This window comes from Fructobacillus evanidus (assembly GCF_963580165.1).
Classification (GTDB): domain Bacteria; phylum Bacillota; class Bacilli; order Lactobacillales; family Lactobacillaceae; genus Fructobacillus; species Fructobacillus evanidus.
On sequence record NZ_CAUZLM010000010.1, the window covers coordinates 1 to 50065 of the forward strand.

Genomic DNA, 50065 nt, shown 5'->3' on the forward strand with positions numbered 1-50065 from the left:
ACAATACAAAACGAATTAAGAGCAAACTAAAAGGACTGACACCGATTGAATATCGGGCGTCAGTCCTCAAGGCCGCTCAATGACATGTCCTAATTTTGGGGTTCATATCAAGGGTCAGTGCTTTTTTTGTGAATTGATTTTTGTGCAAGAAAAAGTCCACTGAAAAGTGGACTTGCTTAGTTTAAAAAATTTATTCGCCTCGGAAAACCCAAGCGTCGCCGTTCTTGGCCAAAAGGTCGTCAGCGGCTTGTGGACCCATGGTGTCAGATTCATAGATTTCAAGCGGTGCCTTGTCGGCAGCGTAGACATCTGAGATGGCGTCGGTAAACTTCCAGGCAGTGGCAACACCGTGCCAGTCAGCAAAGTTTGATCCGTTACCGTCCATGGCATCATGGAGCATCCGTTCGTAAGGTGCTGGCGTAACAGCCTTTTGTTCGGCTGTTGGTGCCCAGTTCAACTTAATCATTTGAGTGTTGAAGTTGTCAGAAACTTCCTTGGCATTCAACGACCAAGTGATTTGTTCGTCTGGTGAAACCACGATTGAAAGCACTGTTTCTTGTGGCTCTTGAGCAGAACCAAATGAGAAGGCACCGGCCTTGAAGACAACGTCAATGCGAGTCGTCTTCTTGGTCATGCGCTTTCCTGAACGGACATAGAATGGCACACCTTCCCAACGAGGGGTGTTGAAGTGCAATTCACCAGCGATGTAAGTGTTTGTCTTTGAGTCGGCTGGAACGTCTGGTTCTTGGTTGTAGGCAATGTGACCAGCAGTCTTGCCGGCACCGTATTGTCCGCGAACGAAGTAACGGTTGACACCGGCTTCGTCATAAATTTCAAGGGCAGAGAAGGCGGCGTTCTTGGCGTCACGGATGGCAACGTCAGAGAAGTCCTTTGGTTCTTCCATGGCCAACCAACCGATGATTTGCATCGTGTGGTTTTGAATCATGTCCAAAAGGGCACCGGCAGTGTCATAGTAACCAGCACGTTCTTCGACACCCAATGTTTCGGCCAAAGTAACTTGGACGTTCTTGATGTAGTCCTTGTTCCAAGCATTGTTAATCAATGGGTTACCGAAGCGCAATGGTGCGATGTTCAAGACCATTTCCTTGCCTAAGAAGTGGTCGATACGGTAAACCTGGTCTTCGCTGAAGGCTTCGGTTAATTCGTTTTGGAGCTTTTCAGCCGTAGCATAAGAAGTCCCGAAAGGCTTTTCAATCATGATCCGGTTGTAGCCTTTGTCGGCCAAAAGTCCTTCAGACTTCAAGAACTTTGCAATCGTGCCGAAGAAGCGAGGGGCAACAGACATGTAGAAGATGCGGTTGCCAACAACACCAAACTTTTCAGAGGCGTTTTCGATTTCCTTCTTAAGGCCAACGTAACCAGCAGCGTCGGTTACATCAGAGGCACGGTAAGAGAAGTGGGCGATAAAATCAGCGACCTGCTTTTCGTCCTGACCAGCTGAAACTGATTCCTTCACCATGTCCTGGTATTCAGCGTCCGTCAAGTCCTGACGAGCGGTTCCAACCACGGCAAAGTGTTCTGCCAAGTAGCCCTTTTTATATAAGTTAAAGACTGATGGGTAAAGCAAGCGCTTGGCCAAATCACCAGTTGCGCCGAAGAAAGTTACTAAAGTGTTAAGTTCTGCAACCATAAGAGTCCCCTTTATCTATTTTGCGTTCGCTATCATTATAACGGAAACGGACAAAAAAATCACAGAAAAGGTCAGAATTGAAAAAACTCTCACCCTTAGAGCCAAAAAGAAGTAAGCACTTACATCAATTTTTTCAAACAAAAAAGTAAGCACTTACATTTTTGGGGGCGAAAAAAGGCAAATAAGCCGGCATGAAAGGACATTCATGTTATACTAATGTAATAATAAGGAGGGATTATGCAAGTCATTCAAAGCAAAAAATTATCAGAACGCTGGCTCTTAACGGCCAACCTCTTCGCCAATACTGGTAATGCCATGATTTGGCCCGTCACAACCCTCCACATGACCATTTCTTTGGGACAAGATTTGACGATGTCGGGCGTTGTCATTTTATTTTCTTCTCTCATGAATATTTTGGGTGCCTACATCGCCGGTAAGCTCTTTGATCGTTGGCGGCCTTATCCGACACTGATTGGGGCGAGTTTAATTGCCTTCTTCTCCTTGGTAACCCTATTCTTTTATAATGGCTGGCCGGTCTTTGCCTTTTTGATGATGACAGCCTCCTTTGGCATTGGGTCGGTTAACACATTGCTGAATGCCTATGCGACAACCGTTACCGGCAAGAACACACGAATTATTTTTAATAATATGTACATCGTCCTTAATGTTGGGGTGGTGATTGGCACCTTAGCCGTTGGCTATCTCTTTGACTACGGTTTCCAGTGGTTGATGCTCTTGGCAGCAACGCTCTTTCTGATTTTGACGGGGATTGCGGTTAGCGTCTTTAATGTCAATACAGATGTTGCGCCGGTCATGGATGATGGTGAAGCTGAAGAAATCAGCCACGAGGGCCATGTTGATCCAATCCTGACGCGCGACCAAGAAGCAGTTAAGGAACCCGCTAAGTTTGAAATGTCGCCGTTACTCTGGTTTTTAGCGGCCTTTCTCTTTGTTATTTATCTTTCTTACATGCTTTGGGAGACCGTTATGGCCCCACATTTGCGCTCAATTGGGATTTCAACTCGCCATTATGCAGACCTTTGGGTCTTAAATGGCTTGACAATTATCCTTTTTCAAAAGATAATTTCAACTTGGGCAAATAAGCATCCATATCGTCTTTCGGTTATCTCGGGTGGCTTTGTTTTTGCCTCGTCATTTATCTTAATGTTGTTTGTGAACCAATTCTGGCAAATCGTTTTGGTTTTCGAGCTACTGACTTTGGGTGAGATGCTAGCTTCACCACAGGTACCAGCCTGGGTTGCTCAGCTAACGCCAAAGGAAGTTTCTGGTCAAGCACAAGGTTTTGTCAGCATTATGATTTCACTTGGACGAATGGTTGGGCCTCTTTATGGAGGCATTATGTTGGACCATGGCTGGTTTAACCCGCTGTTCTTGTCCGTTTTTATCGCCATGATTGTGGCAAACGTGGGTCTATTGATTGTGGCCCGAAAAAAGAAGGAATAGTTTTTTATGCAACGTGAAGTAAACCGTAAATTGGCAGTTGGCCTTCTGGCCGGTGTCATTTTTATTTTGGCCGGCGGCATTATTGGCCTTGGCCTTGCACCAATTGCACCTTTGTTGGTCGCGATTGCTTGGATTATCCTGGTAATGCGCTTAGCAGGTGTCACTTTTCAAGACGCGCAGGCGGCCCTAATTAAGGGTATTGAAGCCGGCATTGCGCCGCTGTTCTTGTTCTTGCTAATTGGTTCGATGATTGCCCTTTGGTTGGGAACGGGTGTGATTCCAACCATGATTTGGTTGGGCTTTAAGTTGATTAACCCTGCCTGGTTCTTGCCAACAGCTCTATTAACATCGGCCTTGGTCGGGACGATGATTGGGTCCGCCTTCACCACGATGTCAACGGTTGGGGTGGCTTTGATGGGGGTTGGAACAACCTTGGGCTTTAACCCAGCCTTGGTAGCGGGGATGATTATTTCTGGGGCCATCTTTGGAGATAAGAGTTCACCATTGGCCGATTCGACTAACCTGGCGGCGGCCGTTTCTGGTACCGACCTTTTTGACCACTTGAAAAACTTGATGTGGACCACCTTGCCGGCCATGGCGGTCACGCTGATTTTAGCCTTTTTCTTTGGTTTTTCTGCCCATCATACGGGTGGGGTCAGTGTGAAGACGGCAGCGGTCACGCAGCTGATTCAACCAACCTGGTGGACGATTGTGCCGATTGCCTTGATTCTGATTTCGGCCCTAGCAAAGATTCCGGCCATTCCATCATTGTTAATTAACGTGGTGGTCAACACGGCCTACTACTTGTTGTCCGGACATTCTTTGAAGGCCTGGGCGAACTTGGTCGTCAACGGTTATAAAACACCGTCAACGAATGCGACGCTGGTTGCTTTGTTGGACCGGGGTGGCATGACAGCGATGATGGAAACCATCATGTTGATCATGTTGGCCTTGGCCCTTGGTGGCCTCTTATCAAATCTGGGTATTTTGCGGGCAGTGATGAACCCAATCGTCTCGTACCTTAAGAGTCAGAAGTCCATCGTCTTTGCGACCTTGTTGACGGGAATTGCCACGAACTTCTTGGTTGGTGAGCAATACCTTTCGGTGATGTTGCCTGGACAAATTTTTAAGGATGATTACAAGCGCTTTGGCTTGTCACCGCTGGCTTTGTCACGAGCGATGGAAGACTCCGGGGCGATTGCCAACTACCTTGTTCCATGGGGTGTGGCCGGGGCCTTCGCGAGTCAAACACTCCACGTGCCGGTTTTGTCCTTCGTGCCCTTTACTTTCTTAGCTTTGTTCTCACCGGTCTTTTCATTGCTTTCGGCTTTGACGGGGATTGGATTACGCCAGGCTTCCCAAGACGAGGTGGCCAAATAATAAATTGAATCTTTAAAAAAATCAGGAGTCGGTCAGAAATGACCGACTCCTTTCGTCTAATTAGCTAACGGTGGAAAACAATGTTGTGCTTGCAAAAAGGCGTTCAATTTAGTATAGTAAATGGATGTGAGTGCAAAGAATGCACGCACTCCTTGCAGCCGTTTGGCTGCCAGAGACCAAAAGGAGGAAAAAATACATGGCTACAGCATACGAATTAACATACATTATTCGCCCTGACATGGAAGCAGATGCAAAAAAGGCGCTCGTTGAACGCTTTGACAAGATCTTGGCTGACAACGGTGCGGAAATTATCAAGTCAGCTGACTGGTCTAACCGTCGTTTCGCTTACGAAATCGCTGGTTACCGTGAAGGTACTTACCACGTCATCAACTTCAACGCTGCATCAGACGAAGCAGCAACTGAATTTGACCGTTTGGCTAAGATCTCATCTGACATTTTGCGTCAAATGATCGTCAAGCGCGACGCTGAATAAGACACAATTCCACCGGGAAAGGACCTAAAAGATGATTAATCGAGTTGTTTTAATTGGACGGTTAACCCGTGACGTGGAATTGCGCTATACCCAATCAGGTGTAGCGGTTGGTTCCTTTTCACTTGCTGTGAATCGGAACTTTACCAATGCCAATGGAGACCGTGAAGCTGATTTTATTAACGCCGTTATTTGGCGGAAATCAGCTGAAAACTTTGCCAATTTTACTGGTAAAGGGGCTTTGGTGGCAATCGAAGGCCGGTTGCAAACGCGTAATTATGAAAATAATGCCGGACAGCGTGTTTATGTAACGGAAGTTGTTGTTGATAACTTCTCACTACTTGAATCAAAGGCTGAAAGTGAACGCCGTCGGGCCCAGAACGGGTCTGGTCAAGGTCAAGACTTCTCTGGCAATAGCCAGGACTTTGGTAACGCTGATCCATTTGCATCCGCAAATCAAAATAACAACCAACAAAGTGGTAACCAGCAGGGGGCCAATCCCTTTGCGGCCAACAACAATTCAGAAATTGATATTTCTGATGATGACCTACCATTTTAACTTTACATTTCATTTGAAAGGAGACAGATTATGCCTGAACAAAACGCACGTCCACAACGTCGTCGCCCACAAGGTGGACCACGCCGTCGTCGTAAGGTTGACTTTATTGCAGCCAACCACATCGAATACGTGGATTACAAAGATACAGAATTGTTGGAACGTTTCATCTCAGAACGCGGTAAGATTTTGCCACGTCGTGTGACTGGAACTTCAGCAAAGAACCAACGCAAGGTTACGGCCGCTATCAAGCGTGCCCGTATCATGGCCTTGTTGCCATTCGTCACTGAAGACTAATGTGCAAGGAAAACCAAGACAATTGTCTTGGTTTTTTTGTTCTAAAAGTCAGCCCTTTGATGGTCGTATGCTCAAAAAGGATTAACACTTTTGCGGTATAGGTCAGAATCGGTCTGGCTTTTTCTTTTGCCTAGTAGGGAAGCTTCCTTTCCAAAAGTCTTTTGCTCGTATGGTAAAATGTTAGGTAAGTATGCAAGTAAAGAATAGTTGAGGCCTTCATGAAAACATTTTCGAAGCTGCGGGTGCTATCCCGCTTTCAACAAAATAAAACTTTTATGACGGGAACGATTGGCATGTTTATTGTGGCCTTTGTTTCCCTGATTTTGGCGTTTTTCACTAATTGGATTTTAGGGTTCGTCTGGTTTGTGCTCTTGGTGGCCTTTTTTGCTACCATGCTTAAAGGGTTAATCCAGGCCGGTCAATCCAATGAGTCCTATCTGGAAGAGCTGACCTACCGAGTTAAATTGGGTCAGCAAGAGGCCATCTTAGAAATGCCCATGGGAATTATTCTGTTGGGCAAGGGAGACCGAATTGTTTGGGTGAACCCCTATCTCCAAGACTTATTGGCTGACCAAGACTTAATTGGCGAAAGTTTGTCCGAAGCAGATGGCGACCTAGCCTTTGCTGTGAAAAACTATGCCGATGATAAGGTTAATCGATTCTCCTGGTTGGACCGTTCTTTTGACATGGCTTATCAGGAACAGTTAGGTGTGATTTACCTCTTAGACGTGAGCCAAAATGAAGCCTTAAACCGCGACTTAGCGGACCACCGCCTGGTAACTGGATTGGTTTCGGTTGATAACTATGAAGAAGTCACAGAAGGGATGCCTGATTCTGAAACGTCAAAGTTGCGGACCTATGTGACTGGGCAATTGACGGATTGGGCTAAAAAGTATCACTTGTATGTCCGCCGTTTGTCACCGGTGACTTACCTCTTGATGGGTTACCAACGTGACTTGGCACAGGCAGAAGACGAAAAATTCTCGGTGGTGAAGACGGTCCGTGAGGCAACGGCTCAGCAAAATTCCCCATTAACACTTTCAATGGGAATCGCCTATGGTGAGCAAGATATCAACTCTTTGGTCCAGTTAGCGCAAACAAACTTGGACTTGGCGCTGGGTCGTGGTGGTGATCAAGTGGTTGTGAAGGCCGAAGACATGCCAGCCCGTTTCTATGGTGGGACAACGAATCCAATGGAGAAGCGGACGCGTGTTCGTGCTCGAGTGATTTCACAAACCATTGCCGAATTGATGGATCAATCTGATCAAGTCTTTGTGGTTGGCCACCAGAGGCCGGATATGGATGCCGTAGGTTCAGCGATGGGGCTGTGGCGCTTTAGTCAAACCCGGGGCAAGAAGGCCTTTGTGGTTGTGAATGAGGGTGAGATTTTTTCAGATATTCAATCACTCTTGGCGACTGTTCGCTCTGACCAGATGGGCGAAGGGGAGCCGGGCGTTGACCTTGGTGCTTCGATTATTAGCGAAAAAGAATCACTCGATTTAGCAACGGAGAAGTCATTACTGATTTTGGTCGACCATGCCAAGGAAGCCTTGGATGGGGCGCCTGATTTGCTGAAGGATTTGAAGGACAGGGTTGTAGTCATTGACCATCACCGTTTGGCCGAAAATGGCCTGCCCGATAAGCCAATGCTGACTTATATCGAACCATATGCTTCATCAACGTCAGAGTTGGTAACGGAATTGCTGCAGTACCAGAACCAAAAGGGCGCACCGATTACCGGATTGGAAGCCACTGCCATGCTTGGTGGCATTCAGGTTGATACGAAAAACTTTGTTTTGCGGACGGGATCAAGAACCTTTGATGCGGCCTCTTATTTGCGGGCCAATGGGGCGGACAATGAGCTGCTCCAGTCATTCTTGAAAGAAAAGTTCTCGGACTTTAAGGCTCGCGCCGAACTGATTCACTTAGCTGAAATTAACAATCATTCAGCAATTGCCGTTGGTGATAATGACACTGTCTATCAAAGTGTTATTGCGGCCCAGGCAGCCGATGAATTGCTCCAAGTTGAGGGCGTCAAGGCTTCCTTTGTGCTCACAAAGCGTGATGATGGTCGGGTGGGAATTTCAGCTCGGTCAAATGGTGATTTCAACGTGCAGACCATTATGGAAGATCTTGGTGGTGGTGGCCATTTGTCTAATGCGGCTACGCAAATGTCTGATGTGACAACAGACGAGGCCGCTGACCAGCTTTTGCAGGCAATTTCCAGTCAAGAAGCGGAAGAAGCTGAATAAAACTTTTGACAATGTTGTCATAAAATCAGTAAGATAAAACAAAGTATTTGGCTCGTGATGAACAAGCCCAAAGGAGGCAAAGATGAAAGTTGTATTTTTGGAAGATGTTAAGGGTCGCGGTAAGAAGGGCGAAGTGAAGGACGTTCCCGATGGTTACGCCAACAACTTCTTAATCAAGAATAAAAAAGCAGAACCAGCAACTGGGAAAAACCTCGGGGCCGTTAAGGGTCGGCAAAAGGCCGAAGAAAAATTAGCTGCTGAAGAATTGGCTGAAGCCAAGCAGTTGAAAGAAAAGCTAGAAAACGAAAAGACAGTAATCGAAATTAAGGGAAAGGCCGGTACGGATGGTCGCCTCTTTGGGGCTGTTTCAACGAAGCAAATTGTGGCTGCCTTGTCTGACCAATATAAAGTGAAAATCGATAAGCGTAAGCTGCTTTTAAATCAGCCAATTCATGCCATGGGCTTCACCACAGTCCCTGTTAAGTTGCACCATGACGTAATGGCCGACCTCCGCGTGCACGTTAGCGAGGGCTAAAATGGCTGATGTTTCAGTAATGGGCAATGAATACCGACAAGCACCCAATGATGAGGCGGCCGAACGTGCCGTTTTGGGTGCTATTTTCTTTGATGTTCAATCAGAGGCGGCCGTTGTCGCAGCGGAAGCCATCCTTGATCCAAGCGATTTTTATCGGCAAAAGCACCAAGAAATTTTTAAGGCGATGCAGCTGCTGGTTGAAGAAGAACGGCCTGTTGATATCTTGACTTTACAAGACAAGCTGAATGCCATGGGCCAGCTAGAAAATGTTGGTGGGATTGACTACTTAGTTGAAATTTCACAGGCTTCGGCATCCGCTTCCAACTTAAAATTTTATGCGCAAATTGTGCATGAAAAAGCGATTTTGCGACGTTTGATTCAAACGTTAACGGAATCGATGACATTGGCCTATGACGGGTCCGAACCATCGAGTGAATTGCTTGAAGATCTCGGTCGTCAGCTTGATCGCCTGGCCCAAAGCCAGGGCGATGATGATTTACGACGGATTAAAGACGTCTTGAATGAGTTTCAAGAAAATTTGCAGGCCGCTAGTGAAAACGATAGTAAAGTTATCGGGATTGCTTCGGGTTATGACCAATTAGATGAGTTAACACACGGTTTTCGTGAAGACCAAATGATTGTCATTGGTGCCCGTCCGGCCGTTGGAAAGACGGCTTTCGTCTTAAATATTGCCAAGAATGCAGCTAAAACCGAAAAGAAACCCGTTGTGATTTTTTCTTTGGAAATGGGTGCCGTCGATTTGGTAACCCGATTAGTTGCTGCCGAAGGTGGGATTGATTCTAATAAATTAACTACTGGTGACATGCAAGAAGAAGATTGGGCGGCTTTAACCCTAGCCGTTCAATCACTGGCAAACATGCAAATTTATATGGATGATACGCCGGGAATTCGGATGGCGCAAATCTCGGCTAAGTTGCGCAAATTAGAGCGCGAAGTTGTGGGACGCATGCCAGAAGAAGAGCGGGATGAAAACCCCCATCCTTTGGGTCTGGTGATGATTGATTACCTGGGCTTGATTGAATCTGCTAATAGTGAAAGCCGCCAGCAGGCCGTTTCTGAAGTTTCTCGTTCCATCAAGAAGTTGGCGAAGGAATTGCATACACCGATTATCGCCTTGGCTCAACTTTCGCGTGGTGTTGAGCAGCGTCAGGATCAGCGGCCAATTCTTTCCGACTTGCGTGAATCTGGTTCGATTGAGCAGGATGCTGATATCGTGGCCTTTTTGTATCGTGATGATTATCATCCCAACCGAGCTGGTGAGGATGACGATGAAGGTGGCAACCAAGGCGAAGAAGAGACAGTTGTTCCAATTGAAGTCCTTGTTGAGAAAAACCGTGCCGGGGCCAGAGGGAAGGCGGAGTTGATGTTTAACAAGCCAACTTTCAAGTTCTCAAATATGGCCGGTACTTACCGTCAGGAGCAATCGGGTTTTGGCCCAATTCCTGATATGTCGCAGGGCTGGTAAACAATGACATAAAAGCAAAAGGCAGCACATCCATTTTGAATGTGCTGCCTTTTCTTGTTCTTGAAAGTTGTTTTATGATTCCGTTTCGGTTAAATCTGCAAAAGGGGCGTTAATCATGGCCGCCAGTTCTTTGGGATTTAATTTATCGGAGCGACCGAGTTCGCCGGCAGAAACTAGGAAGTAATCGGCTGTCTCTGCTTCTTTGGCGAAGTAGATGGGAAAGCCGTGGTTCTGCCAAATACCAACGGGGTTGTTGGCGCCGTGAACATAGCCGGTGGTGGCCACTAATTCCTTGAGTGGCAGCATATGGGTCTTTTTGTTACCGGAAACGGCGGCTAATTTTTTCATATCTAAACGCTTGGTGAGGGGGACGACTGCAACCAAAGGACCGGTCTTGTCACCCTTAACGGCGAGCGTCTTAAAGATGTCAGATTGTTGAATACCCAATTCATCCATCTTGATCGCAATTTCTTCTTCGCTTAAGTCTAAAGCGTTTAGCTCGAGCGGTTCATAGGCCACGCCGTGCTTATCGAGGACTTGTTCGGGTAATGTTTTTTTATCTTTTTTCTTCTTTGCCATGACTCTATTTTAGCACAAGAAAAAATCAGAGAAAAAGCAGTTACAACCAATTTTGAAAAGTGGTCGGACCAATTATGCTACAATAGATGTTATGTCAGAAGCAATTTATGTAACGGTGCAAGCCGATATCAAACAAAAAATTTATCAGGGTCAGTATGAAGACCTCAAATTACCAGATGAGCGAACGCTAGCGGCCGATTACCAGGTCTCGCGTTCTTCTATCAAACGAGCGCTGAATGTATTGGTCCAGCAGGGGATTATCTTTAAGAAGCGGGGATCGGGAACTTTTGTGAACCCCCTATACCTGAAAAATCAGGCAATCTTTCAACATGAGGGATCAAACCTGGGCGTTTCGGATTCTTTTCGGATTAATGGCCAGGCACCGAGCATTGAACTCCTGGACTTTCGGGTGATTCAGGCTACGCCAGAGCAGCAATCAGCATTGTTTTTAAACGATGGGGATTTTGTTTACGAAATTAAGCGCCTACGTAAGCTGGATGGTGTGCCATTCATGATTGAATATGGCTATGTGCCGATTTCTTTATTGCCGGGGCTTAACCGGGAAACGGTCACCAAATCAATTTACGAATATGTTGAAAAGCGCAAATCAAAGACGGTGACGAGGTCGTTTATGACCATCATGACCGAACCTTCTAATGCCGAAGAACAGAAATTGTTAAAACTGAAAGCAACTGAACCAGTGGGCATTATGGAAGGGATTTTCTTTATGGATGATGGGACACCGTTGGAATATTCTAATATGCGTCTACATTACAAATACCTGCGTTATAATGCTTTCGTCTCACTTGGTTCGGAATAAGAAAGCTGATTTAGCAAACAATTTCATGAATTGTGTTTAATAAAGAGTGATTGGACCGGTCCAATTATCGGAGGAATGCAACCAAAAACGAAAAAGTTAGGCCCAAAGGCCTTTTTTTCTTGAACGAACGGAACACACTCGATATAATAGAACTTGTAAATATATATCCGGAGTTTGCAGAAGCGGGCTTCGTTGAAAGAAAAAGGAGTACTATTTACATGGTTGATTACAACTCAAAAGAGTACTTGGAACTTGTTGATAAGTGGTGGCGTGCAACCAACTATTTGTCAGCTGGGATGATTTTTTTGAAGTCAAACCCATTGTTCTCAGTAACTAAGACGCCTATTCAAGCTGAAGATGTTAAGGTTAAGCCAATCGGACACTGGGGAACTATCTCAGGTCAAACATTCTTGTATGCTCATGCTAACCGTTTGATCAACAAGTATGACTTGAACATGTTCTACATCGGTGGTCCTGGTCACGGTGGCCAAGTCATGGTTACGAACGCTTACCTTGATGGTGAATATACTGCTGATTACCCAGAAGTTACTCAAGACTTGAAGGGTATGTCAACTTTGTTCAAGCGCTTCTCATTCCCAGGTGGAATTGGTTCACACATGACTGCCCAAACTCCAGGTTCATTGCATGAAGGTGGAGAATTGGGTTACTCATTGTCACACGCATTCGGTGCCGTTTTGGACAACCCTGACCAAATCGCTTTTGCCGTTGTTGGTGATGGGGAAGCCGAAACTGGTCCATCAATGACTTCATGGCACTCAATTAAGTTCTTGAACGCCAAGAACGATGGTGCTGTTTTGCCAATCTTGGATTTGAACGGATTTAAGATTTCAAACCCAACTGTCTTCTCACGTATGTCAGATGAAGAAATCAAGAACTTCTTTGCAGGTCTTGGTTACTCAGCTCGTTTCATCGAAAACGATGACATCCATGACTACATGACTTACCACGAAAAGGCTGCTGATATCTTCGATACTGCTATTGAAGACATCCAAGCTATCCAAAAGGATGCTCGTGAAAACGGTAAGTATGAAGATGGTACAATTCCTGCATGGCCAGTGATTATTGCTCGCTTGCCAAAGGGTTGGGGTGGACCTACCCATGACCAAGCTGGAATGCCAATCGAAAACTCATTCCGTGCCCACCAAGTTCCATTGCCTTTGGCACAAGGAAAGTTGGACACATTACCACAATTCGAAGAATGGATGAACTCATACAAGCCTGAAGAATTGTTTAACGCTGATGGTTCATTGAAGGATGAATTGAAGGCTATCGCTCCTAAGGGCGACAAGCGTATGTCAGCTAACCCAATCGCTAACGGTGGTCGTAAGCGCGGTGAAGATCTTAAGGATCTTGACTTGCCAGACTGGCGCGATTATGTAAACGACATCAACGCTGACAACCGTGGAACTATCTTGCCAGATGGTAACCGCAACATGGACATGTTCACTTTGTCAAACTACCTTGAAAAGGTAATGCAAATGAACCCTAAGTCATTCCGTGTCTTTGGTCCTGATGAAACGATGTCAAACCGTTTGTGGTCATTGTTTGATACTACTAACCGTCAATGGATGGAAGAAGTTAAGAACCCTAACGACCAATACGAAGCACCAGAAGGCCGTATCTTGGATGCTCAATTGTCAGAGCACCAAGCTGAAGGTTGGCTTGAAGGTTATACTTTGACTGGTCGTGTTGGAATCTTCGCTTCATACGAATCATTCTTGCGCGTTGTGGATTCAATGATTACTCAGCACTTCAAGTGGTTGCGTCACGCTTCAGAACAAGCATGGCGTAATGACTACCCATCATTGAACTTGATTTCTACTTCTACTGCCTTCCAGCAGGACCACAACGGTTACACTCACCAGGATCCTGGTATGTTGACTCACTTGGCCGAAAAGAAGTCAGACTTCATCCGTCAATACTTGCCAGCTGATGGAAACTCAGCTTTGGCAGTGATGGAACGTGCCTTTAGCGAACACTCAAAGGTTAACCACATGGTTATCTCAAAGCAACCACGTCAACAGTGGTTCTCAGCTGCTGAAGCTGAAGTGTTGGCTACTGATGGTTTGAAGGTTATTGATTGGGCATCTACTGCACCATCAGCTGATGTGGACATCACATTTGCTTCTGCTGGTACAGAACCAACAATCGAAACTTTGGCCGCATTGTGGTTGGTTAACCAGGAATTCCCTGAAGTTAAGTTCCGCTATGTAAACGTTGTTGAATTGCTTCGTTTGCAGAAGAAGTCAGAATCAGCTGGTAACGACGAACGTGAATTGTCAGATGATGAATTCAACAAGTTCTTCCAAGCTGATACACCAGTTATCTTCGGATTCCACGGATACGAAGACTTGGTTGAATCATTCTTCTTCGAGCGTAAGTTCCGCGGTGACGTCTTTGTTCACGGATACCGTGAAGATGGTGACATCACAACTACTTACGATATGCGTGTTTACTCACACCTTGATCGTTTCCACCAAGCTAAGGAAGCTGTTGCTGTCCTTGCAGACCGTGGTGCAGTTGATCAAGCTGCTGCTGACACATTCATCACTAAGATGGATGACATCTTGGCAAAGCACATGAAGGTGACCCGTGAAGAAGGTCGCGATATCGAAGAATTTACTAAGTGGCAATGGTCTGCTTTGAAGTAAGCTATTAACACTTGAAAGAATCGCCTCGGCGGTTCTTTTTTTATACTCATTTATCGGCAAAGTCTAACTAAACTTTGCTATAATTGACATAATCTTGAAAAGGGGCTAATTTTATGCAAGCAATTAAACTTGTTTCGATTGATATTGACGGCACGCTTTATAATGATAATCGCGAAATTACACCGGCGGTAAAAAGTGCTATCCAAAAGGCGACGGCACAGGGCGTTCATGTGGTGATTACCACTGGGCGACCAGAAACAGGCGTTAAGAAGATTTTGAATGAATTAGATCTCTTGGGTGAGGACCATTATGTGATTACGCATAATGGTGGTTTGGTTCAAACAACAGATGGACAAAAGACCCTTCATCGAGCTGCTTTGACGTGGACCACTTTTTTAAAGGCCCAACAATTTGCGGCGGATAACAATACCTATATCCAGGTTGAATCGGACTCAGACGCCTATACGGTGATGACGAATGTGAATATCTTTGCCAGCCAAGAAAACTTTGTCGTCAGCCTTCCGTTGACCATTAAAGACGAAGTTTCAGAGTTGAAGGAGACTTCTTTTGTGAAGGCCATTGCCATTGGCGATGAGGCCTTTATGGATAGTATCCAGGCAAAGGTACCGGCAGAGTTGAAGCAAGAAGCCAATGTGGTCCGTTCAACCCCTAATAATCTTGAATTTATGAATACGGCTGCTTCGAAGGGTCAAGCTCTGTTGGCTTTAGCAAAGGAATTGGGCATTGACCAGTCAGAAACAATGGCGATTGGTGACCAGGAAAACGATCATACGATGATTGAGGCTGCCGGTATTGGTGTCGCCATGGGAAATGCGGTGCCTTCAATTAAGGCCATTGCCAACCAGGAAACAACGGATAATAACCACGATGGTGTTGCAAAAGCCATCGAACGCTTTATTTTGGCCGATTAATAATCAACAACATATCAGTAACTTAAAATTACAAGCGACGATGATAAAATCAGTCGCTTTTTTTGCCCAGTTACCCTGGTTTTATTGTTATAATATATAAGAAATCGTTGTTCTTTAATCTGGAGTAGCAAAAATGACTAAGTCAAACCTAAAACTCTTTTCTCTCTCATCGAACCACCCCTTAGCAGAAAAAATTGCTGCTGAAGTCGGTGTGCCATTAAGCGACATTTCGGTGAAGCGCTTTGCCGATGGTGAAGTGCAAATTAACATTGAAGAATCTGTCCGTGGCGCAGATGTCTTCGTCATTCAATCAACATCCCAACCGGTTAACGATAATCTGATGGAATTGTTGATTATGATTGATGCCTTGAAGCGGGCGTCAGCTGACCAAATTAACGTGGTCTTACCTTACTATGGTTATGCACGTCAAGACCGGAAGGCTCGTTCACGTGAGCCAATCACGGCCAAGTTGGTTGCAAATATGATTGAACGTGCTGGGGCCACCCGTGTGATGGCTTTGGACTTGCACGCTGCTCAAATTCAAGGGTTCTTCGACCTACCAATGGATCACTTGCAAGGTGCCCCACTTTTGGCCGATTACTTGATTGAAACGGGCATTGCTGACAAGGAAAATGCCGTTGTTGTCTCACCCGATCATGGTGGAATGACGCGTGCCCGCAACTTGAACAACATGCTTGGTTTAGAAGCACCAGTTGCCGTAATTGACAAGCGCCGTCCGAAGCCAAACGTGGCAGAGGTTGGTTCAATCGTTGGTGATGTTGCTGGTAAAACGGCCATTATGGTCGATGACATGATTGATACGGCCGGAACGATTACGCAGGGTGCCCAATTGGTTTTGGAACACGGTGCGAAGGAAGTTTATGTCGCCGCATCACATGCTGTCTTCTCAGGCCCAGCTTTGGAGCGTTTGCAAAATTCCGTCTTTACCAAGGTGATTGTGACGGATTCCATTAACTTGCCAGACTCAAAGAAGTTTGATAAGTTGGAAATTGTCTCTGTTGGTGAACTGATTGGCGAAGCCATTCGTCGAGTTTCATTGAATGAAGCAATTAGTCCAATGTTTAAGCATCGTTTCCGACGTCGTAGTTCGCAAGAAGACTAAGATGTTGCGAGTTAAATAAAGCAATTAATAAGAGACAATCTTTTGGCTGAAATGCTAAAAGTGGTCTTTTTTTGTGAAGATTATTCGTAAATTGGCTGAAAGGCCAATTTTTTATGTTACAATAACGAATGAAAAATGTTTTAATTGGAGACGCTTATGTATAAAATTTTAGTGGTTGATGACGAAAAGCCAATTTCGGATATCATCAAGTTCAACTTGGTCAAAGAGGGTTACGAGGTCGTGACGGCCAGTGACGGAGCCGAAGCATTGGAATTGTACAAGTCAGAAAATCCTGATTTGGTATTGTTGGATCAAATGCTCCCCGAAGTTGAAGGGATTGAAGTATTGCGCCAAATTCGGGCCAAGGATAAGACGCCAGTTATCATGGTGACGGCGAAGGATTCTGAAATTGATAAAGTCATTGGTTTGGAAATGGGGGCAGATGATTATATCACCAAGCCATTCTCAAACCGTGAATTGGTTGCCCGAGTGAAGGCGAACTTACGTAACCGCCACACACCAAGTCGGTCTGATGATCCAGCGGTTAACCAGGAAGATATTCAGTTGGGTAACTTGGTTATTCATACCAAGACCTACATGGTGACAAAAGACGGTGTCGACCTTGAATTGACACACCGTGAATTTGAACTGCTTTCATATATGGCACAGCATATTGGTCAGGTTATGAATCGTGAAAACTTGCTTCGCCAAGTTTGGGGTTACGATTACTTTGGCGATGTTCGTGCGGTTGATGTAACGGTTCGTCGTTTACGTGAAAAGATTGAAGATGTACCATCACACCCTGTTTGGTTGGGAACACGACGTGGTGTTGGTTATTATCTTTCATCAGGTAAGAACCAAAATAAATAAAAACTATGAAGGGACGGGCACTCGTTGTCAGGAATTATGAAAGTCATTGTTAAACTCTTACAATCGATTCGATTCCGAATAACGTTTGTGTTTGTCCTTTTTTTAATTGTCATTTTAGAGTCCTTTGGTGTTTTTTTCGTCCATCAAATTGAGCAACATGATTTGATTGCCAGTGAGGCGGAGCTGACGATGCCGACCTATGTGACGAAGAAAATTGTAGAAGGTCTGGATACCGGGACCGGTAATATCAACCGGTCAAAAATGGACACGGCCGTGAAGGACTTTGATCCAAACCTGGTCGAAAATGTCCTGGTTTACGACAAGTCTGGTAAGGTCGTTTCCAGTCAGTCGACAAAGAAGTCTTTGTTGCCAAAAGCAATTGATTCCAACAGTGAAATTGCTTTGGATGGCGGTAATTCTTACCTTAAAATCCGGACTCAAGACCGTGAGCAAGGCAATGGTCAGCAGGCGGTAGTGACCCGGCAACTTTATGCTAATGGAACAAATGTTCCAAGTAAATCAGGTGAAAAGCCTGTTGGGGTAGTCGTTGTCTATGCCAGTCTCGCTAAGGTCTATGCCAACGCTCGTCAGATTTTGGTCTTGTTCTTGCTGGCCGGCTTGCTAACGTTAGTAGCTTCGGTCTATTTGGCCTTTATCCTTTCTCGGACATTGACACGACCAATTGAAATCATCAATAAACAGACAGCGCGGATTGCGGCTGGTGATTATTCGATGGTTAACACGATTTCCGGTTCGGATGAAATTTCGCAATTGGCCCATTCGGTTAATACACTTTCTAACCGGATTGCGGAATCAACCGAAATCATTAGTAATGAACGTAACCGCCTTCATTCGGTTCTCCATCACATGGCTGATGGGGTTTTGCTGACGAATGCGAACGGTCAGTTAACGATTATTAACCAGGCAGCAACCAAGTTGCTTGGTGTTAGCGAACAAGCAGCGCTGGGTCAGCAGGTTTTTGATTTACTGGACCTTCCTGAATATCAAAGTGTTCGTGACCTGATTAAACAGCAACGGGCAATGACGGTCGATGTTGGTCAGCGGATTATTGAAGTCCGGGTTTCTTTGATTAAGAACCCATCGGGCTTGATTAATGCGATGGTCCTGATTTTGCATGATATTACGGAGCAAAAGAAGATTGACCAGGACCGTCGTGACTTCGTTTCAAATGTCTCCCACGAATTACGAACACCATTGACAACGGTTGCATCTTATGTGGAATCGTTGCAGGAAGGCGCCAAGGAAGATCCAAAGATTCTTGGCGAATTTTTGACAGTGATTCAAAATGAAACGGACCGGATGTCGCGAATGGTATCTGATTTGCTCGAGCTGTCGCGGATGGACCAGGGGACGATGGAAGTGAAGACGGAGCTGGTTCAGCTGAATACCATGTTGAATTTCATTTTGGATCGCTTTGATATGATCTTGTTGTCACCGTCAAAGGACTTAAATTTGGATCGGAAGATTAAGATTGTTCGTCACATCCCAACCGACCAAGAATTCTGGGTTGATATTGACCACGATAAGATGACCCAGGTCATTGATAATTTGATGAACAATGCCATTAAGTATTCGCCTGATGGTGGCACAATCACGGTTTCCCTTGAAAAATCAGGAGATAAGGCGTTGATTAGCATCAAAGACCAAGGACTGGGTATTCCAGCAGCTGATCAGGAGAAGGTCTTTAACCGCTTCTTCCGTGTTGATAAGTCGCGGTCACGGGCTCAAGGTGGAACTGGACTGGGCTTGGCAATTTCTAAGGAAGTCATCGAAAAGTTTAATGGCCACATCTGGGTCGAATCCAAAGAAAATGAAGGCTCAACTTTTAAGATGACTCTGAATTATGTGCAAGACGATTTGTTATCGACTGAAAAACAGTGGGATGAGGATTAAGACTTTCGTGACCTTAATTTCTGCTTAATTTCACTCAGGTATAGTAGCGTTAACAAATTTTGGAGACGACCATGCAAAAGAACCTAACGAATTTAATTTTGGCTGGAGCCCTAGCCGGTGTAATTGGTGGTGGGGCTGTTTTAGCTGGACAAGAAATTTATCAAAATTATCAAGTGACGCACAGCCCGGTTCGGACAAAGGCAATTGCGACGAAAACGATGACATCCAAGGACACGGCCACTAATGCTTACAACAAGGTGGCCAACTCCGTTGTCTCAGTCATTAACTTTAAAAAGAGTGGCAACACTTATAATGAATCATCGGAAGGGTCTGGTTTCGTCTATAAGAAGGCCGAAGGCTCAGCTTTTATTGTGACCAACAATCACGTTATTGACGGTGCTGATAAGCTTCAGGTGATTACCAACGATAATAAGACGGTGACAGCGGAGCTGGTCGGTAAGGATGCCCTGACTGATTTGGCCGTCTTGAAAATTACCGACTCGTCAACGATTTCAACCGCTTCCTTTGGTGATTCTGCTAAGATCTCCGTTGGTCAACAAGTACTGGCTATTGGATCCCCACTTGGTTCACAGTACGCTTCCTCTGTGACGGAAGGAATTATCTCGGCCACGAAGCGTTTGGTTCAAGCTGATGATGATTCTGGCCAAAATTATGGTGGTTCAACGGTTATTCAAACCGATGCCGCTATTAATCCCGGAAACTCAGGTGGTCCTTTGATTAACTTAGCGGGACAAGTAGTTGGGATTAACTCGATGAAGTTGTCATCGTCATCAAACGGCACGGCAGTTGAAGGCATTGGTTTTGCCATTCCTTCTGATCAGGTGGTTGATATTGTTAATAAGCTGGTCAAGGATGGCAAGGTAACAAGGCCGGCTCTTGGAATCCAGATGATTAATTTGTCGCAAGTTCCCGTTAATGAGCAGCAGTCAACGCTGAAGATTCCAAACACCGTTAACGGTGGTGTGGTTCTTTATAAGGTCAACAGCGGCTCACCGGCCGATAAGGCGGGTCTGAAGAAGTATGACGTTATTGTTGGGATTGACGGTAAGACAGTAGCCAATCAGGCTGATTTGCGTGAACAGCTCTACACGCATAAGGTTGGCGACAAGACAACTTTGACTTACTACCGTGGTACTGAGAAGAAGACGGTTACCCTCAAGTTAAATCAGACTTTGCAGTCCTAAGATGTCTGACACTTATCCGTTTCAAAACAAAAATCGACCAAAATGTTGGTCGATTTTTTTTATGTTAAAAGTTGACGACGAAGGCGGAATTGCTGTTGGGATTTTGCTATACTTAAAAAAGCGATAAATGAGGAGAACGATGAACATATGATTGTATTAGCCGGGACAATTGGTGCTGGAAAGACCAGTTTAACAGAGATTTTAGCAAAGCATTTGGGTGGTCAGGCCTACTATGAGAGTGTGGATAATAACCCAATTTTGCCACTTTTTTATCAGGATCCCAAGAAATACAGCTTTTTGCTCCAAATTTACTTTTTGAATACCCGTTTGGACCAAATTCACGAAGCGCAACAAGAGAAGAATGCGGTCTTGGATCGGTCAATCTTTGAAGATGCCTTGCTCTTCCAGCTTAATGCTGATTTGGGCCGAGCAACGCAGACCGAAGTTGATATTTATAAGGATTTGGTTAATAACGTCTTGGAAGAAGTGTCAGAAGAAAACAAGACGAAGACACCAGACTTATTAATCCATGTTCGCGTATCTTTGGATACAATGCTGGCTCGAATTAAGAAGCGCGGTCGTCCTTACGAACAGATTGAACAGGACCCAGACTTGTACCAATACTATGCGGACTTAAATGCCCGTTATGATGCTTGGTTTGACCAGTATGACCGCTCACCAAAGCTTCAAATTAATGGTGATGAACTTAACTTCGTAGAAGATGCCGCTGCGGAGGAAAAGGTTTTGGCTCTCGTTGACCAAAAATTAGCAGAATTGGCTGCTGACAAAGATTAAAAAGCAGATTGGGAGTTACTGGACTAAATGCGGTTCCTGCCCCCAAACAACCTGAACCAGTCAAAATAACAGCAAAAAAGACTTAACCAAGTGGCTGCTAAGCCTGTCACTGGTTAAGTCTTTTTGTTTAGTAAGAAAATGTTAGGCAAGAACCTTGAGCATCATCTGCTGAAAATCAGAGACAAAACGGTCTTGATCAACTAGGACGGCAGCTTTTGAAATCGTTGGTTCCAAAAGCTTGGCCTTGTCGCCAATTGTGCGGCCGTAGTCACCTGATTCTTGGTCATAAGTGACCTGCATGTTTAAGTCCAATGTGGTGACGTAGCTTGGGTCAACAGCAACCGCCACGGCGAGTGGATCGTGGAGGGCGGCTCCTTTTTTATCGATATCTAAGTTATAATAAGCATCGATGTAGTAGTCCATGATGTCGGCGTAGTTTTGACCAGCAGTTGTGCCGAGGTCACGCCATTCTTGCGTATGCTTCTTTGTTAGAAGGGTCCGTAGAGTGACATCGAGGCCAACCATAGTGAGGTTTTCCTGATTTTTAAAAACATAGTCGGCGGCTTCGGGGTCTTGGTGGATGTTGGCTTCCGTAAACGGTGTCACGTTGCCGGGAACCGTCAAGGCACCACCCATCAAAGTCGTTTGGCCGATTAACTTGGCAATGCTTGGGTCCTTTTCAAGAGCCTTAGCCAAGTTCGTCAAGGGACCAGTTGGCAAGTAAATCAGTTCGTCTTTGTACTGGTGAGCAGCTTCAATTAAGAAGTCGATACCATTTTGGCTGTCAACGGAACGCGTTGAGGCTGCCACTTCGACATCACCGATACCGTTTTGGCCGTGAATAGCTTGTGAGATTGGCATGACGGTGAAATCAGTGGTGGTCGATGAATGTGACTCACCAATGAAAACGGGAACGTCATGGGCGCCTAAGAGGTCTAAGAGGTCAAGTGAATTCTTGGCCGTGACATTGGTTAGGGCATTACCATAGGTGGCAATAATCCCAATCAAATCGATGTCATCATGACCGATGGCGTAAGCCAGGGCCAAGGCATCATCGATACCAGTGTCGAGATCTAAAATCATTTTTTTGCGAGACATTGCGCATTCTCCTTTAATTTGGGTACACTTTATTATAGCAAAATTGTTAAGTAAAACACGAAGAAAGCGAATCAAAATGGAAAAAACGTACGATATTATCATTGTTGGTGGTGGTCCGGTGGGCCTCTTTGCTGCCTTTTATGCTGGCTTGCGTAATACCAAGGTGCTCTTATTAGAAGCGTTGACGGACCTTGGTGGCCAGGTGCAAACGCTTTACCCCGATAAAAAGATTTGGGACGTTGCAGGCCTTCCTGGTGCTTCTGGCCGTGAATTGATTGAGCGCCTCAAGGAACAGTTGGCCAAGTTCCCGGTTGACGTGCAAACGGAGGCTAAAGTAACGGATATTGTCCGTGATGGTGAAAACTGGCAGTTGACAATTAATGATGACGAGCAAACGAGTGTGACCGGTCGGTCAGTGATTTTGGCAACCGGTAAGGGCGCCTTTGAGCCCCGTCGATTGCAAATCAATAACGAGGCCGAATTGGAAGACCATGGCTTGTCTTATTTTGCTCCGGACCTCTCTTTTTATCAAAATCAGGAAGTGGCAGTTCTTGGTGGTGGCGATTCAGCGGTTGATTTAGCAGAACAACTAGACTCGATTGCTAAGAAAACTTACTTGATTCACCGCCGGGACCAATTCCGGGCACTGGAGCAAGCGGTGCTGGCCTTGGAGAAAACACAGGTGATTAAGAAGACGCCCAAAAAGGTTGAAAGCGCGCAAAAAACGGCCGATGGAAGACTAGAATTGACTCTGCAACACGTCAAAGATAAGGACCAGCAGGAAAAGTTAGTTGTGGATAACCTCCTTGTTCAGTATGGCTTCTTAACAAAGGGGCAGGCCGATACCGGTTGGCAGGTTGACCTCGATTGGGACTCAGCCGGAATCGTTGTGACTGATCAAATTAGGACCAAGCAGCCTGGTCTCTTTGCTATTGGGGATGCTTCGTCTTACCCTAATCATGTTGATTTAATTGCGACTGGCTTTGGTCAAGCACCGGCGGCGGTCAATGCAGCGATTGCTGCCATTGATCCTGACCGGGGTGGTCCTGGCCATTCCTCTTCAATGAATTTGTAAAAGAAAGTGTTGATGAATCATGCTGTTTTGTACCAAAGAAGTGGTGAACAGATGAGACAATAAGCACTTTTTATTTTGGTCGATGTAGGAAATGTTTGAAATCATTTTAAAATAGAAAGCCGTATTGCCATTTTCGACCTGATTTTGTAACATTTATAGAATTAAATGTTGTAAAATAAATCGAGAGAGGGTTTATTGCGTAGTTAACTTTATTAATCTTGCTCGGGTTAGTTTTTTCTTTCCATTCTTTGTTAAACAGAGATTGATTGTAAAGCTATTCCAAAGAAGTTGCGGGATGACTATATTTAATTTAGTTTGCTATGCACAAAATATTGAAACAAAGAAAAGTGGAGGTAATCAATATGACGGACAACAAACAGGACGTAACCCCCAGGCATCGATTAATGTTTACGGCTGGTGCAACGACATTAGCGGCGACGGGTGCAGTTTTTGGAGCCGCTGTGTTGAACCAAAATCAGACAGCTAGTGCTGATCAAGTTCAGGGACAAACTCAGGTTCAGGCGGGTCAGCAAAGTCAGTGGCAAGCAAATTCGCTTGACCAAGTAAAGGCCGCCGTTGCAAAGCAGGGCCAAGAAAACAATATTCATGGTTATGCCGCACAGTGGGGTGATACGTTAGAGGTCATTGCACAGGCCTATGGTCTTAGTACCGACCAAGCAGCACAACAGTTAGGTTTGGATGACCAAGGATTGCTGATTTCGGGTTATCGTCTCGGTGACCAAGCACAAGTTATTCAAAAGTTGAAAAGTACTGGTGCCTTGGTGTCTTCTGGGGTTGTTCAGACTAGCCAAGGTCAAACTGATCAGTCTAATTTGGTTTTGATGCAAAAGGGCGCACCAACTGTTGATGCGGCTCAGGTAGCTGCCGATTCACAGGTAAACTCGCAAGCGCAAAGCCAAAGTAATAGTCAAACAGGTAGCCAAACTGCGGCTACCGCTGCGGCCCAGTCTGTTGCTGAAAGCCAATCTTTGTCAGTGACTAGCTCACAGTCAGCGGCCGTAAGTGCAAATCAGGCTCAGACTAGTCAGAAGTTTTCCGTTTCAGATTCACAACAGGTAAGTACTAACCAAGCCAATCTGTTAGGCCAAAGTGCCACGCAAGTAACCGGATCGCAAACGGCTGATTTGAACTCGCAGACGCAGTCTTTGAGTCAAGCCCAGGCAGCTGCTTCGCAGTCGGTTTCTTCACAAACGGCAGGTTCACAGACTGTTGCTTCGCGGGGTGGAAATTCGCAAGCAGCCACTTCACAGGTAGCGGGTTCACAGACAGCAGCTTCTGAAGCTGCTAGCTCAGAGTCAGCTGCATCGCAAGTACCGGCCTCACAGACCGTTGCTTCTGAGGCACCGGCTTCCCAAGCTTCAGCTTCTCAGACCGTTGTTTCCGAGGCACCAGCTTCACAGGCACCGGCTTCTCAGACCGCTGTTTCCGAGGCACCAGCTTCTCAAGCTTCAACTTCTCAGACCGTTGTTTCCGAGGTGCCAGCTTCACAGGCACCTGCCTCGCAAGCACCGGCTTCAACCAGTGCGGCAGCTCAACCAACGGCCACTACGAATAAGGTTAATACGGAACAAGTCATCAATTGGTTCTATGACCACCAAGGCAAGTTAACCTATTCAATGACGGGATCACGTGATGGTGCCGATGGCACGGCTGATTGTTCTGGTGCGATGACGGAAGCCTTGTATGAGGCGGGCGCATCCAAGCCTGCTTACCTGTACAACACGGACTCTTTGCATGGTTATTTGGAACAAAATGGTTATCAACTGATTTCAACGAATACGCCATGGGACGCGCAGCGTGGTGATATCGTGATTTGGGGTCAGCAGGGTGCCTCAGGCGGATCTGCCGGTCACGTTCAAATTATTGTTTCTAATGATCCAAATGCCCGTGCCATTTCCGTTAATTACGTAACGGGTGGTCAAACGGGTACGGCTGTTCAGGAATGGAATTACGATGCAGCCTATAATTACACGGCGAACGCCAATGGCGGTAGCCTTGCTTATTATGTTTACCGACAAGTATAAGTAATTAAAAAAGCTAATGACACCTTTTCTGGTGTCATTAGCTTTTTTGGTGTCTGAGTAACTGATTTTTAAGTCATAAAAAAATCCTTGAGGAATTCCTCAAGGATTACTGTAGTGGTCAGTCAGGGGCTCGAACCCTGGACCCACGGATTAAGAGTCCGTTGCTCTACCAACTGAGCTAACTAACCATGGAGTTGTCTTAAACAACAAAAAATAGTATACCATGGTTATGACAGTTGGGCAAGCTTTTTGGCAAAAATAAATAGATATTTTCAATATTTTTTTAGTGAGCTTATTGATGCTACATCAGGCGTTAGCCTCAATGACTACGGTGTTACCCTCGGAATCCTTAACTGTCACCGCAACTTTATTGTTAAAACGTTCTTCTTCTTTTTCGATGACAACAAAATTATTGGCTAGGTGTTTTTTTAACTCCGATAGATGGTCACGGACCAAGAGTTCAAAATCAGCTTTAGGTTGGCCCTGAATAAAAGTGAGATCTTCATGGTCAACAACTAAGATACGGTCCGTTTGGGCCCCGCTTTGAGGAAGGTCGAAGACGTCGCGCCAAAAACGAAAGGCACGGTTGGGGTCTTGTGCGGGAATTTCTTTATAGTTAAGTTTACGAGCTTTCATTTACTTTGATTCTCCAAGAAACAGGTTCGCGTTATAATAACAAGGAATAGTGATTTGTTATGTTCTTTTATCCAGTATAGCCCAAAGAGGGGGCCTTGGCCATGCTTGTAATGGCAAAGTGTGGTAAACTAAATCTTATGGCATTATTAGAAGTAAGTGGGCTCTCAATGGCCTACGCAGAAAAAACATTATATGACGATGCTGACTTGGAATTGCAAGCCGGTGAACACATGGGGATTGTCGGTCAAAACGGGGCTGGTAAGTCAACTTTGATTCGGATTTTGACGGGGCAAGTATTGCCACTGTCGGGTCGAATTGATTGGGCGAAAAACCTGAAAATTGGCTACTTGGACCAGTATGCAGAAATTCCAGAGGGGATGACCCTGGTTGATTTCTTGCATACGGCCTACAAGGACCTCTATGATAAGCAGGATCGCGCAACGGAATTGTACGAAAAGTACGCCGCTACCGCCGATGATAAGCTACTTGAACGAGCAGGACGCTTGCAAGAGGAACTGGACGCTGCTGGTTTTTACGACGTCGATACCGAAATCGAACGGGTTATTTCCGGTTTGGGCTTGGAAGCCATCGGTCGTGACCGCGAACTGGAACATATGTCCGGTGGTCAGCGTGCTAAGGTTATTTTGGCCAAGTTGCTCTTGGAAAATGACGATGTCATTATCCTTGATGAGCCCACCAACTATTTGGATGTTTCACATATCGAATGGTTGGAAGGCTTTTTGCAGGGCTTTGAAGGCGCAGCCATGATTATTTCGCACGATTTTGATTTCTTGGATAAGGTGACCAACGCGATTGCTGATGTTTCCTTTGGTAAGATTACCAAGTATCGTGGTTCTTTCCAAAAGGCGATGCGCCAAAAGGAAGAACGCTCTGAGCAGCAGATGCGTCAGTACGAGAAGCAACAGGTTGAGATTGCTAAGGCTGAAAAGTTTATTGCCAAAAACAAGGCGCGGGCATCAACCTCAAAGCAGGCGAAGTCACGTGAAAAAATGCTGGCCCGGATGGATAAGGTTGATCCACCTTCAGAAAACCTGAAGGCTAAGTTTAATTTCCCATACGTCAACTCCCAGTCGGCGGCCGCTTTGACCGTGACTGATTTGTCAGTTGGGTATGACCAGGCAATTTTGGAACCCGTGTCATTCTCGTTGACAACGGAAAAGAAGATTGTCTTCGCTGGTTTCAACGGGGCAGGAAAGTCAACGTTGATCAAGTCGATTTTGGGTGAAATTCCTTCTCTTGGCGGTCAGGTGGAATTTTCACCGTCAGCCGTAGTTAATTATTTTGACCAGGACTTGGACTGGGATAACGACCAGCAGACGCCATTGCAGGCGATGCAGGACCTCTTCCCAACGATTTTGCCAAAGGAATTGCGGCAACGATTGGCAGGAGCCGGCATTAATGCCGAAAATGCGCAAAAGCCGTTGTTCCAGCTTTCCGGAGGGGAGCAGACGAAGGTTAAGCTGGCCATTATGGAAATGAAGCCTTCGAACTTCTTAATCCTCGATGAGCCGACGAATCACTTGGATGAAGAAACGAAACAAGCTTTGTATAAGGCGATTAAGGCATTCCCTGGTAATGCCATTATCGTTTCCCACGAAGTTTCCTTTACGAAGGATTTAGCTGACCAAACTTTGAATGTGGCCGCTTTGTCCTACAAGGAAAATCCGGAATAAAGCAGATAAAAGTGAATAATAAACACCAAAAGGATGATTTTGTTAACAAAATCATTCTTTTTTTGATGTTAGGAAAAATAACAAATACAGGCAAAATGAGCATTTTAAGCGGTAAAATAAGCCTCGAAGCAACAAAATAATCGTTTTTATTAAAAAATTATTTGAAAACGGTGTGTTTGTCTGATAAGATTAAACAAACATTAAGTTGTACCGAGGAGGAAGCATCATGAAACGATGGCAGAAATGGACTGTTGCGGCAGTCGTTGTTTTGGCCGCAGTTGGGGGATCTCGAGCTGCAGGCTGGTGGGGCACAAGCCCTGCAGACGATAAATCAACTTTGAACTACGGATTAGCAGCTGAAATTCAAACGTTGGATATTTCAAAGAGTACTGATGTAAACTCAAATACGATTTTGGGAAACACGGAATCAAACTTGTTGCGTGTGAACGCAAAGGGTAACCCAGTTCCTGATTTGGCTAAGTCATACAGCGTCTCATCAGACGGTTTGACTTATACCGTTCAGTTGCGTTCAGGTTTGAAGTGGTCTGACGGCTCTTCGTTGACTGCCAAGGACTTTGTTTATACTTGGCAGCGAATTGCTGATCCAAAGACTGCCTCACAATATTCATACCTGACATCAGGTGTGAAGAATGCTGATGACATCGTGGCTGGTAAGAAGCCAGTTTCTGATTTGGGTGTTAAGGCCGATGGCAATACTTTGACTTTCACTTTGGAAAAGCCAATGGCACAATTCAAGTACCTGTTGAGTTTTGCTCAGTTTGCACCGCAGAAGGAATCCTTTGTTAAGGAACAAGGTTCAAAGTATGGAACTTCTTCTAAGACTCAGATTTACTCAGGTCCTTACAAGTTAGAGGACTGGAACGGAACGAACAACAAGTTCAAGATGGTTAAGAACCCAGATTACTGGGATGCTAAGAACGTTAAGACTAAGACAGTTAACTGGCAAGTTATTAAGAACCCTGAAACAGCTATTAAGATGTACAAGCAGGGTAAGCTTGATCGTGCTGCTATTACTAATTCTGCAGAAATGTATGCAGCTAACAAGAACAATAAGGATGTTAAGTCTTCTGCTTTGGCTGCATCAACTTATCTTGTTTATAACGAAGCTAAGAACCCATTCTTGGCAAACGAAAAGATTCGCGAAGCCTTGAACTTGGCAACTAACCGTAAGGATTTGGCATCTCAAGCAACTGGTGGTGCACGTGATGCCGCTAAGAGTTTGGTTTCAAATAATTTGGTTAAGGCTGCTAACGGTGAAGATTTGTCAACTTACGTTGCTCCTGGTTACACTTACGATAAGGAAAAGGCAAAGCAACTCTTTGCTGAAGGAATCAAGGAAGTTAACAAGGGTAAGATGAGTGTTACCCTTGAAACGGATGCTGATAGCCCAATTGCTAAGAGCACCGTTGATTACTTGAAGCAAGCTTACGAATCAACGTTTGGTGACCAAATCTCAATCACTGAGAAGATTGTGCCATTCAAGCAACGTTTGCAAGATGCTAACAACGGAAACTTTGATATTATGGCAACAAATTGGACTGGTGATTACCAAGACGGTTCAACCTTCTACGATATGTTTAAGGCACCAGACACTGGTATGAACTTCGGTCAATTTAAGAACCAAGCATATACTGACGCTGTAGCCAAGGCCGAAGGCCAAGACGCTAACAACCCATCTGCTCGTGACGCTGACTGGAAGGCAGCAGAAGCAGCATTGATGAGTGATGCAAACATTAACCCATTGTACTCATGGAAGGGTGATGCTTTGCAACGTTCAAACGTCAAGGGTGTTGTGACAAATCCTGCCGGATTGGCATTGGATTTGACATACGCACATCGCAAGTAATGCTATTTAAAATTCATTCAAGTTGAATACACTAGGCAGGTCATTGAGAGAGACGTCCCGTATCATAATGGACACCCTTTATGTGACCTGCCTTTGATGTGAAGCGTGTCTTTCTAAAAAAAGACGGTATTAAATTAGTTTAAATCGGCAACGATAACTTCGCTATAGCGCTAGGAGAGTCATTAAAATGGCCAAATACATTTTAAAACGAGTGTTAATCCTGCTAGTCACATTGTGGATTGTGGTTACTGCCACATTCTTCTTAATGCAGATTTTGCCAGGAACACCGTATAATAATCCGCACTTGTCGGCTTCGGCAATTGCCCAATTGAACGAAACGTATGGTTTGGATAAGCCTATCGTTGTTCAGTACTTTGATTACCTTGTGAATCTGTTGCATGGTGATCTTGGAACGTCTTATCAGTATCAAAATCAGTCGGTTACAATGTTGATTGGACAACGATTGCCAGTTTCTGCGCAACTTGGTTTGCAAGCCTTGGTTGTTGGAATCTTGCTTGGCCTTTGGTTTGGGGCAGTTTCTGCTAAGAACCAAAACAAGAAGATGGATGGTTTCTTGGGAATTATTTCCACTTTGGGAATCTCGATTCCTTCCTTTATCTTAGCCATTGTCTTGCTTTACGTCTTTGGTTATAACCTAGGTTGGTTGCCAGTTTCTGGTTGGGGTGATAGCTTCTCCGAAACAATTTTGCCAACTTTGGCTTTGGCCGTTGGCCCCGCGGCAACGACCACGCGATTTGTTCGTTCCGAAATGATTGATGTTTTGCATTCGGATTATATCCAATTGGCTCGAGCCAAAGGATTGACTGGGACACAATTAATTCGTAAGCATGCTTATCGAAACTCGATGATTCCGATTTTGACGCTGATTGGTCCAATGGTTGCTAACCTGTTGACTGGATCAACTTTGGTTGAAAACATCTTTTCAATTCCTGGAATTGGGCAACAGTTTGTTTCCTCAATTCCGACAAAGGATTATCCGGTTATTATGGGTACCACTATTGTTTATGCAGCGATGTTGATGATCTGCATCTTGATTACCGATATTTTGACGGCAATCGTTGATCCACGAGTTCGGTTGAAGTAGGGGGAGAACATGGAAGAAGTACAAAATGAATTTTCCCTCGTTGGGATTGAAGATAAGTCGGCCAGCGAAAACATCGTGAAGCCCGCCTTGTCGACTTGGCAGAGTGTTTGGCACCGTCTGCGTAAGAACAAATTAGCAGTTGTTAGTTTGGTCTTCTTGGTTTTGGTCATGCTTTATGCTTTGATTTCGACACCAATTGTCAGTCAAAATTCGGCTAACCAATTTGACACAAATACGTCTAAATACAAGAATTTACCACCAAAGTCTGGTTTGCCAATTCCGGGTTGGGATGGGAAAATGACGTCTCCGGGCGCTACTGAATCAGTTGATATTTATGAAAAGAATGGTGTTGATCAAAACTACCTTTTGGGAACTGATAACCTTGGCCGCTCTGTTGCCAAGCGTGTGACGGTTGGTTTGAGAATTTCGCTCTTTATTGCCATCGTCGCGACAGCAATCGATTTGCTGATTGGTGTTAGTTATGGTTTGGTCTCCGGTTGGGTTGGCGGTTGGGTTGATACCATCATGCAACGGATTATTGAAGTAATTTCAGCCATTCCAAACTTGGTTGTCGTGACCCTCTTGGCCATGCTCTTTGGTTCAAGTATTTGGTCCATTATTTTGGCCATTGCCTTGACGAGTTGGACTGGAATGGCCCGTCAGGTTCGTAACTTAACTCTGACCTATAAGGAACGTGATTTCGTTTTGGCTGCTAAGACTTTGGGCGAATCTGGACCAAAGATTGCTTTGAAGCATCTGGTGCCAAACATGTCTGGAACAATTATCGTGCAAATCATGATGACGATTCCTGCCGCTATCATGTTCGAAGCGGTTTTGTCAGCCATCAACTTGGGTGTGAAGGCACCAACGGCTTCACTGGGAACGTTGATTACTGACGGACAGAACATGTTGCAATACTACCCATATCAGATTTTGATTCCATCAGTTGTCTTGGTCTTGGTATCCTTGGCCTTCATCCTCTTGGGTGATGGCTTGCGTGATGCCTTTGATCCAAAGATGGCGGATGAATAAGGAGGCCTTCATGGTAGCACCAATTTTACAAGTAAAAGACCTCCGCGTGGACTTTAACACTTATGCTGGAAAAATCCAGGCGATTCGGGGCGTTAATTTTGATTTAAATGCCGGCGAAACCCTGGCCATTGTTGGGGAATCTGGTTCTGGTAAATCAGTGACGACAAAGACCCTCCTCGGTCTAAATGCTCAAAACGCTGAATTAGGTGAAGAAAGTCAAATTCTCTATGACGGTAAGAATTTGGCTAAATTGTCCGAAAAAGAGTGGGAAAGTTATCGTGGTTCTGAAGTCGCAATGGTCTTTCAGGACCCAATGACTTCACTAGACCCAACGATGAAGATTGGTAACCAGATTGCGGAACCAATCATGAAGCATCACGAAGTTGAAAAGGCTGAAGCACTGGAAAAGGCCTTGCAATTGATGAAGGATGTTGGTATTCCAAATGCTGAGGAACATATCAATGATTATCCACATCAGTGGTCTGGTGGAATGCGTCAGCGTGCCGTTATCGCCATTGCATTGGCCGCTGACCCAAAGGTCTTGATTGCCGATGAACCAACGACTGCTTTGGATGTGACGATTCAGGCCCAAATTTTGCAGGTCTTGAAGAAGTTGCAAAAGAAGAACAATACAGCCATTATCTTTATCACCCATGATTTGGGTGTTGTTGCTGGAATCGCTGATCGAGTGGCTGTTATGTATGCCGGTAAAATTGTGGAAACTGGCCTGGTGAACGAAGTCTTCTATAATCCAAAACACCCGTACACATGGGGATTGTTGGGTTCAATGCCATCAACGAAGACGGAATCTGGTACCTTGCAAGCCATCCCTGGTACGCCACCGGACTTGCTTTACCCACCAAAGGGCGATGCTTTTGCGGATCGAAACGTCTATGGTTTGGCAATTGATCATGAAAAGCAACCACCACTCTTTGAAGTGTCACCCACTCATTTTGCAGCCACATGGCTCTTAGATGATCGGGCACCAAAGGTAACACCACCACTTGAGATTCAGCGTCGCCAAGCATTTTGGCAGACCTTAGAAAATGAGGGGGCCAAGTAATGCAAAATCCAGATGCAAAGAAATTAGTTGAAATTAAGGACTTGAACCTGACTTTTAACGCTGGTAAGAGCAACGCCACCAAGGCCATTGATGAAATTTCCTTTGATATTTATGAAGGGGAAACCTTTGGCTTGGTTGGGGAATCAGGATCAGGAAAGACGACCATTGGTCGGACAATTTTGAAGCTCTACAACCAAGATTCAGGAACCATTACTTTTGATGGCCAAGATTTGGGCCAGTTGAAAAAGCAGGGCATGAAGGACTTTCGTAAGCAAGCGCAGATGATTTTCCAGGACCCACAGGCCTCATTGAACGGCCGTTTGCGGGTTGAAGATATCATTGGGGAAGGTCTTGACCAGGTTGGTTACAGCAAGAAGCGTTCCGAACGCGAAGCGAAGGTATTGGAATTGTTGAAGCTGGTTGGCTTGAACAAGGACCACGCCTCACGATATCCTCACGAGTTCTCTGGTGGACAGAAGCAACGAATTGGGATTGCCCGTGCGTTGGCTGTTCAACCAAAGTTTATCATCGCTGATGAACCAATCTCAGCCTTGGACGTTTCTGTTCAGGCTCAGGTTGTTAACCTGTTGGCTGATTTGCAAAAGCAAAACAAATTGACCTACCTCTTTATTGCCCACGATTTGGCCATGGTCAAGTACATCTCTGACCGAATTGGTGTCATGCACTGGGGAAAGTTGGTTGAATTGGGCACTGCGGATGAAGTTTATAACCATCCATTGCACCCATATACCAAGAGTTTGCTTTCGGCTGTGCCCGAACCTGACCCAATCGTTGAAAAGCAGCGTGTGATTAAGCCATACGATGCGAGCTTCGAAAAGGATGGACAGGAACGGAAAATGGTTGAGGTTGAACCTGGTCACTTTGTCTTGGCAACACCAGCGGAAGCTGAGCAATACAAGGCAGAACAAAAGTAAATCAGGTCACTTGACGTGCCCACTATTTTCTAACTTAAATAGTTTAAATTAAAAAAGCGTTTCAGGACGAACTGAAAGCAGATGTTTCTGCGCTCAGCCCTAGCCCTGAGCGCTTTTTTCATGTAAAATAAGCTTATTATGGAAAACTTTGAACAAGAATTACAAAATCGGCGGACATTCGCCATTATTTCCCATCCCGATGCGGGAAAAACAACCTTAACGGAGCAATTACTCCTCCATGGTGGCGTTATTCGCGAAGCCGGAACGGTCAAGGGCCGTGGGGCCAAGAAGATGGCTTCATCGGACTGGATGGCCATTGAGCAACAGCGTGGTATCTCGGTTACCTCTTCTGTCCTGCAGTTTGACTACGAGGGCAAGCGCATCAACATTTTGGATACACCGGGGCACGAAGATTTCTCGGAAGATACTTATCGAACACTGATGGCCGTTGATTCGGTTGTCATGGTTGTTGATGCTGCGAAGGGAATTGAGCCACAGACCAAGAAGTTATTTGAAATTGTTTCAAAACGTGGCATTCCCGTCTTCACCTTCTTTAACAAGATTGATCGTGATGCCCGGTCACCATTGGACTTGGTGGACGAATTAGAAAGTATCTTGGGCATCCAAGCATACCCAATGAACTGGCCAATTGGATCTGGGCAGATTTTGCAGGGTATTTATGACTTGAAGCAAAAGGAACTGATTCCCTTTAAGAATGCAGCCGACCATCCAGAAGTTCGCCAAGAGGGCTTGGATGAAGTTGAATTGTTGGAAGATGCTGGTAATCAATTTGACGAAAAAGCCGTTGCCACGGGTAAGTTAACGCCGGTTTTCTTTGGGTCAGCCCTAGCGAACTTTGGTGTGACCGAATTCTTGCGGGAATACCTGACCTATGCACCAATGCCTGCACCGGTCACAACAGTTGATGACCAGGTGATTGAACCGGATAATCCGGAATTTACCGGTTTTGTCTTTAAGATTCAGGCAAACATGGATCCCCGTCACCGAGATCGGATTGCCTTTGTGCGAATCGTATCCGGTGCCTTCGAACGAGGCATGGACGTCACGCTAGAAAGAACGGGCAAGAAGCTTCGTTTGGCCAATGTGACCCAGTTTATGGCAGAAGAGCGTGAAAACGTTCAGGGAGCCGTTCCTGGCGATATTATCGGTGTTTATGATACCGGGAACTTCCAAATCGGTGATACGATTTTCTCTGGTAAAAAAGCCGTTCGCTTCCCTGATTTGCCAACTTTTACCCCTGAGTACTTTAATAAAGTCATTGCCAAGGATGTGATGAAGCAAAAGTCATATCACAAGGGCATTACCCAATTGGTTCAAGAAGGAACAATTCAGCTTTATAAGTCATGGAATTCAAGCGAGTATATTCTTGGTGCTGTTGGTCAGTTGCAGTTCGAAGTGTTCAAGTTCCGAATGGAAAATGAGTATAACGTTGAAATTCAATTTGAGCCGATTGGTTCAAAGGTTGCCCGTTGGATTGACCCAGACCAAGTGGACGAAAAGATGGCTTCATCGCGGAACTTGTTGGTCAAGGATCGCTACGACCGTCCCGTCTTCTTATTTGAAAATAATTTTGCATTGAACTGGTTCAAGGATAAGTATCCAGACGTTCAATTAGAAGCAAAAATGTAAGCAAAATGCTGTCATTAGAATGGCGGCTTTTTTCTTTGGCTTAAGATAAACGAACGTGATATAATAGATACCGTCAATTGTTCGTTTTATTTAGAAATAACTTCTCCGAACAAAACAATAGTTGGCAAAAAATAAATATGGGGTAGGAACCCGTGCGTTAAGTGCAGTGGAAACGGAATGTGAGCCACTGACGAAACATTTATGTGCGGTACGGGTTTCGCATTCACCAACCCGGTGGACGCTCCTTTAGGAGGTTCAAGAATATGAACAAGCACACAGTTTTCAAGAAGTGGGGGCTGTCTTCTTTGTCGATCCAACAGCTCGTTTTGCTAGCGGTCTTAATGGCCCTCTCGTTGGTTATCGGTAAGTTTTCAGTCATGCTGACACCAACCATCAAGATTTCCTTTGTCTTTTTGGCATCGTCTTTGATGGGGCGGTTCTTCGGTCCAATCTGGACGATGTTGGTGATGGTCTTACTCGACTTCGTTAACGTGACTTTTTTTGTGGCCCATGGCGCCTGGTCGCCAATTATGGCCTTTGGCGTTGTGTTAGCTGGACTCATTTATGGCGGGTTCTTCTACCAACAGCCGCTGACAAAAACCGTTCACTGGGGTAAAATCCTCGTAGCCGTCTTGCTGATTACCTTTGTAGTTAACTTTTTAGTGAATACCTTCGCCTTGATGATCATGTATTCACCACAACATTCATGGTCGGTCTTTTCGGCCATGTTATCAGCGCGGTTGCCAAAGCAGTTGATTTTTTTCCCAATTCAGTTGGTTCTAACTTATTTGGTTTTGAATAACCGCATTGTGACTCAGATTGGTCAACAATTCTTTGCATCACAGAGGAAGCAAACAGCGCAAGCTGATTCCATTTAAACAAAAGCATAAATCAGGTCAGTCCCAATCATAAAGCGGGGTTGGCTCACAGTGCAAAGTGGCTTTGTGCCATTCTTTGCCAGTAAACTGAAAAGGCACTCGCGTTCGATTCTGAACGTGAGTGCCTTTTTGTGTTTGAAACTGATTTTTAATCCTTGTTTTGGACTGGGATATCCTTGTGGGTTAAATCCATATTGCCGTGGACAAGGTGCGGAAAGACTAAGTTGTCGGACCAGGCAATGATTTGTCCCTGCAAGAAGAAGGAAACGGCCGTTCCGATGTTAATGGAGACGATGCTGCCTGAGTAGGCCCAACAGGCCAGAGAAATGCCGATGGCAAAGATAAAGTTTGAAATTTGTGCTTTTGGAGCGGAGCCACGGAAGTAGGAGAAACGCAGGATGTTGGTCATATCATCAATTGGATGAAGAATGAAGTTAACCCGCTGGTACACCGAAATGGCGACCCCCACGACGGCAACACCAAAAAGATCGAGTGGGATGCGGAGCCACAGAGGGACTGTGCGCACACCCATCTGAACAAAAATGGTATTAAAAAAGCCGGCCAAAAAGGAAAAAAGGAGACCAAAGGTGATGTTGCCGAGGAAACGCTTTAAAACAAACTTTTTAGCTAAAAAGATATTGGCAATTGCGACCAGGACAGTCGTTGCTGCCAGGTAAATTGAAATCGGTACCCCAGTGACGTGGGCCAAATTGGCGGCACCGGCAGTCCATGGGGCGGAACCGAGGTTGGTGGCCACAGAAAGCCCGTTGCCAAGGGCATCGAGGATTAGTGAAAGCAAAAAATAGAAGTAAATCTGTCGCCAACTTAATTCAAAATATCGTCCATCGCGGTGGTACATAAGAGCATCCGCCTTTCCAAAAGATAAAAATCACATTATTTTCATTATAAAAGAAAGAGCCGCTAAATAAAACGGCTCTTTTCTATCTTTTTATTTCAATGAGAGTTTGACGACGCCTTCCCAACGGGGAGTCTGGGGAAACATATCGATTGGTTGAATAAAGTCAACTTGATAAGCAGCATCGAGGTCCGCTAAGTCGCGGGCTAGCGTCGATGGGTTGCAAGAAATATAGACTAATTTCTTAGGCTTTGTTTTGAGCAAAGCTCGCTTGAAAGCATCGTCCAAACCTGGTCGTGGTGGATCGACAACCACAGCAGTTGGCGCAAAGCCCTCCTTAGCCCACTTAGGAAAGACTTTTTCGGCTGTTCCAACTTCATAGAAGGCGTTTTCGATGCCGTTTTCTTCAGCGTTTAAGCGAGCATCTGCTACAGCTTCTGGAATAACTTCCATTCCGCGGACTTCCTTGACCAAGAAGGCCATTGACAAGCCCAGCGTTCCCACGCCCGAATAGGCATCGACCAGGGTGTCTTCCTTGTTAAGGTCTAACGCCTTAATCGCGATTTCATAGGTTTTGGTCATTTGTTCGTGGTTCAGTTGCAAGAATGCTCGAGGGGAAAAGGCGAAGTTTAGTCCTAAGATTTCCTCATGGAGGTAGTCATCACCCCAAAGCTTGATGGTTTCATCACCCCAAATCAGCGATGTTTTACCAAAATTGATATTTTGGAAAATACCAGTTAAGGCAGGAATCTTTTCCGTTAGGGCATCGATAACCGCTAGGCGACCAGGGAATTCCTCGACGTTTGTTACCAGCACCAGTTGGGCCTGGCCTTCTTGGTTGGCACGGACGATGATGGTTTTGACCAAACCGGTGTTCTTGGCCTCGTTATAAAAGGAAACGGAAGCGTCGGACAGGATTTGGCCGACCTGACGGACGATGGCCATTGATGTTTCATCTTGGGTAGCAATCGTTGGTAGGTCCACAATATCGTGGGTACCGCGCTTGTAAAGACCTAATTTGACCTCGCCTTTAATCTTGCGAATTGGCAAGGACGCCTTATTGCGGTAGTGGTAGGGAACGTCCATCCCAATCGTGTCGTTGATTTGATAGTGGTCAAAGCCCTTGGGTTGGAACTTTTCCAGGGCCTGCACGATTAGGTCTTTTTTAAAGGCTAGTTGGGCCGGGTAAGAAAGGTGGGCGAGTTCAAAGCCACCAACTAAGTCGGCCGCTGGATCTTCTGGTGTGACCCGGTCTTGGCTTTCTTCGCGAATCGTGACGACCTTTGCTTCAATATATTTGTCGGTAAAATCAGTTACCTTAGCGGTAACGACCTCACCGGGCAATGCGCCGGGGATAAAGACAATCTTGCGCTTGAAATAGCCGATTCCTTCACCATTAATGCCGAGGCGCTTGATGGTCAATGGGAACTTTTGTCCAATTTTGACCTCAACGGGTTGGTTACTGTTGGAACGATTACCCTGATTTTTTGAGTAACGGTTTGGACGGTGACTGTTGCCCTGCCCTTGACCGCGAGCGGTATTTCTTGACCGGTTGGGGCCCTTTTGATAAGTATTATTTTTTTCTGCTGACATCGGTGTCATTCCTTTTCATGGTACAAAAGCGGGTTCTGATTTTATTCAATTGATTTGAGTGTGACTTGGTACGATTGCGACTTCGTCTCGTACAGCATATGAATATTTTGCATTAAAAGCAAGAGCCAAGAAATGCCGAGACCTAAAATGATGATTTCAAAGGCGGTCAGGGAAAGATAGCGAATCCCGTAAAAGAGAAAGGCGGTGACTACCATACTGAGGGCGGTTCCTAATGAAAAGAGTTTAAATTCGCGGTTGGCATTGGGTAAAAGCCAGTAAATTAACAGCATGGGACCACCCGTACCAACAATCAACAGGTTAGCCGCCGTGTCGTGGGCAATATGAAGAAGGCCGGGATTATTAGGCAGTGCGCCGATGGCCAACAGGCAGAGGGCATCAAAAGTCAAAAAGGCACGCAAAATGGATAGGCGCCGGTGTTTTTTGTAACGCTTTTGGATGGGAACAAATAGGTAGTCAATTAAAGTGCCCCAGAGGATGCCGGCAATAATTAATGTGGCGTTAAAGGTCCACGAAAAGTGGGCCTTGGCCGTTCCTAGAAAGGAAAAATTATGCTGCCACCACAAAAGCCGTGAGTTGGTCACCATGGCCACCAGAACGCCGCAGACGATGGTGATAATTAAAAGGGCCATCATAAAGGTCGTGGAAATCAGTGTCACGGCATAAACCATTAAATAGTTGATGATACTAACAAAGACGAAAAAGAGGATAGTCGCTGTTAGCCGGTCAAAGATTGCTGATTGGAAGAGGTAGCCGATCGCCCAGAAAAAGGCGATGGCCGCAAATGCCTGAATCAGGGCAATTGACAAGAAAAGAGTTGGCGCCAGGCGCATATCGGTTTTCTTCTTAATCGGGTCTTTCTCTCGAAAAACATTTTTTAAGTGCAGGCGGATAAAGGAGCCCATGCCGGTGATCTCACTAAGGAAAATGACAGCCGTTGCCAATGAACCATCGCCGGTAAGTGGAATTAGAGGGTCTTTTTGCCATAAAATCCAAAAGGCAAAGGCAATGGTTGCCAAGAAGGATGGCACCAAAAACCGCCGGATTGAAAGTTCTTGTTTATTGTTTTCAGTCAAAACAGGAGTCAAAGTTAAGGAGGCATCATTGACGACTAGGCCGAGTTTGGCCCCGTCAGTTAAATCGAGGTCATTGACTGCCTCTTCTGGAATTTCAATTTCGTAACGTTGGTTGGCCATTCGGCACCTCTTTTTATAGGAAAATAGTTTTTTTATTTCACTGGAATCATTATAGCCAGAACCGCTTGGCTCTAGGGCAACTACTCTATTTTAATCAAAAAGTAAAAAAAATAATATAGCACACTTGTGTTATATCACATATGTGTTATAATAATAGATGTGGAGGAGGAAGAAGATGTTAGAAAAGAGATATCAAAACTGGGGTGATCAGAATGGTACGTTTTAACATTAAGGCTTATTTGATGGATAAGTCATTAACCATTTATCGGGTTTCAAAAGAATCCGGTTATGGCTATACGACGATTCATCGGTCTTTCAATAAAGATCAAAGCCAAGCAACTTCACTAAATATACGAGATTTAGATGCCTTAGCCCGGGCCCAGCAAATGGAAATGTGGCAAGTATTAAAGGAATTGGAACACGGTTATCAAAAACCTGATCCAGATCAAGAATCACTCGTTAAAAATAAACGGGATTCGAAATCCGACGGTTGAGATGACACTGCCAATTTCGAAAAGAAAGTAAATTTATATAAAGAAAAGAAAGTAAATTTATATAAAGAGGAAGGTATATTAATTTATGGCAAATCAAAACGATGCATTTAACAACGGATTTAACTCAGATATGAACAATATCTTTGATAGTATGATGGGTAACTTGAATGGCTTGAACTCAGAAAACCGCCGCTACTTAATTAACGGCCGGGAAGTAACACCAGAAGAGTTTGCGCAATATCGCCAAACTGGCCAGTTACCAAATGACGCACAACAAGGTCAGACAGCAGGTAATGGTCGTCCTCAGGCAGCAAAGCCAGGACAAATTAAGCAAGATGGTATGTTGGCAAAATTAGGTCGCAACTTGACCCAAGAAGCCAAGGATGGTTTGCTTGATCCAGTTATCGGCCGGAACAAGGAAATTCAAGAAACCGCCGAAATTTTGAGCCGGCGGACAAAGAACAATCCTGTCTTGGTTGGGGATGCCGGTGTTGGTAAAACGGCGGTTATTGAAGGTTTAGCTCAGGCCATTGCCGCTGGGGATGTGCCGGCAGCTATCCAAGACAAGCAGATTTATTCAATTGACATTTCAGCTTTGGAGGCTGGTACACAATACCGTGGTGCCTTTGAAGAAAACGTGCAGAAGTTAATCGATGAAGTCAAGAATGCCGGTAACGTGGTCTTGTTCTTCGATGAAATCCACCAAATCCTTGGTGCCGGTTCAACTGGTGGCGAAGATGGTGGTAAGGGCTTGGCCGATATTTTGAAGCCAGCCTTGTCACGTGGCGAATTATCTTTGATTGGTGCAACGACTCAAGACGAGTATCGGAACACGATTTTGAAGAACGCTGCTTTGGCTCGTCGATTTAACGAAGTTAAGGTCAACGCTCCTTCAGCAGCAGATACGTTGAAGATTTTGGAAGGAATTGCTCCTCTTTATGAGAAGCACCACAACGTTGAATTACCAAAGGATGTTTTGCAGGCAGCTGTGGATTACTCAGTGCAGTATATTCCACAACGGTCATTGCCTGACAAGGCCATCGATTTAATTGATATGACAGCCGCTCACTTGTCAGCTAAGAACCCAGCAACCGACAAGGTTTCTTTGGAAAAGAAGTTAGCTGATTTGAAGAAGGACCAAGAAGACGCTGTTGGTCAAGAAGACTATGAGAAGGCTTTGAAGGTTAAGAATGAAATTGCTGACGTTCAAAAGAAGTTAGATTCTGCTAAGAACGTTGAAAAGATTAAGGCAACGCCAAACGATGTTGCCCAAGCTGTTGAGCGCTTGACGGGTATCCCAGTTTCACAGATGGGTGCCTCTGATATCGAGCACTTGAAGCAAATCGACAAGCGTTTGGCTGGTAAGGTTATTGGTCAAGATGAGGCCGTCGACCTCGTGGCCCGTGCCATTCGTCGTAACCGTGCTGGATTCGATGAAGGAAACCGTCCAATTGGTTCGTTCCTCTTCGTTGGACCAACTGGTGTTGGTAAGACGGAGTTGGCAAAGCAGTTAGCACAAGACCTCTTCGGTTCGAAGGACTCCATTATCCGTTTGGATATGTCAGAGTATTCTGATTTAACAGCCGTGTCAAAGTTGATTGGTGCAACAGCCGGTTATGTTGGCTATGATGACAACAGCAACACTTTGACAGAAAAGGTTCGTCGTAATCCTTACTCAATCGTCTTGTTGGATGAAATTGAGAAGGCTAACCCACAAGTCTTGACCTTGCTTTTGCAGGTCTTGGATGATGGTCGCTTGACGGATGGTCAAGGAAATGTGGTGAACTTCAAGAATACCGTGGTCATTGCCACTTCAAATGCCGGATTCGGTAACAAGGATGTGGAAAAGGGCGACTTAATGGATCGGTTGTCCAAGTTCTTCCGTCCAGAATTCTTGAACCGTTTCAACGGTGTGGTTGAATTCTCAGCCTTGACTAAGGAAGATTTGAAGCAAATCGTCGACTTGATGTTGGCGGATGTGGATAAGACCTTGGCTAAGAAGGACTTGACGTTGCGGATTTCTGATGGTGTTAAGGAACACTTGATTGAAGATGGTTATGATGAAGCCCTCGGTGCTCGTCCATTGCGTCGAGTAATTGAGCAACAGATTCGTGATCAAGTAACTGATTTCTACTTGGATAACCCTGGTAAGAAGGCGTTGTCAGCTGACTTGGTTGATGGCAAGGTTGTCATTTCAGCTATTGAAGAAGATGACGATGCAAAGTCTGATGAAAAATCAGCAAAGTAATCGCTTTTAAATAGAGACCCGGTCGCAGGTTGCGGCTGGGTCTTTTTTTGGTGGCTGGGATTGTTAAGTTGGACTTGGACCCGCAAGCTGATGACGACTTTTGGTGAGTTTTTTCGGAAGGCTTCGCTATCAATCAGACGACTTTTGGTGGATTTCTCGCAGTCCGCGGTAACAATCACAACACTTTGCTGCGATTCTGCACAAAAGTATGCTATTCTAAAAAGGCTAGGGGAGCCATCCGCTGAGACCTGAAAAGGGACCCTTTGAACCTGAGAGTTAGCACTCGCGTAGGAAAGCCAAATACGTTGATACTAAATTGGGGCTCATAGTCCAACTCGAAACTTCTCTAGCACAAAACACTGTTGCAGAGAAGTTTTTTGATTGGAGAAAAGATGACTACTGATGAGAAAGAAGCGGTTTTTGCTGCTATTGACCTGGGGCAGGAAGAGTTTTTACATATTCTTGAGCGTTTGGTTGCCTTTGAAACGGTTTCACCGCCGGCACGAAATACCAGCCCACTACAAGAGTGGCTGGCCAGCGAATTAGCGCAATATGGCTTGGAAACCAAACTTGAAGATTTTTATGAAAAAGACCGGTTGCTCGAAGCCAAGAAGCCAGGGAGCGCACCGGCAACCCACCATAACCTCATGTTAAATGGCCACGTTGATGTGGCCGCCTTGGAAAATCAGGACTTGTGGGAAACCGACCCCTTTGTTCTGACTAAAGAGGGTGACACCGTAATTGGTCGCGGGGTGAGTGATATGAAGGGGGCAATGGCTGCCTATGTCTTTATCTTTAAAATCCTAGCTGATTTGCACATTGATTTGCCCGGTGACCTTTACCTGCAGTCCGTGGTTGGCGAAGAGTTGGGGGAGGCGGGCACCAAGACCTTACTGAACCACCACCAAGACCCGATCGACTTTGCCATTGTTGGCGATACCAGTGATACGCATTTCCAGGGACAAGGCGGGGTGATCACAGGCTGGATTACGCTGAAGTCGCCCCATACCTACCATGATGGGAACCGGATTAAAATGGTCCAGACTGGTGGTGGCCTGAAGGCAGCTAGCATGGTTGAAAAGATGCCGGTCGTCATGAATGCCCTCCAGCAACTGGAACGCTATTGGGGCATCACGAAGTCCTATCCTGGCTTTGCACCAGGAACCGATACGATTAACCCGGCCTATATCGAAGGTGGCATCCACCCAGCCTTTGTCGCTGATGAATGCCGGCTGTGGATTACGGTTCACTTTTACCCCAACGAGACAGTTGAGGGCATTGAGCAAGAGGTTGAAGAGGCTGTTTTGGTAGCTGCTAGGGCCGACCCATGGCTGAAGGATAACCTGCCAACCTTTGAGTGGGGCGGGGATTCGATGCTGGTTGATCAAGGTGAAATCTTCCCAGCCTTAGAATTAAATCCGGATGGCCCTGCCTTCCAAAAATTAGCGCAGGCCCATGAAGAAAATTTTGGCCAAAAGTCGGTGGTGGGGATGTCGACCTCAGTTTCTGATGGTGGTTGGTTTGGCTACTATCATATTCCAGCGGTTGTCTATGGTCCGGGCCAGCTTGTTCAAGCCCATAGCGATAATGAGTCGGCGAGCTTAGCACAACTGCAAACCTACACCAAAACGATTGCTGCCTTTATCCTCGACTGGTGCCAGAGTGAAAAATCAGAAGTGACGCATTAGGCATTTGCTGGTGATTGCTAACCAGAAATAATAAGAAAGAAGCTGACCGAATCGGTGGGTTATCTCCTGCACACTAGGGCCGACTTCTACTAAAAAACCGTCAAAGTGCATTTGGATGAAACGTTGTTCTTCCAATTAGCTTTGACGGTTTTTGATTGGGGATGGGGGTGCCACTTATCCTACTTTCGACGCTTTTTATTGATGACGGGGGCTACTCCCATCCAGCCTATTTTTGATTTAATTGGCTCGTCGTATCAACGTCCTGGTATTCGTCACGGAAGCGACGGAATAAAATGGCGGCGTACCGGCAGGCCGGCTGAACGAGTTTGCCCTCCGCTCGGGCTTTGTTGACCACTTCGTCAACCAGCTGGCGCGCAATATTTTGACCGCGTAGGCTGGGGTCGACGAAGGTGCGGTTTAAAACAAGGCTATTTTCGGCCTGATTTTCCACGTAGGTTACCTCGCCGAGTTGTAAGCCGTCCTTTTCGTAGTAGAATGCTCCTGGTTTTGCAGTGATGGCCATTAGAACCTCCAGAAATGATGTGACGGTTTAGAAATTAACCGCAATGACGTATAATAAATTAGTTAAATAATAAGTTGGTTATATGCCAGATTAATGGAAATGTAAAGGGGTTTGGAATGAAAAAGCGTGGATTTGAAATTGTCAGTCAGTATGAAAATGCCGGTTTGACCCTGCCAGCTCGCTCGACCGAACGAGCAGCGGGCTATGACTTTGCTGCGGCAGCTGATATTGTCATTCCAGCACCAACAGAAGGTGTGCAAAAGCCAGTCTTGATTTCAACGGGTATCAAGGCCTATATGCAGGCAGATGAATACTTGCAGTTGGTTTCACGGTCATCTTTGCCAAAGAAAAAGCACCTGGTGATGCCAAATGCGGTTGGGATTATTGACGCGGATTACTACAATAATGAACAAAACGAGGGCGAAATTATGGTGCAGGTCCTCAATATTAGCCAAGAGGACGTTTTGATTAAGAAGGGTGACCGAATTGCCCAAGGAATCTTCTTGCCTTATTTGCTAGCCGACCAGGATGAGGATACTATTAAGGCCGTTCGTGCCGGTGGCTTTGGTTCAACCGGGGAGGGCTAATGGCCAAAACGAAAACCCAATTTATCTGTTCAAATTGTGACTTTATTTCGGCTCGTTACCTCGGCCGCTGTCCGAACTGTGGCGAGTGGGGAACTTTTGTTGAAGAAAAAATCCAACCGGAAACGACTAACCGCAAGGCGCGAGTTGGTATTGACGGTAAGGTGGCCAAGGTTCAAGCTATCAACGAGGTTTCCCTGGAAGATACGCCCAAGGTCACCACGGGCCTGAAAGAATTGAACCGTGTTCTTGGTGGCGGAGTTGTTGCCGGAACTCTGGTGTTGATTGGTGGTGACCCCGGTATTGGGAAGTCAACGCTTTTGCTCCAGGTTTCGGGCGAACTTTCCAACCACGGGAAGGTGCTCTATGTGACCGGGGAAGAGTCGGCCTCTCAGGTTAAGTTGCGGGCGGACCGGTTAGACGTTGGCGGTCAGCAATTCTACCTGTATCCGGAAACCGATATGACGGCGGTGAAAAAGCAGGTCGAGGAGATGAAGCCAAACTTTTTGGTGATTGATTCCGTGCAAACGATGCAGGAACCTGATTTGACCTCGCCAATTGGATCTGTTGCTCAGATTCGGGAAGTAACGGCTGATTTGTTGCAGATTGCTAAGACCAACAACATCACGGTCTTCATTGTTGGCCATGTGACCAAGGATGGGGCGATTGCCGGTCCAAAGATTTTGGAGCATATGGTTGATACGGTTCTTTACTTTGAAGGGGACCGCCACTATAAGTACCGGATTCTGCGGGCGGTCAAAAATCGTTTCGGTGCCACAAATGAGCTCGGCATCTTCGAGATGCGTGACCAGGGACTTGCCGAGGTTGCTAATCCTTCCGAAATTTTCTTGGAAGAACGGCTAGCCGGTGCCACCGGGTCTGCGATTGTGGCGACGTTAGAGGGAAATCGGCCAATCTTAGCGGAGCTTCAAGCCCTCGTGACCCCATCCGTCTTTGGAAATGCACAACGGACGGCCACCGGCCTCGACCGTAATCGCGTTTCGGTGATTATGGCGGTCTTGGAGAAACGGGCGAACCTTCTGCTGCAAAATCAGGATGCTTATCTCAAGGCAGCTGGTGGTGTGAAGCTCGATGAACCGGCTATCGATTTGGCGGTCGCGGTCGCGGTCGCCTCGTCTTACCAGGATAAGGAAACCAGGGCCAGCGACGTCTTTATTGGTGAGCTGGGCTTGACTGGTGAAATCCGGTCGGTGGCCGACTTAGAAGGCCGGCTGAAGGAAGCAACCAAGTTAGGCTTTTCGCGGGCGATTGTGCCTAAGAACAACTTGGCTGGCTTGCGTTTGCCGGATGGCCTTGAGGTCGTTGGTGTGACGACGATTAAAGAGGCGTTGCGTCTGGCACTCGGTGACTAGGATGGCTGAGTCGCCAGCTTCTGCTACCGACCAAACTATTTTGAAATCAGGACCAAAACGATCCTGATTTTTTCAGGAGGGCTGAAAGCCTGCCCGACTTGTTGTATACTTAAGAAAGAATTTTTCAGCGTTAGGCTGTACTGAGGAGAACAATATTCATGACTGATGACTTTCGTGTTCGTTATGCCCCATCACCAACGGGCTATCTACACATTGGAAACGCCCGAACGGCGTTGTTTAACTGGCTTTTTGCCCGCCACTACAATGGAACTTTTGTAATCCGAATCGAAGATACCGATTCTGCGCGAAACATTGAAAATGGTGAACAGTCACAGTTGGAAAACCTGAAATGGTTAGGCTTGGATTGGGATGAAGCGCCTGATAAGCCTGGTCAGTATGGCCCATACCGCCAATCAGAACGAAATGAGCAGGGCATCTACCAGGAATTCATCGATGAACTCTTGGCGAAGGGCCTTGCTTATAAGTCTTACAAGACTTCTGAACAATTAGCCGAAGAACGAGCAGCACAACAGGCTGCCAAGCAAGCCCCTCACTATATCTATGAATACGAGGGCTTGACCAACGAAGAACGCGAAGCTAAGTATGCTGATTTTGAAGCCCAGGGTTTGAAGCCAGTTGTTCGCTTCCGCGTCCCAGAGGAAAAGATTTATGCTTGGGATGACATCGTGAAGGGTCATATTGAAATCGGTGCCAAGGAAGTTGGTGGTGACTGGGTTATCCAGAAGGCCGATGGCATGCCAACTTATAACTTTGCCGTTGTGGTGGATGACCACTTGATGAAGATTTCGCACGTTTTGCGTGGGGATGATCACGTTTCCAACACGCCAAAGCAAATGATGATTTATGAAGCCTTGGGCTGGGATGTGCCAAAGTTTGGTCATATGGCCTTGATTATTAATGGCGCAACGGGCAAGAAGTTGTCCAAGCGTGACAACGATGTCTTGCAGTTTGTGGAACAATACCGCGAATTGGGTTACCAACCGGAAGCAATGGACAACTTCATTGGTTTGTTGGGTTGGTCACCAAAGGGCGAAGACGAAATCTTCTCATTGGAAGAATTCAAGGAAATGTTTGACGAGCACCGTTTGTCAAAGGCCAACGCTAAGTTTGACCAAAAGAAGTTGGAATGGATCAACAACCAGTGGATTCGTAAGGACAAGGATCGCATCATGCCACAGCTCTTTGATCAAATCATTGCTGCTGGTCTGATTTCAAAGGAAGACGCTGAAAAGCGTGCCGATTGGTTGAAGGAAGTCATCGAAGTCGCTGGGGTTGACGGTATTTCTTATACGAAGCAAATCGTTGACTTGGTCCGCGAACCATTTTTCCAATTGGGCGAAGTGACAGATGAAATGGTCGACTATTTGACATCTGACGATGGTCGCAAGGTTTTTGCTGCCTGGGAAGAGGCCTATACTGCCTTGCCAGATGACGCCGATGCCGATACTTATATGGCTACCATCCGCGGTATTCAAAATGACCTTGAAATTAAGGGCCGTAATTTGTGGAACCCAATCCGAATTGCGACAACTCACCAAATTCAGGGACCAAACCTACCTGAAATGCTTGTCTTGTTGGACAAGCCGGCTGTCTTGAAGACGATGGCTGATGTCAAGGCCAAGTACCTCGACTAAGGTTTTAAAACAGCACTCACTTTGAGTGCTGTTTTTTGTTGGTTTTGCTATAATGAGAGCAAACAATGACGATTACTAAAGTAAAAGAGGTCCGCATATGCTTCAAGTCTATAACACCTACAGCCTGGAAAAAGAAGATTTTGCCCCGCAAGAAGCAGGCAAAATTACCATGTACCTGTGTGGACCGACGGTTTATAACTATATTCATATTGGGAATGCACGATCAGCTGTTGCTTTTGACACGATTCGCCGCTATTTGGAATGGCGTGGTTATGAAGTGAATTTCGTTTCCAACTTTACTGATTTGGGTGATAAGGTTATCGCGCAAGGCGAAAAGGAAGGCCTAACTGAGCAGGAAGTGGCCGATAAGTATGCCGCTGCTTTTGCAGAAGATACACGGCAGCTAAATATTAAACCTGCTACTAGCCGCCCAAGGGCGACTGAATATATGAAAGAAATGGTCGAATTCGTTGAACGATTGCTTGACCAGGGGCAGGCCTATGAAGTGAACGGTAATGTTTACTTTTCGACGAAGAAGTTTAAAAACTACACGGCGCTTTCCCATCAAAACATGGAACAATTGGAGGAAAATGCTGCCGGTCGTCTTGGGGAAGAAGACCAAGAAGATAAGCAGGACCCAACTGATTTTGCCTTGTGGAAGAGTGAAAGTCGTCCGGATGTCGTGGCCTGGCCATCACCATGGGGACCGGGTCGCCCTGGCTGGCACCTTGAATGCTCGGTGATGAATGACCAGTTATTAGGTGAGACGATTGATATTCATGCTGGTGGGATTGATTTAACTTTCCCACATCACACGAATGAATTGGCGCAATCGGAGTCATACCATCACCGGCAATTTGTTCGTTACTGGTTGCATAACGGTTTCGTCAACGTTAATGATGAAAAGATGTCGAAGTCACTGGGAAACTTTGTGACCATCCACGATTTGTTGAACACAGATATCGATCCGCAGGGTCTGCGTTTCTTCTTGGCCAAGACCAACTATCGTCGGGCGATTTCCTACAGCCCAGACCGATTGGATCAAACACAAGGGGAACTTGATCGCTTGTACCGAACATACCAAGGCCTTTTAGATACCAAGGCGGTCGCACTAGCTGGTCAGGTTTCAGAACAGGTGCAAAATCAGGTAGCGGAATTGGAAGAAGCCTTCATCGAAGCGATGGATGATGACTTTAACACAGAGAACGCGGTTACCGTTATCTTTGATTTGGCAACTTTGGCTAATAAGGTGCAAAATCAGGAGACTGCAACACAGGGTGACTTAGAGTGCCTGATGAATCGTTTGCAAACCTGGCTTGGTATTTTTGGAATTGAAAAGTTGACTCAAGAAATCATTCTTACTCCAGAACAAGAAGCTTTGTTGGCAGAACGAGCAGCAGCACGAGCTGCTAAAGATTTCCAAACATCGGATGCCATTCGTGATCAATTGTTGGTAACTGGCCTGGTTGTTCGTGATAGTCCACAGGGGCAGACTTGGGAATTGAAATAAAAGCCGAACATTATTTAATGAATAGATGCCTAAATTTGTTTTAAATCGAACAAATTTAGGCGTTTTTTAGTTAAAAAACGCCTTTGATTTTTTAGTTAAAAAGTCCTTGAAAAACTATTGACGAGTAGGAGGGTAGGCGCTATACTAGTTATTGTTCGTTACGAAGCAAACGTGCTTCTAGCGAGGCGCTGGTTATCTTTGGTAGCCGGCAGTTGATAAAAGTTTTTC

At 45.6% G+C, this 50065-nt stretch carries 41 protein-coding genes, 1 tRNA gene and 1 riboswitch; of the genes, 33 read left to right on the plus strand and 9 right to left on the minus strand.

Annotated features, from left to right (window positions below; translation table 11 throughout):
- Positions 1 to 190: 190 nt before the first annotated feature.
- Complete coding sequence (gene zwf, locus AABI08_RS07255) at positions 191 to 1651, minus strand: glucose-6-phosphate dehydrogenase (RefSeq protein WP_338344311.1); 1461 nt, start codon at positions 1649 to 1651, stop codon at positions 191 to 193.
- A gap of 237 nt (positions 1652 to 1888) precedes the next feature.
- On the opposite strand from zwf, the gene AABI08_RS07260 reads away from it, so the two are divergent.
- The 8 genes from AABI08_RS07260 to dnaB all read left to right on the plus strand — a co-directional run bounded on the left by AABI08_RS07260 (position 1889) and on the right by dnaB (position 10111).
- Positions 1889 to 3115, plus strand: coding sequence for an MFS transporter (locus AABI08_RS07260; RefSeq protein WP_338344309.1), 1227 nt, complete (start codon positions 1889 to 1891; stop codon positions 3113 to 3115).
- Positions 3116 to 3121: 6 nt separating this feature from the next.
- Entirely contained in the window at positions 3122 to 4495 is a 1374-nt protein-coding gene (locus AABI08_RS07265) for a Na+/H+ antiporter NhaC family protein (RefSeq protein WP_338344628.1), read from the plus strand.
- A gap of 196 nt (positions 4496 to 4691) precedes the next feature.
- The gene (gene rpsF, locus AABI08_RS07270) at positions 4692 to 4988 is read left to right on the plus strand and encodes a 30S ribosomal protein S6 (RefSeq protein WP_338344306.1); all 297 of its coding nucleotides are present in this window, start codon (positions 4692 to 4694) and stop codon (positions 4986 to 4988) included.
- A 31-nt stretch (positions 4989 to 5019) separates the two neighbouring features.
- Positions 5020 to 5544: a single-stranded DNA-binding protein gene (gene ssb, locus AABI08_RS07275; protein ID WP_047974918.1), complete on the plus strand. Its 525-nt coding sequence runs from the start codon at positions 5020 to 5022 to the stop codon at positions 5542 to 5544.
- Between the two features lie 30 nt (positions 5545 to 5574).
- Positions 5575 to 5838, plus strand: coding sequence for a 30S ribosomal protein S18 (gene rpsR / locus AABI08_RS07280; RefSeq protein ID WP_047974917.1), 264 nt, complete (start codon positions 5575 to 5577; stop codon positions 5836 to 5838).
- Between the two features lie 218 nt (positions 5839 to 6056).
- Positions 6057 to 8090 carry a DHH family phosphoesterase gene (locus AABI08_RS07285; RefSeq protein ID WP_338344303.1) on the plus strand — a complete coding sequence of 678 codons (2034 nt, stop codon included), beginning with the start codon at positions 6057 to 6059 and terminating at the stop codon, positions 8088 to 8090.
- Between the two features lie 82 nt (positions 8091 to 8172).
- Positions 8173 to 8625 (plus strand): 50S ribosomal protein L9, encoded by a 453-nt coding sequence (rplI, locus tag AABI08_RS07290; RefSeq protein ID WP_338344630.1) that lies wholly within the window; start codon positions 8173 to 8175, stop codon positions 8623 to 8625.
- 1 nt (position 8626) lies between these two features.
- Complete coding sequence (gene dnaB, locus AABI08_RS07295) at positions 8627 to 10111, plus strand: replicative DNA helicase (protein WP_338344632.1); 1485 nt, start codon at positions 8627 to 8629, stop codon at positions 10109 to 10111.
- A 72-nt stretch (positions 10112 to 10183) separates the two neighbouring features.
- Here the strand turns inward: dnaB and AABI08_RS07300 are convergent, their stop codons facing one another.
- Positions 10184 to 10690 (minus strand): aminoacyl-tRNA deacylase, encoded by a 507-nt coding sequence (locus tag AABI08_RS07300; RefSeq protein ID WP_338344297.1) that lies wholly within the window; start codon positions 10688 to 10690, stop codon positions 10184 to 10186.
- Between the two features lie 91 nt (positions 10691 to 10781).
- Here AABI08_RS07300 and AABI08_RS07305 point away from each other — a divergent pair, with 91 nt between their 5' ends.
- From AABI08_RS07305 to AABI08_RS07340, 8 genes are all read left to right on the plus strand, one after another.
- A complete protein-coding gene (locus AABI08_RS07305; protein ID WP_047974913.1) occupies positions 10782 to 11510 on the plus strand; it encodes a GntR family transcriptional regulator in 729 nt (242 codons plus the stop codon).
- A gap of 218 nt (positions 11511 to 11728) precedes the next feature.
- On the plus strand, positions 11729 to 14182 hold the full coding sequence (locus AABI08_RS07310) for a phosphoketolase family protein (protein ID WP_338344294.1): 2454 nt from the start codon (positions 11729 to 11731) through the stop codon (positions 14180 to 14182).
- Between the two features lie 113 nt (positions 14183 to 14295).
- The gene (locus AABI08_RS07315) at positions 14296 to 15114 is read left to right on the plus strand and encodes a Cof-type HAD-IIB family hydrolase (protein ID WP_338344293.1); all 819 of its coding nucleotides are present in this window, start codon (positions 14296 to 14298) and stop codon (positions 15112 to 15114) included.
- 133 nt (positions 15115 to 15247) lie between these two features.
- Positions 15248 to 16237 (plus strand): ribose-phosphate diphosphokinase, encoded by a 990-nt coding sequence (locus AABI08_RS07320; protein ID WP_059394109.1) that lies wholly within the window; start codon positions 15248 to 15250, stop codon positions 16235 to 16237.
- A 156-nt stretch (positions 16238 to 16393) separates the two neighbouring features.
- On the plus strand, positions 16394 to 17107 hold the full coding sequence (gene yycF / locus AABI08_RS07325; RefSeq protein ID WP_338344290.1) for a response regulator YycF: 714 nt from the start codon (positions 16394 to 16396) through the stop codon (positions 17105 to 17107).
- A gap of 36 nt (positions 17108 to 17143) precedes the next feature.
- On the plus strand, positions 17144 to 19021 hold the full coding sequence (locus tag AABI08_RS07330) for an ATP-binding protein (RefSeq protein WP_338344287.1): 1878 nt from the start codon (positions 17144 to 17146) through the stop codon (positions 19019 to 19021).
- 71 nt (positions 19022 to 19092) lie between these two features.
- Positions 19093 to 20226: a S1C family serine protease gene (locus AABI08_RS07335; RefSeq protein WP_338344285.1), complete on the plus strand. Its 1134-nt coding sequence runs from the start codon at positions 19093 to 19095 to the stop codon at positions 20224 to 20226.
- Between the two features lie 147 nt (positions 20227 to 20373).
- On the plus strand, positions 20374 to 21021 hold the full coding sequence (locus tag AABI08_RS07340; RefSeq protein WP_338344283.1) for a deoxynucleoside kinase: 648 nt from the start codon (positions 20374 to 20376) through the stop codon (positions 21019 to 21021).
- Positions 21022 to 21162: 141 nt separating this feature from the next.
- On the opposite strand, the gene AABI08_RS07345 is transcribed toward AABI08_RS07340, so the two are convergent.
- Positions 21163 to 22119 (minus strand): nucleoside hydrolase, encoded by a 957-nt coding sequence (locus tag AABI08_RS07345; protein ID WP_248661622.1) that lies wholly within the window; start codon positions 22117 to 22119, stop codon positions 21163 to 21165.
- Positions 22120 to 22195: 76 nt separating this feature from the next.
- On the opposite strand from AABI08_RS07345, the gene AABI08_RS07350 reads away from it, so the two are divergent.
- On the plus strand, positions 22196 to 23194 hold the full coding sequence (locus AABI08_RS07350) for an NAD(P)/FAD-dependent oxidoreductase (RefSeq protein WP_338344278.1): 999 nt from the start codon (positions 22196 to 22198) through the stop codon (positions 23192 to 23194).
- Positions 23195 to 23556: 362 nt separating this feature from the next.
- Positions 23557 to 25239 carry a peptidoglycan amidohydrolase family protein gene (locus tag AABI08_RS07355; RefSeq protein WP_338344276.1) on the plus strand — a complete coding sequence of 561 codons (1683 nt, stop codon included), beginning with the start codon at positions 23557 to 23559 and terminating at the stop codon, positions 25237 to 25239.
- A 115-nt stretch (positions 25240 to 25354) separates the two neighbouring features.
- On the opposite strand, the gene AABI08_RS07360 is transcribed toward AABI08_RS07355, so the two are convergent.
- Positions 25355 to 25427, minus strand: a tRNA-Lys gene (locus AABI08_RS07360).
- A gap of 118 nt (positions 25428 to 25545) precedes the next feature.
- Positions 25546 to 25875, minus strand: a complete 330-nt coding sequence (locus AABI08_RS07365) for a VOC family protein (RefSeq protein WP_338344274.1) — start codon at positions 25873 to 25875, stop codon at positions 25546 to 25548.
- 137 nt (positions 25876 to 26012) lie between these two features.
- On the opposite strand from AABI08_RS07365, the gene AABI08_RS07370 reads away from it, so the two are divergent.
- The 8 genes from AABI08_RS07370 (at position 26013) to AABI08_RS07405 (ending at position 36099) form a co-directional block, all read left to right on the plus strand.
- Positions 26013 to 27569 carry an ABC-F family ATP-binding cassette domain-containing protein gene (locus AABI08_RS07370; RefSeq protein ID WP_338344272.1) on the plus strand — a complete coding sequence of 519 codons (1557 nt, stop codon included), beginning with the start codon at positions 26013 to 26015 and terminating at the stop codon, positions 27567 to 27569.
- 226 nt (positions 27570 to 27795) lie between these two features.
- On the plus strand, positions 27796 to 29436 hold the full coding sequence (locus AABI08_RS07375) for a peptide ABC transporter substrate-binding protein (protein ID WP_338344270.1): 1641 nt from the start codon (positions 27796 to 27798) through the stop codon (positions 29434 to 29436).
- Positions 29437 to 29623: 187 nt separating this feature from the next.
- Positions 29624 to 30541, plus strand: coding sequence for an ABC transporter permease (locus tag AABI08_RS07380; RefSeq protein ID WP_338344268.1), 918 nt, complete (start codon positions 29624 to 29626; stop codon positions 30539 to 30541).
- Positions 30542 to 30550: 9 nt separating this feature from the next.
- Positions 30551 to 31573 (plus strand): ABC transporter permease, encoded by a 1023-nt coding sequence (locus AABI08_RS07385; protein WP_338344266.1) that lies wholly within the window; start codon positions 30551 to 30553, stop codon positions 31571 to 31573.
- Positions 31574 to 31583: 10 nt separating this feature from the next.
- Positions 31584 to 32636, plus strand: coding sequence for an ABC transporter ATP-binding protein (locus AABI08_RS07390; protein WP_338344264.1), 1053 nt, complete (start codon positions 31584 to 31586; stop codon positions 32634 to 32636).
- Positions 32636 to 33571, plus strand: a complete 936-nt coding sequence (locus AABI08_RS07395; protein ID WP_338344262.1) for an ABC transporter ATP-binding protein — start codon at positions 32636 to 32638, stop codon at positions 33569 to 33571. The genes AABI08_RS07390 and AABI08_RS07395 overlap by 1 nt, the downstream gene beginning before the upstream one ends.
- Before the next feature lie 138 nt (positions 33572 to 33709).
- Positions 33710 to 35221: a peptide chain release factor 3 gene (locus tag AABI08_RS07400; RefSeq protein ID WP_338344260.1), complete on the plus strand. Its 1512-nt coding sequence runs from the start codon at positions 33710 to 33712 to the stop codon at positions 35219 to 35221.
- Between the two features lie 136 nt (positions 35222 to 35357).
- Positions 35358 to 35452, plus strand: a riboswitch (THF riboswitch).
- Between the two features lie 32 nt (positions 35453 to 35484).
- Positions 35485 to 36099 carry a folate family ECF transporter S component gene (locus tag AABI08_RS07405; protein WP_338344258.1) on the plus strand — a complete coding sequence of 205 codons (615 nt, stop codon included), beginning with the start codon at positions 35485 to 35487 and terminating at the stop codon, positions 36097 to 36099.
- A gap of 148 nt (positions 36100 to 36247) precedes the next feature.
- On the opposite strand, the gene AABI08_RS07410 is transcribed toward AABI08_RS07405, so the two are convergent.
- The 3 genes from AABI08_RS07410 to AABI08_RS07420 all read right to left on the minus strand — a co-directional run bounded on the left by AABI08_RS07410 (position 36248) and on the right by AABI08_RS07420 (position 39762).
- Entirely contained in the window at positions 36248 to 36958 is a 711-nt protein-coding gene (locus tag AABI08_RS07410; RefSeq protein WP_338344256.1) for a DUF6198 family protein, read from the minus strand.
- A gap of 90 nt (positions 36959 to 37048) precedes the next feature.
- On the minus strand, positions 37049 to 38548 hold the full coding sequence (rlmD, locus tag AABI08_RS07415; protein ID WP_338344639.1) for a 23S rRNA (uracil(1939)-C(5))-methyltransferase RlmD: 1500 nt from the start codon (positions 38546 to 38548) through the stop codon (positions 37049 to 37051).
- A 41-nt stretch (positions 38549 to 38589) separates the two neighbouring features.
- Entirely contained in the window at positions 38590 to 39762 is a 1173-nt protein-coding gene (locus tag AABI08_RS07420; RefSeq protein ID WP_338344252.1) for a DUF998 domain-containing protein, read from the minus strand.
- Positions 39763 to 39974: 212 nt separating this feature from the next.
- Between AABI08_RS07420 and AABI08_RS07425 the strand changes: the two genes are divergently transcribed.
- The 3 genes from AABI08_RS07425 (at position 39975) to AABI08_RS07435 (ending at position 44192) form a co-directional block, all read left to right on the plus strand.
- Complete coding sequence (locus tag AABI08_RS07425) at positions 39975 to 40256, plus strand: transcriptional regulator (RefSeq protein ID WP_338344251.1); 282 nt, start codon at positions 39975 to 39977, stop codon at positions 40254 to 40256.
- Positions 40257 to 40341: 85 nt separating this feature from the next.
- A complete protein-coding gene (locus AABI08_RS07430) occupies positions 40342 to 42504 on the plus strand; it encodes an AAA family ATPase (protein ID WP_338344249.1) in 2163 nt (720 codons plus the stop codon).
- 392 nt (positions 42505 to 42896) lie between these two features.
- Positions 42897 to 44192 carry an acetylornithine deacetylase gene (locus AABI08_RS07435; RefSeq protein ID WP_338344247.1) on the plus strand — a complete coding sequence of 432 codons (1296 nt, stop codon included), beginning with the start codon at positions 42897 to 42899 and terminating at the stop codon, positions 44190 to 44192.
- Positions 44193 to 44418: 226 nt separating this feature from the next.
- Here AABI08_RS07435 and AABI08_RS07440 read toward each other — a convergent pair whose 3' ends face one another.
- A complete protein-coding gene (locus AABI08_RS07440; protein ID WP_338344245.1) occupies positions 44419 to 44715 on the minus strand; it encodes a GNAT family N-acetyltransferase in 297 nt (98 codons plus the stop codon).
- 116 nt (positions 44716 to 44831) lie between these two features.
- On the opposite strand from AABI08_RS07440, the gene dut reads away from it, so the two are divergent.
- From dut to cysS, 4 genes are all read left to right on the plus strand, one after another.
- Positions 44832 to 45302, plus strand: a complete 471-nt coding sequence (dut, locus tag AABI08_RS07445) for a dUTP diphosphatase (RefSeq protein WP_338344244.1) — start codon at positions 44832 to 44834, stop codon at positions 45300 to 45302.
- Complete coding sequence (radA, locus tag AABI08_RS07450; RefSeq protein ID WP_338344242.1) at positions 45302 to 46672, plus strand: DNA repair protein RadA; 1371 nt, start codon at positions 45302 to 45304, stop codon at positions 46670 to 46672. The genes dut and radA overlap by 1 nt, the downstream gene beginning before the upstream one ends.
- A 158-nt stretch (positions 46673 to 46830) precedes the next feature.
- On the plus strand, positions 46831 to 48327 hold the full coding sequence (gene gltX / locus AABI08_RS07455; protein WP_338344240.1) for a glutamate--tRNA ligase: 1497 nt from the start codon (positions 46831 to 46833) through the stop codon (positions 48325 to 48327).
- Positions 48328 to 48424: 97 nt separating this feature from the next.
- Positions 48425 to 49837 carry a cysteine--tRNA ligase gene (gene cysS / locus AABI08_RS07460; protein WP_338344237.1) on the plus strand — a complete coding sequence of 471 codons (1413 nt, stop codon included), beginning with the start codon at positions 48425 to 48427 and terminating at the stop codon, positions 49835 to 49837.
- Positions 49838 to 50065: the final 228 nt, after the last annotated feature.

Bases quoted from the DNA above. Each gene is read 5' to 3' on its own strand.
- AABI08_RS07345 (WP_248661622.1), bottom strand. From the start codon at position 22,119: ATGTCTCGCAAAAAAATGATTTTAGATCTCGACACTGGTATCGATGAT.
- AABI08_RS07315 (WP_338344293.1), top strand. From the start codon at position 14,296: ATGCAAGCAATTAAACTTGTTTCGATTGATATTGACGGCACGCTTTAT.
- AABI08_RS07410 (WP_338344256.1), bottom strand. From the start codon at position 36,958: ATGTACCACCGCGATGGACGATATTTTGAATTAAGTTGGCGACAGATT.
- AABI08_RS07400 (WP_338344260.1), top strand. From the start codon at position 33,710: ATGGAAAACTTTGAACAAGAATTACAAAATCGGCGGACATTCGCCATT.
- dut (WP_338344244.1), top strand. From the start codon at position 44,832: ATGAAAAAGCGTGGATTTGAAATTGTCAGTCAGTATGAAAATGCCGGT.
- AABI08_RS07430 (WP_338344249.1), top strand. From the start codon at position 40,342: ATGGCAAATCAAAACGATGCATTTAACAACGGATTTAACTCAGATATG.
- rpsR (WP_047974917.1), top strand. From the start codon at position 5,575: ATGCCTGAACAAAACGCACGTCCACAACGTCGTCGCCCACAAGGTGGA.
- ssb (WP_047974918.1), top strand. From the start codon at position 5,020: ATGATTAATCGAGTTGTTTTAATTGGACGGTTAACCCGTGACGTGGAA.
- AABI08_RS07340 (WP_338344283.1), top strand. From the start codon at position 20,374: ATGATTGTATTAGCCGGGACAATTGGTGCTGGAAAGACCAGTTTAACA.
- AABI08_RS07370 (WP_338344272.1), top strand. From the start codon at position 26,013: ATGGCATTATTAGAAGTAAGTGGGCTCTCAATGGCCTACGCAGAAAAA.
- rplI (WP_338344630.1), top strand. From the start codon at position 8,173: ATGAAAGTTGTATTTTTGGAAGATGTTAAGGGTCGCGGTAAGAAGGGC.
- AABI08_RS07440 (WP_338344245.1), bottom strand. From the start codon at position 44,715: ATGGCCATCACTGCAAAACCAGGAGCATTCTACTACGAAAAGGACGGC.
- AABI08_RS07310 (WP_338344294.1), top strand. From the start codon at position 11,729: ATGGTTGATTACAACTCAAAAGAGTACTTGGAACTTGTTGATAAGTGG.
- rlmD (WP_338344639.1), bottom strand. From the start codon at position 38,548: ATGTCAGCAGAAAAAAATAATACTTATCAAAAGGGCCCCAACCGGTCA.
- AABI08_RS07265 (WP_338344628.1), top strand. From the start codon at position 3,122: ATGCAACGTGAAGTAAACCGTAAATTGGCAGTTGGCCTTCTGGCCGGT.
- AABI08_RS07305 (WP_047974913.1), top strand. From the start codon at position 10,782: ATGTCAGAAGCAATTTATGTAACGGTGCAAGCCGATATCAAACAAAAA.
- AABI08_RS07405 (WP_338344258.1), top strand. From the start codon at position 35,485: ATGAACAAGCACACAGTTTTCAAGAAGTGGGGGCTGTCTTCTTTGTCG.
- AABI08_RS07350 (WP_338344278.1), top strand. From the start codon at position 22,196: ATGGAAAAAACGTACGATATTATCATTGTTGGTGGTGGTCCGGTGGGC.
- radA (WP_338344242.1), top strand. From the start codon at position 45,302: ATGGCCAAAACGAAAACCCAATTTATCTGTTCAAATTGTGACTTTATT.
- AABI08_RS07355 (WP_338344276.1), top strand. From the start codon at position 23,557: ATGACGGACAACAAACAGGACGTAACCCCCAGGCATCGATTAATGTTT.
- AABI08_RS07285 (WP_338344303.1), top strand. From the start codon at position 6,057: ATGAAAACATTTTCGAAGCTGCGGGTGCTATCCCGCTTTCAACAAAAT.
- yycF (WP_338344290.1), top strand. From the start codon at position 16,394: ATGTATAAAATTTTAGTGGTTGATGACGAAAAGCCAATTTCGGATATC.
- rpsF (WP_338344306.1), top strand. From the start codon at position 4,692: ATGGCTACAGCATACGAATTAACATACATTATTCGCCCTGACATGGAA.
- AABI08_RS07420 (WP_338344252.1), bottom strand. From the start codon at position 39,762: ATGGCCAACCAACGTTACGAAATTGAAATTCCAGAAGAGGCAGTCAAT.
- AABI08_RS07365 (WP_338344274.1), bottom strand. From the start codon at position 25,875: ATGAAAGCTCGTAAACTTAACTATAAAGAAATTCCCGCACAAGACCCC.
- AABI08_RS07390 (WP_338344264.1), top strand. From the start codon at position 31,584: ATGGTAGCACCAATTTTACAAGTAAAAGACCTCCGCGTGGACTTTAAC.
- AABI08_RS07375 (WP_338344270.1), top strand. From the start codon at position 27,796: ATGAAACGATGGCAGAAATGGACTGTTGCGGCAGTCGTTGTTTTGGCC.
- AABI08_RS07385 (WP_338344266.1), top strand. From the start codon at position 30,551: ATGGAAGAAGTACAAAATGAATTTTCCCTCGTTGGGATTGAAGATAAG.
- AABI08_RS07425 (WP_338344251.1), top strand. From the start codon at position 39,975: ATGGTACGTTTTAACATTAAGGCTTATTTGATGGATAAGTCATTAACC.
- AABI08_RS07435 (WP_338344247.1), top strand. From the start codon at position 42,897: ATGACTACTGATGAGAAAGAAGCGGTTTTTGCTGCTATTGACCTGGGG.
- AABI08_RS07395 (WP_338344262.1), top strand. From the start codon at position 32,636: ATGCAAAATCCAGATGCAAAGAAATTAGTTGAAATTAAGGACTTGAAC.
- gltX (WP_338344240.1), top strand. From the start codon at position 46,831: ATGACTGATGACTTTCGTGTTCGTTATGCCCCATCACCAACGGGCTAT.
- zwf (WP_338344311.1), bottom strand. From the start codon at position 1,651: ATGGTTGCAGAACTTAACACTTTAGTAACTTTCTTCGGCGCAACTGGT.
- cysS (WP_338344237.1), top strand. From the start codon at position 48,425: ATGCTTCAAGTCTATAACACCTACAGCCTGGAAAAAGAAGATTTTGCC.
- AABI08_RS07320 (WP_059394109.1), top strand. From the start codon at position 15,248: ATGACTAAGTCAAACCTAAAACTCTTTTCTCTCTCATCGAACCACCCC.
- dnaB (WP_338344632.1), top strand. From the start codon at position 8,627: ATGGCTGATGTTTCAGTAATGGGCAATGAATACCGACAAGCACCCAAT.
- AABI08_RS07300 (WP_338344297.1), bottom strand. From the start codon at position 10,690: ATGGCAAAGAAGAAAAAAGATAAAAAAACATTACCCGAACAAGTCCTC.
- AABI08_RS07330 (WP_338344287.1), top strand. From the start codon at position 17,144: ATGAAAGTCATTGTTAAACTCTTACAATCGATTCGATTCCGAATAACG.
- AABI08_RS07335 (WP_338344285.1), top strand. From the start codon at position 19,093: ATGCAAAAGAACCTAACGAATTTAATTTTGGCTGGAGCCCTAGCCGGT.
- AABI08_RS07260 (WP_338344309.1), top strand. From the start codon at position 1,889: ATGCAAGTCATTCAAAGCAAAAAATTATCAGAACGCTGGCTCTTAACG.
- AABI08_RS07380 (WP_338344268.1), top strand. From the start codon at position 29,624: ATGGCCAAATACATTTTAAAACGAGTGTTAATCCTGCTAGTCACATTG.